The 56,434-nt window shown below is 67.2% G+C and carries 58 protein-coding genes and 1 tRNA gene (1 of these 59 cut by a window edge); 39 read left to right on the forward strand and 20 right to left on the reverse strand.

The genetic code is table 11. The features are described 5' to 3' along the window. Window positions 1–111 precede the first annotated feature (111 nt). Complete coding sequence (locus TX88_RS26915) at window positions 112–609, reverse strand: methylated-DNA--[protein]-cysteine S-methyltransferase (protein WP_044522104.1); 498 nt, start codon at window positions 607–609, stop codon at window positions 112–114. After that, complete coding sequence (locus TX88_RS26920; protein ID WP_044524096.1) at window positions 606–2,099, reverse strand: DNA-3-methyladenine glycosylase 2 family protein; 1,494 nt, start codon at window positions 2,097–2,099, stop codon at window positions 606–608. Before TX88_RS26920 ends, TX88_RS26915 begins: the two co-directional genes overlap by 4 nt. Before the next feature lie 87 nt (window positions 2,100–2,186). On the opposite strand from TX88_RS26920, the gene glsA reads away from it, so the two are divergent. After that, window positions 2,187–3,470 carry a glutaminase A gene (gene glsA, locus TX88_RS26925; RefSeq protein ID WP_044522106.1) on the forward strand — a complete coding sequence of 428 codons (1,284 nt, stop codon included), beginning with the start codon at window positions 2,187–2,189 and terminating at the stop codon, window positions 3,468–3,470. Here glsA and TX88_RS26930 read toward each other — a convergent pair. Then, entirely contained in the window at window positions 3,467–5,071 is a 1,605-nt protein-coding gene (locus TX88_RS26930) for an adenylate/guanylate cyclase domain-containing protein (RefSeq protein ID WP_044522108.1), read from the reverse strand. The genes glsA and TX88_RS26930 overlap by 4 nt on opposite strands. A 46-nt stretch (window positions 5,072–5,117) precedes the next feature. Between TX88_RS26930 and nucS the strand changes: the two genes are divergently transcribed. Beyond that, window positions 5,118–5,789, forward strand: a complete 672-nt coding sequence (nucS, locus tag TX88_RS26935) for an endonuclease NucS (protein WP_044524097.1) — start codon at window positions 5,118–5,120, stop codon at window positions 5,787–5,789. Beyond that, the gene (locus TX88_RS26940; protein ID WP_044522109.1) at window positions 5,789–6,070 is read left to right on the forward strand and encodes an Rv1322 family protein; all 282 of its coding nucleotides are present in this window, start codon (window positions 5,789–5,791) and stop codon (window positions 6,068–6,070) included. Before nucS ends, TX88_RS26940 begins: the two co-directional genes overlap by 1 nt. On the opposite strand, the gene mce is transcribed toward TX88_RS26940, so the two are convergent. Continuing rightward, complete coding sequence (gene mce / locus TX88_RS26945; protein WP_044522110.1) at window positions 6,067–6,543, reverse strand: methylmalonyl-CoA epimerase; 477 nt, start codon at window positions 6,541–6,543, stop codon at window positions 6,067–6,069. The genes TX88_RS26940 and mce overlap by 4 nt on opposite strands. Before the next feature lie 83 nt (window positions 6,544–6,626). Between mce and TX88_RS26950 the strand changes: the two genes are divergently transcribed. From TX88_RS26950 to TX88_RS26960, 3 genes are read left to right on the forward strand one after another with little or no spacing between them, the layout of a single operon-like run. Then, window positions 6,627–7,817, forward strand: a complete 1,191-nt coding sequence (locus tag TX88_RS26950) for an acetyl-CoA C-acetyltransferase (RefSeq protein WP_044522111.1) — start codon at window positions 6,627–6,629, stop codon at window positions 7,815–7,817. A 47-nt stretch (window positions 7,818–7,864) separates the two neighbouring features. Continuing rightward, a complete protein-coding gene (locus TX88_RS26955) occupies window positions 7,865–8,248 on the forward strand; it encodes a DUF3817 domain-containing protein (protein ID WP_090434887.1) in 384 nt (127 codons plus the stop codon). A gap of 13 nt (window positions 8,249–8,261) precedes the next feature. Continuing rightward, on the forward strand, window positions 8,262–9,173 hold the full coding sequence (locus TX88_RS26960) for a tetratricopeptide repeat protein (RefSeq protein ID WP_044522114.1): 912 nt from the start codon (window positions 8,262–8,264) through the stop codon (window positions 9,171–9,173). Between the two features lie 6 nt (window positions 9,174–9,179). Here the strand turns inward: TX88_RS26960 and glgB are convergent, their stop codons facing one another. Together glgB and TX88_RS26970 are read right to left on the reverse strand one after the other, a co-directional pair. Then, window positions 9,180–11,387: a 1,4-alpha-glucan branching protein GlgB gene (gene glgB, locus TX88_RS26965; RefSeq protein ID WP_044524099.1), complete on the reverse strand. Its 2,208-nt coding sequence runs from the start codon at window positions 11,385–11,387 to the stop codon at window positions 9,180–9,182. A gap of 7 nt (window positions 11,388–11,394) precedes the next feature. Then, window positions 11,395–13,491, reverse strand: a complete 2,097-nt coding sequence (locus TX88_RS26970; protein WP_044522117.1) for an alpha-1,4-glucan--maltose-1-phosphate maltosyltransferase — start codon at window positions 13,489–13,491, stop codon at window positions 11,395–11,397. A 179-nt stretch (window positions 13,492–13,670) separates the two neighbouring features. Here TX88_RS26970 and TX88_RS26975 point away from each other — a divergent pair, with 179 nt between their 5' ends. The 3 genes from TX88_RS26975 (at window position 13,671) to TX88_RS26985 (ending at window position 17,933) form a co-directional block, all read left to right on the forward strand. After that, window positions 13,671–16,262, forward strand: a complete 2,592-nt coding sequence (locus tag TX88_RS26975; RefSeq protein ID WP_044522119.1) for a glycosyltransferase family 1 protein — start codon at window positions 13,671–13,673, stop codon at window positions 16,260–16,262. Continuing rightward, entirely contained in the window at window positions 16,259–17,107 is an 849-nt protein-coding gene (locus TX88_RS26980) for a Vgb family protein (RefSeq protein ID WP_044522120.1), read from the forward strand. Before TX88_RS26975 ends, TX88_RS26980 begins: the two co-directional genes overlap by 4 nt. A 142-nt stretch (window positions 17,108–17,249) precedes the next feature. Then, on the forward strand, window positions 17,250–17,933 hold the full coding sequence (locus TX88_RS26985) for an MspA family porin (RefSeq protein ID WP_044522121.1): 684 nt from the start codon (window positions 17,250–17,252) through the stop codon (window positions 17,931–17,933). 4 nt (window positions 17,934–17,937) lie between these two features. Here TX88_RS26985 and TX88_RS26990 read toward each other — a convergent pair whose 3' ends face one another. The 3 genes from TX88_RS26990 to TX88_RS27000 all read right to left on the reverse strand — a co-directional run bounded on the left by TX88_RS26990 (window position 17,938) and on the right by TX88_RS27000 (window position 22,811). Then, window positions 17,938–19,380 (reverse strand): neutral zinc metallopeptidase, encoded by a 1,443-nt coding sequence (locus TX88_RS26990; protein ID WP_044522122.1) that lies wholly within the window; start codon window positions 19,378–19,380, stop codon window positions 17,938–17,940. 87 nt (window positions 19,381–19,467) lie between these two features. Next, a complete protein-coding gene (locus TX88_RS26995; protein WP_044522127.1) occupies window positions 19,468–21,504 on the reverse strand; it encodes an ATP-dependent DNA helicase in 2,037 nt (678 codons plus the stop codon). Continuing rightward, window positions 21,501–22,811, reverse strand: coding sequence for a nicotinate phosphoribosyltransferase (locus tag TX88_RS27000; protein ID WP_044522129.1), 1,311 nt, complete (start codon window positions 22,809–22,811; stop codon window positions 21,501–21,503). Before TX88_RS27000 ends, TX88_RS26995 begins: the two co-directional genes overlap by 4 nt. Window positions 22,812–22,876: 65 nt before the next feature. On the opposite strand from TX88_RS27000, the gene clpS reads away from it, so the two are divergent. From clpS to rdgB, 11 genes are all read left to right on the forward strand, one after another. Next, window positions 22,877–23,191: an ATP-dependent Clp protease adapter ClpS gene (gene clpS, locus TX88_RS27005; RefSeq protein WP_044522132.1), complete on the forward strand. Its 315-nt coding sequence runs from the start codon at window positions 22,877–22,879 to the stop codon at window positions 23,189–23,191. Between the two features lie 6 nt (window positions 23,192–23,197). After that, window positions 23,198–23,776: an oxidative stress transcriptional regulator AosR gene (aosR, locus tag TX88_RS27010; protein WP_044522135.1), complete on the forward strand. Its 579-nt coding sequence runs from the start codon at window positions 23,198–23,200 to the stop codon at window positions 23,774–23,776. Between the two features lie 5 nt (window positions 23,777–23,781). Beyond that, window positions 23,782–24,801, forward strand: a complete 1,020-nt coding sequence (locus tag TX88_RS27015; protein ID WP_044522138.1) for a P1 family peptidase — start codon at window positions 23,782–23,784, stop codon at window positions 24,799–24,801. 12 nt (window positions 24,802–24,813) lie between these two features. Next, window positions 24,814–25,227 carry a M67 family metallopeptidase gene (locus TX88_RS27020; protein ID WP_044522139.1) on the forward strand — a complete coding sequence of 138 codons (414 nt, stop codon included), beginning with the start codon at window positions 24,814–24,816 and terminating at the stop codon, window positions 25,225–25,227. 30 nt (window positions 25,228–25,257) lie between these two features. Further along, a complete protein-coding gene (locus TX88_RS27025) occupies window positions 25,258–25,533 on the forward strand; it encodes a MoaD/ThiS family protein (protein WP_044522140.1) in 276 nt (91 codons plus the stop codon). Between the two features lie 6 nt (window positions 25,534–25,539). Further along, on the forward strand, window positions 25,540–26,511 hold the full coding sequence (locus tag TX88_RS27030; protein WP_044522142.1) for a cysteine synthase: 972 nt from the start codon (window positions 25,540–25,542) through the stop codon (window positions 26,509–26,511). A gap of 10 nt (window positions 26,512–26,521) precedes the next feature. Next, window positions 26,522–27,196, forward strand: coding sequence for a rhomboid family intramembrane serine protease (locus TX88_RS27035; RefSeq protein ID WP_044522144.1), 675 nt, complete (start codon window positions 26,522–26,524; stop codon window positions 27,194–27,196). Window positions 27,197–27,200: 4 nt separating this feature from the next. Next, on the forward strand, window positions 27,201–28,025 hold the full coding sequence (murI, locus tag TX88_RS27040) for a glutamate racemase (protein ID WP_044522145.1): 825 nt from the start codon (window positions 27,201–27,203) through the stop codon (window positions 28,023–28,025). A gap of 64 nt (window positions 28,026–28,089) precedes the next feature. After that, the gene (locus TX88_RS27045; protein WP_044524100.1) at window positions 28,090–28,857 is read left to right on the forward strand and encodes a cyclic nucleotide-degrading phosphodiesterase; all 768 of its coding nucleotides are present in this window, start codon (window positions 28,090–28,092) and stop codon (window positions 28,855–28,857) included. 17 nt (window positions 28,858–28,874) lie between these two features. Continuing rightward, complete coding sequence (rph, locus tag TX88_RS27050; protein WP_003880216.1) at window positions 28,875–29,654, forward strand: ribonuclease PH; 780 nt, start codon at window positions 28,875–28,877, stop codon at window positions 29,652–29,654. After that, window positions 29,655–30,260 (forward strand): RdgB/HAM1 family non-canonical purine NTP pyrophosphatase, encoded by a 606-nt coding sequence (gene rdgB / locus TX88_RS27055; protein WP_044522149.1) that lies wholly within the window; start codon window positions 29,655–29,657, stop codon window positions 30,258–30,260. It begins immediately after the preceding gene. A 16-nt stretch (window positions 30,261–30,276) separates the two neighbouring features. Here rdgB and TX88_RS27060 read toward each other — a convergent pair whose 3' ends face one another. Next, window positions 30,277–30,639 carry a DUF3817 domain-containing protein gene (locus TX88_RS27060; protein ID WP_044522150.1) on the reverse strand — a complete coding sequence of 121 codons (363 nt, stop codon included), beginning with the start codon at window positions 30,637–30,639 and terminating at the stop codon, window positions 30,277–30,279. After that, on the reverse strand, window positions 30,636–31,019 hold the full coding sequence (locus TX88_RS27065; RefSeq protein WP_044522152.1) for a hypothetical protein: 384 nt from the start codon (window positions 31,017–31,019) through the stop codon (window positions 30,636–30,638). Before TX88_RS27065 ends, TX88_RS27060 begins: the two co-directional genes overlap by 4 nt. Before the next feature lie 85 nt (window positions 31,020–31,104). Here TX88_RS27065 and TX88_RS27070 point away from each other — a divergent pair. Further along, window positions 31,105–31,188 (forward strand) — tRNA-Leu (locus TX88_RS27070). 53 nt (window positions 31,189–31,241) lie between these two features. On the opposite strand, the gene TX88_RS27075 is transcribed toward TX88_RS27070, so the two are convergent. Next, window positions 31,242–31,991, reverse strand: coding sequence for a potassium channel family protein (locus TX88_RS27075; RefSeq protein ID WP_044522155.1), 750 nt, complete (start codon window positions 31,989–31,991; stop codon window positions 31,242–31,244). A 146-nt stretch (window positions 31,992–32,137) separates the two neighbouring features. On the opposite strand from TX88_RS27075, the gene TX88_RS27080 reads away from it, so the two are divergent. Together TX88_RS27080 and TX88_RS27085 are read left to right on the forward strand one after the other, a co-directional pair. Continuing rightward, a complete protein-coding gene (locus TX88_RS27080; RefSeq protein WP_209447112.1) occupies window positions 32,138–32,557 on the forward strand; it encodes a hypothetical protein in 420 nt (139 codons plus the stop codon). A gap of 55 nt (window positions 32,558–32,612) precedes the next feature. Continuing rightward, window positions 32,613–32,981 carry a SpoIIAA family protein gene (locus tag TX88_RS27085; RefSeq protein ID WP_044522159.1) on the forward strand — a complete coding sequence of 123 codons (369 nt, stop codon included), beginning with the start codon at window positions 32,613–32,615 and terminating at the stop codon, window positions 32,979–32,981. A 94-nt stretch (window positions 32,982–33,075) separates the two neighbouring features. On the opposite strand, the gene TX88_RS27090 is transcribed toward TX88_RS27085, so the two are convergent. The 3 genes from TX88_RS27090 to TX88_RS27100 form a co-directional block, all read right to left on the reverse strand. Beyond that, window positions 33,076–34,908: a fatty acyl-AMP ligase gene (locus TX88_RS27090; protein WP_044522162.1), complete on the reverse strand. Its 1,833-nt coding sequence runs from the start codon at window positions 34,906–34,908 to the stop codon at window positions 33,076–33,078. A gap of 92 nt (window positions 34,909–35,000) precedes the next feature. Further along, on the reverse strand, window positions 35,001–35,546 hold the full coding sequence (locus TX88_RS35605) for a DUF4333 domain-containing protein (protein ID WP_280113241.1): 546 nt from the start codon (window positions 35,544–35,546) through the stop codon (window positions 35,001–35,003). Window positions 35,547–35,573: 27 nt separating this feature from the next. After that, window positions 35,574–37,007 (reverse strand): neutral zinc metallopeptidase, encoded by a 1,434-nt coding sequence (locus TX88_RS27100; RefSeq protein ID WP_044522164.1) that lies wholly within the window; start codon window positions 37,005–37,007, stop codon window positions 35,574–35,576. A gap of 88 nt (window positions 37,008–37,095) precedes the next feature. On the opposite strand from TX88_RS27100, the gene TX88_RS27105 reads away from it, so the two are divergent. The 8 genes from TX88_RS27105 to TX88_RS27140 all read left to right on the forward strand — a co-directional run bounded on the left by TX88_RS27105 (window position 37,096) and on the right by TX88_RS27140 (window position 44,616). Continuing rightward, window positions 37,096–37,752 carry a nucleoside/nucleotide kinase family protein gene (locus TX88_RS27105; protein ID WP_244438683.1) on the forward strand — a complete coding sequence of 219 codons (657 nt, stop codon included), beginning with the start codon at window positions 37,096–37,098 and terminating at the stop codon, window positions 37,750–37,752. A 136-nt stretch (window positions 37,753–37,888) separates the two neighbouring features. Further along, entirely contained in the window at window positions 37,889–38,476 is a 588-nt protein-coding gene (locus TX88_RS27110; RefSeq protein WP_044522168.1) for a peroxiredoxin, read from the forward strand. 2 nt (window positions 38,477–38,478) lie between these two features. Beyond that, complete coding sequence (gene ahpD, locus TX88_RS27115) at window positions 38,479–39,012, forward strand: alkyl hydroperoxide reductase AhpD (protein WP_044522169.1); 534 nt, start codon at window positions 38,479–38,481, stop codon at window positions 39,010–39,012. 121 nt (window positions 39,013–39,133) lie between these two features. Next, on the forward strand, window positions 39,134–40,432 hold the full coding sequence (locus tag TX88_RS27120) for an MFS transporter (protein WP_407939455.1): 1,299 nt from the start codon (window positions 39,134–39,136) through the stop codon (window positions 40,430–40,432). Next, window positions 40,429–41,415: a LacI family DNA-binding transcriptional regulator gene (locus TX88_RS27125; RefSeq protein ID WP_044522171.1), complete on the forward strand. Its 987-nt coding sequence runs from the start codon at window positions 40,429–40,431 to the stop codon at window positions 41,413–41,415. Before TX88_RS27120 ends, TX88_RS27125 begins: the two co-directional genes overlap by 4 nt. A 114-nt stretch (window positions 41,416–41,529) precedes the next feature. Next, window positions 41,530–42,732: a cytochrome P450 gene (locus TX88_RS27130; RefSeq protein ID WP_044522172.1), complete on the forward strand. Its 1,203-nt coding sequence runs from the start codon at window positions 41,530–41,532 to the stop codon at window positions 42,730–42,732. Then, window positions 42,729–43,808, forward strand: a complete 1,080-nt coding sequence (locus tag TX88_RS27135; RefSeq protein WP_044522176.1) for a phosphotransferase — start codon at window positions 42,729–42,731, stop codon at window positions 43,806–43,808. Before TX88_RS27130 ends, TX88_RS27135 begins: the two co-directional genes overlap by 4 nt. A 70-nt stretch (window positions 43,809–43,878) precedes the next feature. Continuing rightward, on the forward strand, window positions 43,879–44,616 hold the full coding sequence (locus tag TX88_RS27140) for an SDR family NAD(P)-dependent oxidoreductase (protein WP_044522178.1): 738 nt from the start codon (window positions 43,879–43,881) through the stop codon (window positions 44,614–44,616). A 12-nt stretch (window positions 44,617–44,628) separates the two neighbouring features. Here the strand turns inward: TX88_RS27140 and TX88_RS27145 are convergent, their stop codons facing one another. Next, window positions 44,629–45,063: a nitroreductase family deazaflavin-dependent oxidoreductase gene (locus TX88_RS27145; protein WP_244438685.1), complete on the reverse strand. Its 435-nt coding sequence runs from the start codon at window positions 45,061–45,063 to the stop codon at window positions 44,629–44,631. Between the two features lie 90 nt (window positions 45,064–45,153). Between TX88_RS27145 and TX88_RS27150 the strand changes: the two genes are divergently transcribed. Next, the gene (locus TX88_RS27150) at window positions 45,154–45,789 is read left to right on the forward strand and encodes a TetR/AcrR family transcriptional regulator (RefSeq protein ID WP_044522181.1); all 636 of its coding nucleotides are present in this window, start codon (window positions 45,154–45,156) and stop codon (window positions 45,787–45,789) included. Between the two features lie 13 nt (window positions 45,790–45,802). On the opposite strand, the gene TX88_RS27155 is transcribed toward TX88_RS27150, so the two are convergent. From TX88_RS27155 to TX88_RS27165, 3 genes are read right to left on the reverse strand one after another with little or no spacing between them, the layout of a single operon-like run. Beyond that, complete coding sequence (locus tag TX88_RS27155; RefSeq protein WP_044522182.1) at window positions 45,803–46,105, reverse strand: hypothetical protein; 303 nt, start codon at window positions 46,103–46,105, stop codon at window positions 45,803–45,805. Next, window positions 46,102–47,604 carry a class I adenylate-forming enzyme family protein gene (locus tag TX88_RS27160; protein ID WP_044522183.1) on the reverse strand — a complete coding sequence of 501 codons (1,503 nt, stop codon included), beginning with the start codon at window positions 47,602–47,604 and terminating at the stop codon, window positions 46,102–46,104. Before TX88_RS27160 ends, TX88_RS27155 begins: the two co-directional genes overlap by 4 nt. Next, on the reverse strand, window positions 47,601–48,449 hold the full coding sequence (locus tag TX88_RS27165) for an SDR family oxidoreductase (protein WP_044522185.1): 849 nt from the start codon (window positions 48,447–48,449) through the stop codon (window positions 47,601–47,603). The genes TX88_RS27160 and TX88_RS27165 overlap by 4 nt, the downstream gene beginning before the upstream one ends. Before the next feature lie 256 nt (window positions 48,450–48,705). On the opposite strand from TX88_RS27165, the gene TX88_RS27170 reads away from it, so the two are divergent. The 4 genes from TX88_RS27170 to TX88_RS27185 are packed head-to-tail and all read left to right on the forward strand — an operon-like array spanning window position 48,706 to window position 52,752. After that, complete coding sequence (locus TX88_RS27170; protein ID WP_044522186.1) at window positions 48,706–50,307, forward strand: methylmalonyl-CoA mutase family protein; 1,602 nt, start codon at window positions 48,706–48,708, stop codon at window positions 50,305–50,307. 2 nt (window positions 50,308–50,309) lie between these two features. Beyond that, complete coding sequence (locus tag TX88_RS27175; protein ID WP_044522188.1) at window positions 50,310–50,711, forward strand: cobalamin B12-binding domain-containing protein; 402 nt, start codon at window positions 50,310–50,312, stop codon at window positions 50,709–50,711. Beyond that, complete coding sequence (locus TX88_RS27180; RefSeq protein ID WP_044522190.1) at window positions 50,708–51,664, forward strand: LLM class F420-dependent oxidoreductase; 957 nt, start codon at window positions 50,708–50,710, stop codon at window positions 51,662–51,664. Before TX88_RS27175 ends, TX88_RS27180 begins: the two co-directional genes overlap by 4 nt. Then, entirely contained in the window at window positions 51,661–52,752 is a 1,092-nt protein-coding gene (locus tag TX88_RS27185) for a CaiB/BaiF CoA transferase family protein (RefSeq protein WP_044522192.1), read from the forward strand. Before TX88_RS27180 ends, TX88_RS27185 begins: the two co-directional genes overlap by 4 nt. On the opposite strand, the gene TX88_RS27190 is transcribed toward TX88_RS27185, so the two are convergent. After that, window positions 52,737–53,048: a 2Fe-2S iron-sulfur cluster-binding protein gene (locus tag TX88_RS27190; RefSeq protein ID WP_044522194.1), complete on the reverse strand. Its 312-nt coding sequence runs from the start codon at window positions 53,046–53,048 to the stop codon at window positions 52,737–52,739. The two genes, TX88_RS27185 and TX88_RS27190, sit on opposite strands and share 16 nt — an antisense overlap. Window positions 53,049–53,191: 143 nt before the next feature. Between TX88_RS27190 and TX88_RS27195 the strand changes: the two genes are divergently transcribed. The 3 genes in view from TX88_RS27195 to TX88_RS27205 are tightly spaced (each overlapping or abutting the next) and all read left to right on the forward strand, a layout consistent with a single transcriptional unit that may run on beyond the window. After that, entirely contained in the window at window positions 53,192–54,562 is a 1,371-nt protein-coding gene (locus TX88_RS27195; protein WP_044522196.1) for a class I adenylate-forming enzyme family protein, read from the forward strand. Further along, window positions 54,540–55,370, forward strand: a complete 831-nt coding sequence (locus TX88_RS27200) for an acyl-CoA dehydrogenase family protein (RefSeq protein ID WP_044522198.1) — start codon at window positions 54,540–54,542, stop codon at window positions 55,368–55,370. The genes TX88_RS27195 and TX88_RS27200 overlap by 23 nt, the downstream gene beginning before the upstream one ends. Continuing rightward, a protein-coding gene (locus tag TX88_RS27205; protein ID WP_044522199.1) for an acyl-CoA dehydrogenase family protein crosses the window boundary here: on the forward strand, window positions 55,357–56,434 show its 5' portion. The gene runs 11 nt beyond the window's last position; 1,078 of the gene's 1,089 nt are visible here — the first part of the coding sequence; its start codon is at window positions 55,357–55,359; the stop codon falls past the right edge of the window. The genes TX88_RS27200 and TX88_RS27205 overlap by 14 nt, the downstream gene beginning before the upstream one ends.

Genomic DNA, 56,434 nt, shown 5'->3' on the forward strand with positions numbered 1-56,434 from the left:
TCCCGAGCCCTCCAATTTCGATTGGGGGGCTCGGGCATTTTTGTATCTGCGCACCGATGAATTAGAGGCGCGTTTTCAATTTCGAAATTGAAAACGCGCCTCAGTCATAAATCAATTGAAAAGCGCCGGCATCGTCCGGCTTCTCTCCAATTCCAACAATGCACGCTTGCGGTCCAGGCCGCCGCCGTATCCGGTGAGGCTGCCATTCGCGCCGATGACCCGATGACAGGGCACGATGATGCCGATCGGATTGTGCCCGTTGGCCAGGCCGACGGCTCGCGATGCCGATGGTGACCCGATCTGTCGCGCGATCTCTCCATACGAGCAGGTTTCGCCGTACGGAATCGTCTGCAGTGCCTCCCACACGCGGCGCTGAAACTGCGTCCCGACCATGTCGAGCTCGAGGTCGAATTCCGTACGTTCGCCGGCGAAGTATGCGGACAGCTGGTCGGCGGCGTCGGAGAATGCCGTGTCATCGGCCTCCCAGCCTTCGCGGCTCGGTTCGTAGGTCTGATCGACCATCCGTAGATGCATGAGCTTTCCATCCCGGCCGGCCAGCGTGAGAAGGCCGACCGGGCTGTCCATGGTGCGGTAGTGCAGTGTCGTCATGACTTCTCCTGTCGATCGTGCGGGGGCCATTCGTTCACCGCGTGGTCCAGTGTGGTCCAGAGGTGTTGTGTCGCATATGCGCGCCATGGCCGCCATCTGGTGCTGTGTTCGACGAGCCCGTCGGGGGTCAGGTCCAACTGGTCCGCGGCCGCGCGTACGCCGAGATCGGTGGCGGGGAAGGCATCTGGATCACCGAGGCCGCGCATGGCGATCACCTCTGTGGTCCATGGCCCCACCCCGGGGAGCGTGAGCAACTGTTCGCGGGACCGCTCCCAGTCGCATCCCGGGTCGAGGACCAGATCGCCATCGGCGATCGCCGCCACCAACGCCGTGACGGTCCGCTTCCTGGAGGCCGGCATGGCCAGATGACCGGGATCCAGGGCGGCCAGGTCGCCGATACTGGGAAATACGTGGGTCAGCCCTCCGGCCTCGTCGGAGACGGGGGTCCCGTAGCCGGCGACGAGGCGTCCGACATGGGTGCTCGCCGCCTTGATCGACACCTGCTGGCCGATCACCACCCGGAGTGCGAGCTCGGATTCGTCGACGGTGCGGGGGATACGTTGCCCCGGCGCCTTGGCGACCACCGCGGTGAGCCGCGGATCGGACTGGAGCGCCTCCACCACCGCTTCGGGATCGGCGTCGAGATCCAGCAGGCGCCGGCACCGTGCGATGGCGGCCGACAGGTCGCGGAAGTCCTCCAGGACCAACTGGCAGCGGACATGATCGGGCTGCGGGGTCAGGCCGACCACGCCATGGCCGTGCGGCAGCCGCAGGGTGCGCCGGTACTGCCCGTCGCGCACCTCCTCCAACCCTGGAACCGCACTGGCCGCCAGATGCCCGAACAACCCTTCGTAGGCGAAAGGGGTTCGTACCGGCAGTCGCAGTGACAGCACGCCGGGTGCAGCGGAGGCATCGGCGGCGAACCGGTTGCGGGCCCGCAACCGCAGCTGGGTCGGTGTCAGATCGCACACCGCCCGTACGGTGTCGTTGAACTGTCGGATGCTGGCGAAGCCCGCAGCAAAGGCCACGTCGGCGAACGGCAGCTCGGTGGTTTCGATCAACACCCGCGCTGTCTGGGTCCGTTGCGCCCGGGCCAGCGCCAGGGGATTGGCCCCCAGCTCGGTCTGCATGATGCGTTGCAGCTGCCGGCTCGTGTAGCCGACGCGGGCCGCCAGCCCCGTCACTCCCTCGCGGTCCACGGTGCCGTCGGCGATCAGCCGCATGCACCGCGCCACGATGTCGCCGCGCACGTTCCATTCGGGGGAGCCCGGCGAGGCATCGGGGCGGCAGCGTTTGCAGGCTCGGAAGCCGGCTGCCTGGGCAGCGGCCGCGGTCGGATAGAACCGCATGTTGCGGGCGAACGGTGGCCGTACCGGGCAGCTGGGGCGGCAATAGATGCCTGTGGTGAGCACAGCGGTGACGAACCAGCCGTCGAACCGTGCGTCCTTGGACTGGACTGCCCGGTAACAGCGGTCGAAATCCTCGTGCATGTATTCCACGATGGCACGGCACCCGGCGCTTCACTAGCGGAAAAACGACATGGTCGTGGGAGCGTGCCCGTGGCTAGACTGCGACCTGTGGCCGAGCTGGTGCAGCACTACCTGGACCGGATCCGTGCCGAGCAGATCGAACTACGCGACGGCGCCCTGGCGAGCTATATCCCCGAACTCGCCAAGGTGGACCCCGAGGGATTTGGACTGAGTCTGTCCTCCTCGGACGGATATGTCTACGAATCCGGCGACACCGCAGTGGAATTCACCATCCAATCTATCTCCAAGCCGTTCACCTACGCGCTCGCGCTGGACCAGATCGGCCAGGATGCCGTCGACGCCAGGATCGGCGTCGAACCCTCGGGAGAGGCGTTCAACGAGATCAGCGTGGACGACGTGACCAAGACACCGAAGAACCCCATGATCAATGCCGGTGCCATCGCGGCGGTTTCGCTGATCCCCGGGGCCAGTGCCGATGAGCGGTTCGACCGCATCCACGAGTTCTATTCGGCGTGCGCGGGCCGGCGACTCGAGATCGACATGGATGTCTACGCCTCGGAGAAGGCGACGGGCAACCGCAACCGGGCGATCGCGTACATGCTGACCAGTTTCGGTGTGCTGGACGGCGATCCGGACGAGGTCCTCGACGTGTACTTCCGCCAGTGTTCGGTCAAGGTGACCAGCACCGACCTGGCCCGGATGGCCGCCACGCTGGCCCGGGGCGGGTTCAACCCGTTGACCGGCCGGCGCGTCATCGATGCCAACGTGGTTCGGCGCACCCTCAGTGTGATGGTCACCTGCGGGATGTACGACGCGACAGGCGATTGGGTCAGCGCCGTCGGGCTGCCCGCCAAGAGCGGGGTCGGCGGCGGCATCGTGGCGGTGCTGCCCGGCCAACTCGGCATCGGGGTCTACTCACCACGTCTGGATTCCCGCGGCAACAGCGTGCGCGGGGTACACGTGTGCCGCAACCTTTCCTCACAGTTGGGACTTCACTTCCTCACGGTCGGCCGTGAGTCGTCGTCGACGTTGCGAGCGGCGTACCAGGTCAACCCGGGGATTCGGGTCTACGAGGTTCAGGGCGATCTGTTGTTCGCCGGTGCCGAGCAGGTGTTGCGGACCGCCGAGCACGATCGTGGCGGTTATGACGTCGCCGTGCTGGACGTGACCCGGGTCGACGACATCAACGATGCGGCGCGCGGCATGCTGACCGGGATGCGGGCCAGCCTGGCCGCCACGGGCAAGGAGGCCTATCTCGTCGACCCCGACGGCCGCGTGGTGCCTGCCGACCGGCGCGACGACTATGACGGCGTCGTGTTCCGCACTCTCGACGAGGCGGTCGAAGCGGCGCGGCAGTGGGGCGCAGGCTAAGCCGGCACGGCCACGCGGGTCGGCTCGCCCAGCCCCCGCAGGGTGACCGATTCGCCCAGCGACCAACGGGCCCTTTCGGTTTCGGAGGCATTGGCGATGGTGTCCGATGAGGCCACCAGATGCCCGGGCACCTGCTTGGAGAAATCGCACAGCCGCGCGGCCTCGTTGACCGGCTCCCCGATCACGGTGTACTCGAAGCGCTGCTTGGCCCCGACGTTGCCCGCCACCACCTGACCGGCCGCCACCCCGATTCCCGCCTTGAGTTCGGGCACCTCGACACGCAGCCGCTGCGCGATCGCCCGTGCGGCTCCCAGGGCTTCGTCCTCGGCATTGGGCAGCGAGACCGGCGCACCGAACACCGCGAGTATGGCGTCACCCTCGAATTTGTTGACCAGGCCGCGGTGATTGTCGACCTCGTCGACGATGACCGCGAAGAACCGGTTGAGCAGATCCACCACCTCGACCGCGGGCCGCGTGGTGACCAACTGCGTCGAGCCGATGACGTCCACGAAAATCACTGCGGCGTGGCGCTCCTCGCCGCCGAGGACGGGCTTCTCCTGCTCAGCCAGCGCGGCGACCTCGCGGCCGACATGGCGGCCGAACAGATCGCGGACCCGTTCGCGCTCGCGCAGGCCGTGCACCATCGAGTTGAATCCGCGTTGCAGCTGGCCGAGTTCGGTGCCGTCGAACACCACGAGGTTGGTGTCCAGATCGCCCTGCTCGACACGGTTGAGGGCCGCGCGCACGACACGGATCGGGGTCGCGGTCAGATACGACAGAATCCACATCAACAGGAATCCGAACACCAGCGCAAACGAGCCGAGACCGATGACGGCATAGGCGAATTGGACCGGTGTCAGGTTGTTGAGCGTCACGGCGAACACCGCGGCCAGCATGATGCCCACGATCGGCACCCCTGAACTCAGCGCCCATACCACCATCGTGCGGCCCATGATGCCCGGAGCCAGCCGGACGGGCGGCGGGCCTGCCTCCAGGGCCTGCGCGGCCACCGGCCGCAGCGCGAACTCGGTGAACAGATGGCAGCTGACCGACACCACGATGCCGGGAAACGTGATGCCCAGCAGGAACTTCGGGATGTAATTGGTGTCCACCAAGCCGAAGAGTGTGGTCAACAGGGCGGCTCCGAGCCCCCACAGGACCAGCAGCACGCGGGTGAGCCGGAACGGGGCGAAGAACGTGTTCCGCTGATCCGCGACGGTGGGTGGGCGTTCTTCGATGGCCCACCGCACGTTGTCGATCACCCGGGTCGTCGCCCAGAAGACCCCGACGATCAACGCCGAGCCCATGTAGATGGGCGCCACGATGAAGGTGATCCAGCGGACCGGCGGAGCGAACACGTCCGGCGAGGGGAACAACAGCGTGACGATGATCATCGAGATGCCGATACCGAGCAGGTTCACCAGGATCACGAACGTCGTGAGGATGACCTGGATGCGCACCCTGCGCCGGCGCTGGCTCTCCGATACCCGGCCCAGCACCCACGATCCGTACTCCGGGGTGATCGGGATCCGGCTGTTCTGGCGGGTGACACCTTCAAGGACGCGGCCCAGCCGTCGTGCCAGCGATTTGTCGGAGTTCATTGTGGCGTCAGCCTAGTTCGTTCGGGATGCCCTTAAGGTGGATCGGGTGCGCCTCGTGATTGCCCAGTGCACCGTCGACTACGTCGGGCGGCTGACCGCCCACCTTCCATCGGCCCGCAGGCTGTTGTTGTTCAAGTCGGACGGTTCGGTCAGTGTCCATGCCGACGATCGCGCCTACAAGCCGCTGAACTGGATGAGCCCGCCGTGCTGGCTCGTCGAGCAGGACGGCGAGGGGGCGCCGGTGTGGGTGGTCGAGAACAAGGCCGGTGAGCAGCTGCGCATCACGGTCGAGGACGTCGAGCACGACTCCAGCCACGAACTCGGTGTCGATCCCGGCCTGGTGAAGGACGGCGTGGAGGCGCACCTGCAGGTGCTGCTGGCCGAGCACGTCGAGCTACTGGGCGCGGGCTACACATTGGTGCGCCGTGAGTACCCCACCGCGATCGGCCCGGTCGATCTGATGTGCCGTGACGAGCTGGGCCGCTCGGTGGCCGTGGAGATCAAGCGCCGCGGGGAGATCGACGGTGTGGAACAGCTGACGCGCTATCTCGATCTGCTCAACCGCGACACCGTGCTGGCCCCGGTGGCCGGTGTGTTCGCCGCCCAGCAGATCAAGCCGCAGGCCCGAACCCTGGCAACTGACCGTGGAATCCGTTGTGTGACTTTGGATTATGACCAGATGCGGGGTATGGACAGCGACGAATACCGGCTGTTCTGATGCGCCGCCGGCCCCGCGAACACCGTCGGCTGGCGCCCTTGCCGCCGTCGCGCCGGGTCGAGACCGGGCCCGACGGTTACGACTACGAGGTGCGAGCGGTCGCTGCATCGCGAGCGGTGAAGGTATATCGATGCCCCGGGTGTGACCACGAGATCCGCGTGGCCACCGCGCACGTGGTGGTGGTACCGATCGATGTCGGCGATATCGATGACCGCAGGCATTGGCACACCGCCTGCTGGGCGAATCGGACCAATCGCGGCCCGACGAGAAAGTGGTCTTAGTGCTCTGAATCCGCGGCGGGTTCGACCAGCTCGATCAGCACGCCGCCGGCATCCTTGGGGTGGATGAAGTTGATCCGCGAATTCGCGGTGCCCTTGCGCGGGGCTTCGTAGAGCAGCCGCACGCCCTGGCTGCGCAGGCGCTCCGAAAGCGCGTCGATGTCGCTGGTCCGGTAGGCCAGTTGCTGCAGGCCGGGGCCGCTGCGATCGATGAACTTGGCGATCGTCGACTGCTCGTTCAACGGGGCCAGCAGCTGGATCTGGGCGCTGCCCTTGGCGGCGCCGCGCACCGAGAGCATGGCCTCGCGCACGCCCTGCTCCTCGTTGATCTCCTCGTGCAGGACGATCATGCCGAGGTTGTCGTGGTACCACTTGGCCGCGGCATCCAGATCGGGGACGGCGATACCGACGTGATCGATTGCCGTCACCAGCGCGGAAGCGAGGGCGGGACGGGCATCAACCTGATCGGCGGTCATAACGTAACGGTAACCTCTACCTGAACGTTTGCGTATGTGTGATCGCCCACACAGCTCTTGGACCCTGGCTTTGGAGGTAGGAAATGACTGCGGAATCTCGCACGTCGGTGATCGTTGCTGGAGCGCGTACTCCGGTCGGCAGATTGATGGGCTCGCTGAAGGATTTTTCCGGCAGTGACCTGGGCGCCATCGCGATTCGCGGTGCCCTGGAGAAGGCCAAGGTCGATGCTTCGCTGGTGGACTACGTGATCATGGGTCAGGTGCTGACCGCGGGGGCCGGTCAGATGCCCGCCCGCCAGTCCGCGGTGGCCGCCGGCATCGGCTGGGACGTGCCCGCGCTGAGCATCAACAAGATGTGCCTTTCCGGCATCGACGCCATCGCCCTGGCCGACCAGCTGATCCGCGCCGGTGAGTTCGAGGTCGTCGTCGCCGGAGGCCAGGAATCCATGAGCCAGGCCCCGCACCTGCTGCCCAAGAGCCGCGAGGGCTACAAGTACGGCGATGCGACGCTGGTCGACCACCTGGCCTACGACGGTCTGCACGACGTGTTCACCGACCAGCCCATGGGCGCGCTCACCGAGCAGCGCAACGACGTCGACAAGTTCACCCGCGCCGAGCAGGACGAGTTCGCCGCCCAGTCGCACCAGAAGGCCGCCGCGGCGTGGAAGGACGGGGTGTACGCCGACGAGGTGGTGCCGGTGTCGATCCCGCAGCGCAAGGGCGACCCGATCGAGTTCGCCGAGGACGAGGGCATCCGTGCCAACACCACGGCCGAATCGCTGGGTGGCCTGCGTCCGGCCTTCCGCAAGGACGGCACCATCACCGCCGGGTCGTCGTCGCAGATCTCCGACGGTGCGGCCGCGGTCGTGGTGATGAGCAAGGCCAAGGCGCAGGAGCTGGGCCTGGACTGGCTGTGTGAGATCGGTGCGCACGGTGTGGTGGCCGGTCCGGACTCCACGCTGCAGAGCCAGCCGGCCAACGCGATCAAGAAGGCCGTCGAGCGTGAGGGCATCAGCGTCGATCAGCTGGACGTGCTCGAGATCAACGAGGCATTCGCTGCGGTGTCGCTGGCCTCGACCAAGGAGCTGGGGGTCGACCCGGCCAAGGTGAACGTGAACGGCGGCGCGATCGCGATCGGTCACCCGATCGGCATGTCGGGTGCCCGCATCACGCTGCACGCCGCGCTGGAACTGGCCCGCAAGGGATCCGGCTACGCCGTGGCGGCGCTCTGTGGTGCCGGTGGCCAGGGCGATGCCCTGATCCTGCGTCGCTGACAGCTATCAACGACGGCGTGTAGTAGCTGGCCGTCCGGTCCGGCACAATGGCGGCCATGACACGCTCCTTCGACCTGCGCACGGTTTCGGGCTGGTTCCGGCTCATCGCTCTCGCTGAGGCGGTGAGCTGGGCCGGTCTGCTGGTCGGCATGTACTTCAAGTACCTGGGCAGTCCCCGCACCGAGATCGGAGTCAAGGTGTTCGGCCCGATTCACGGTGGCGTTTTCGTCGCCTTCGTGGTGGCCGCTGTGCTGGTCGGAATTGCCCACAAGTGGGGCGTCGGCACCTGGATTCTGGCGTTGCTGGCCAGCATCGTGCCACTGGGCAGCGTGATCTTCGTCATATGGGCGGATCGGACCGTCCGCCTCGCGCCGGTCGACGGTTCGGCCCTGGTGCCGCAACCGGGCGGCGCCGTGCCCGAAACGACGTGACAGACTTGGTGGCGTGACTCGTCCACGACCTTCTGTCGGGCCGGCGCTGGCCGGCGCGGTTGACCTCTCGGCACTCAAGCAGCGGCCCGCGGCGGGCGGTGCGGGCGGTGGCAGCCCCAGTGCTGCCGGCGGCCCGAACGTCACAGAGGTCAACGAAGCCAACTTCGAAGCCGAGGTGCTGGTCCGCTCGGGCCAGGTGCCGGTGGTCGTACTGCTGTGGTCGCCGCGCAGCGATTCCAGTGCCGCGCTGGGGGATGCCCTGGCGGGTCTGGCTGCGGCCGACAACGGCAAGTGGTCCCTGGCGCTGGTCAACGTCGACACCACCCCGAGGGTGGCGCAGATGTTCGGCATCCAGGGCGTGCCCACCGTGGTTGCGCTCGCCGGAGGACAGCCGATCGCCAGTTTCCAGGGCGCTCAGCCGGCAGACGAACTTCGTCGCTGGGTCGATTCGCTGCTCGAGGCGACCGCGGGCAAGCTGCCCGGGTCCGGTCCCGGTGACGACGAGCCGGAGCAGGTCGATCCGGAGCTGGCAGCGGCCAGGGCTTACCTGGACGAAGGGGACTTTCCCGCAGCAGCCGCCGCCTATCAGGCAATTCTCGATGCGCAGCCCGGCCACGCCGAGGCCAAGGGTGCGGTGCGACAGATCGCGTTCCTGCAGCGGGCAAGCGCACAGCGCCCTGATGCGGTGGCCGCTGCCGATGCCGCTCCCGACGACATCGAGGCGGCATTGGCGGCTGCCGACGCCGAGATCCTGGCCCAGAACGTGTCCGCGGCCTTCGATCGGCTCATCGCACTGATCAAGCGCACCGCAGGCGACGACCGGACCGCGGTGCGGACCCGGCTCGTCGAGCTGTTCGACCTGTTCGACCCGGCCGATCCCGAGGTGGTCGCGGGCCGTCGCAATCTGGCCAACGCGCTGTACTAGGACGCGTCAGGCGGGCTCGAACCACAGCATCGCCAGCGGCGGCAGCACCATCACCGCCGAGGCCGGGCGGCCGTGCCATGGTTCGTCGGTGGCCTGCACCGCACCGAAGTTCCCGATGCCCGACCCGTTGTAGATGGTCGCGTCGGTGTTCAGCACCTCCTGCCAGGCGCCGGCATGCGGCAGGCCCAGCCGGTACTCGCTGTGCTCGCTGCCGGCGAAGTTGACCACGCAGGCCAGCACGGAACCGTCGGCACCGAACCGCAGGAAGCTCAGCACGTTGTTGGCCGAGTCGTTCGCGTCGATCCAGGAGTAGCCCTCGGGGCTGGTATCGCGGCTCCACAGCGCCGGGTGGCGGCGGTAGATCCCGTTGAGATCGCGCACCAACCGTTGCACGCCGCCGGAGAAGCCCTGCTCGTCGAGCTGGAACCAGTCCAGCCCGCGCTCTTCCGACCACTCGGCCCGCTGGCCGAATTCCTGGCCCATGAACAACAGTTGCTTGCCCGGGTGGGCCCACTGGTAGGCCAGCAGGCTGCGCAGCCCCGCGGCCTTGGCATGGTCGCCGCCGGGCATCCGGCCCCACAGCGTGCCCTTGCCGTGCACGACCTCGTCGTGGCTGATGGGCAGCACGTAGTTCTCGCTGAAGGCGTACAGCATCGAGAACGTCATCTCGTGATGGTGATAGCTGCGGTGCACCGGGTCATGGCTGACGTAGTCGAGCGTGTCGTTCATCCAGCCCATGTTCCATTTCATCGAGAAACCAAGGCCGCCAAGGTTGGTCGGGCGGGTGACACCGGGCCAGGAGGTCGACTCCTCGGCGATGGTGACGATTCCCGGCGACATCTTGTGCACGGTGGCGTTCATCTCCTGCAGGAACTGCACCGCCTCCAGGTTCTCCCGGCCACCGTGGACGTTGGGTGTCCAGCCGCCCTCGGGGCGGGAGTAGTCGAGATAGAGCATCGAGGCCACCGCGTCGACGCGTAGTCCGTCGACGTGATACTCCTTCAGCCAGTACAACGCGTTGGCGACCAGGAAGTTGCGCACTTCGGGCCGGCCGAAGTCGAAAACGTAGGTGCCCCAGTCGAGTTGCTCGCCGCGGCGCGGGTCGGAATGTTCGTAGAGCGGGGTGCCGTCGAAACGGCCGAGCGCCCAGGCATCCTTGGGGAAGTGGGCAGGCACCCAGTCGACGATCACCCCGATCCCGGCCCGGTGCAGCGAATCCACCAGGAACCGAAAGTCGTCGGGAGTTCCCAGCCGGGATGTCGGGGCGTAGTAGGAGGTCACCTGGTAGCCCCACGAACCGCCGAACGGATGCTCGGCCACCGGGAGCATCTCGACGTGGGTGAAGCCCTGTTCCACAACGTATTCGGTCAGTTCGGTGGCCAGCTGTCGGTAGCTGAGCCCCGGGCGCCAGGACATCAGGTGCACCTCGTAGGTGCTCATCGGTTCGAACACCGGGTTCTGCGCAGCGCGCCGCGCCATCCACTTGCCGTCGTTCCAGGTGTAGGAACTGGTGGTGACCCGGGATGCGGTCTGCGGAGGTACCTCGGTGGCGAATGCCATCGGGTCGGCACGGTCGGTGGTGCCTCCGCCGGCGCCGTGCACGCGGAACTTGTAGAGACCGTTGGCCGGGAAGCCGGGCCAGAACAACTCCCAGACCCCCGACGAGCCCAGCGCCCGCATCTGCGCCTCGTTGCCGTCCCAGTGATTGAAATCACCGATAACGCTGACGCCCTTGGCGTTCGGTGCCCACACCGCGAACGACACGCCTTCCACGATCCCGTCGGGAGTGGTGAAGCTGCGCGGGTGCGCGCCCAGGATCTCCCACAGGCGTTCGTGACGCCCCTCGGCGAACAGGTGAAGGTCGAGTTCGCCGAGCGTGGGTAGGAACCGGTAGGCATCGGCTGTGGTGTGGGTGAAGATCGTGTCGTCCGCGCCGGGATAGCCGATCTCCAGGCGGTAGTCGGCCAGGTTGGTGAAGGGAACCGACACAGCGAAGATCCCGGAATCGATGTGCTGCATGGGGAATCGGTCACCCCCGATCACGGCCACTACCTTGGAGGCGTGTGGGCGATAGGCCCGGATCACGGTCCGGCCGCTGTATTCGTGGGCCCCGAGCACCGAATGCGGATCGTGGTGCTGACCGATCAGCAGCCGCTGGATGTCGGATGGGTCGGGCCGCAGATGTAGGTCGGTGAGGTGGTTGCTTCTCGTCATCTCGTTCTCATTCCCTGCGTAGCAAGCCCAGTCGTTGCTCATAGGGTACGAGTGGCATGTTCAATACGTGCGCCACCGCCTTGGCGGGATCGATGCGGACGTAATTCGACTGCCCCCATTGGTATTCCTCGCCGGTGATCTCGTCGCGTACCCAGAACCGGTCATGTGATTCCATACCCAATGCCTCCATGTTCAACCACAACATGGCTTCCTCGGCGCTGAACGGGTTGAGCGTGACCACCGTGAGCACGGCGTCTCCGGTGATCGGGTCGAACTTGCTGTAGGCGAGCAGTGCGTCGTTGTCCACGTGGTGGAAGGTGAGGGTGCGCAGCTGACGCAGGGCCGGGTGTAGGCGCCGGATCTCGTTGAGGCGGGTGACAAAAGGCTCGAGCGAACGCCCCTCGGCCAGTGCCGCCGCGAAGTCGCGGGGACGCAGCTCGTACTTCTCGGAGTCCAGATACTCCTCGCTGCCCTCGCGGACGGCCCGGTGCTCGAACAGTTCGAAGCCGGAATACATGCCCCACGAGGGGCTCATGGTCGCGGCCAGCACTGCGCGGATCGCGAACATGCCCGGACCGCCGTGCTGCAGTGACTCGTGCAGGATGTCTGGGGTGTTGACCCACAGGCTGGGCCGCGCGCTGTCGGCGTTCGCGGTGATCTCGTTGCCGAATTCGGTGAGTTCCCACTTGTTGGTGCGCCAGGTGAAGTACGTATAGGACTGGGTGAAGCCGCGTTTGGCCAACCCGTAGAGCCGGGCCGGCCGGGTGAACGCCTCCGACAGGAACAGTACGTCCGGATCCTCGTTCTTCACCTCGGCGATCAGCCAGACCCAGAAGTTGGGCGGTTTGGTGTGCGGGTTGTCGACGCGAAAGACCTTGACGCCATGTGAGATCCAGAACCGCACCACCCGAAGCACCTCGTGGTACAGCCCGGCGGGGTCGTTATCGAAGTTGAGCGGATAGATGTCCTGGTACTTCTTCGGCGGGTTCTCCGCGTAGGCGATGGTCCCGTCCGGCAGCACCGTGAACCACTCCGGATGCACGGCGGCCCATGGATGATCCGGCGCGCACTGCAGCGCCAGATCCAGTGCCACCTCGACGCCCTGCTTGCGGGCGGCGGCCACGAAGGCATCGAAGTCGTCGATCGTGCCGAGCGCGGGGTGCACGGCGTCGTGGCCGCCCTCGTCGCTACCGATCGCCCACGGTGACCCGACGTCGTCGGGCGCGGCGGTCACCGCGTTGTTGCGGCCCTTGCGATGCACCTTGCCGATGGGGTGGATGGGCGGCAGATAGACGATGTTGAAACCCATGCGGGCGATCCGGGGGAGCTGCTCGGCGGCGGTCGCGAACGTCCCGTGCACCGGATGTCCGGCTTTGTCCCAGCCGCCGGTGGACCGCGGGAACATCTCGTACCACGAGGAGAACCGGGCCAGCGGCCGGTCCACCCAGACGCCGTATTGCTCACCGCGGGTGATCAACTCGCGCAGCGGGTACTGGTCGAGCAGTTCGGTGACCTCTTCGGACAGCGCTGCCCCGGCACGAAGGAACGGATCGCCAGGGACCCGCAGCGCCGCGGCGGCCTCGATCAAGGGGTCACGCAGTTTGCGGGGCACCCCGGCGGCGGCGCGCTCGAGCAGGCGGGCCCCGACCAGCAAGTCGTTGGACAGCTCGGCCTCACTCTGACCGGCGCGCAGCTTGGCCTCGACTGCATGACGCCAGGTGGCCAGGGGATCGCCCCAGCCGTCGACCCGGTACGTCCACAGTCCGACGCTGTCGGGCGTGAACTGGCCATGAAAGACATCGGGTGTGTGCCCGGTCGACATGGGCAGGGCCTGCGGTTTGATGCGTTGTGAAGGACGCACCCCAGGGTTGGTGGGCAACACGGTGTCGATCGGCACCGGTAGCGCCGCGGTGCCGGGTCCGGTGGCCAGCCGCGGGTAGTCGGTGCCGAGATAACGCACCACCAGGGTGGCCGCGACCGCGTCATGGCCTTCACGCCACACCGTGGCCCGGACCGGGACCACCTCGCCCACGACGGCTTTTGCCGGGAACTGCCCGCCGAACACCACAGGCGCGACATCGTCGATTCCGATACGACCGGCCACCCATCCACTCCTCACGTCGTCTCGATCAAGCGGCTGTCTGTGTTCACTCGCCTTGTCGCGTCTGATACCCACCGTAATGGGCTGCCCAATCTCGCGGGCGTTAAGCACGACCTGACCGCTGCTTGTGCCGATACCGCTCACCGCTGCACGAACCGGAATTGTCAGTAAGGTTGGATCGCGTGAAAGCCCTCAGAAGGTTCACCGTCCGCGCGCACCTTCCCGAGCGGTTGGCGGCGCTGGAACGGCTGTCGATCAACCTGCGGTGGTCGTGGCACAAACCCACCCAGGATCTGTTTGCTGTCATCGACGCCGACCTGTGGGAGCAGACCAACGGCGACCCGGTGGCGCTCCTGGGGGCGGTCAGCCCGCAACGGCTCGACGAACTCGCCGGTGACGAATCGTTCCTGGGCCGGCTGGACGAGCTGACCGCGGACCTGGACAACTATCTGAGCCGCCCGCTGTGGTACCAGCAGCAGATCGCCGACGGGGTCGCGATGCCCAAGGGCATCGCGTACTTCTCGATGGAGTTCGGCGTCGCCGAAGTGTTGCCCAACTATTCGGGCGGTCTGGGCATCCTGGCCGGTGATCACCTCAAATCCGCATCGGATCTCGGGCTGCCGTTGGTCGCGGTGGGCCTGTACTACCGCTCGGGGTACTTCCGGCAGTCCCTGACCGCCGACGGTTGGCAGCATGAGACCTATCCGTCCCTGGACCCACAGGGGCTGCCGCTGCGGCTGCTCACCGACGCGTCCGGCGCGCCGGTGCTGGTGGAGTTGGCGTTGCCGGATGCGCGTGAACTGCGGGCCCGGGTCTGGATCGCACAGGTGGGCCGGATTCCGCTGCTCCTGCTCGATTCCGACGTTCCGGAGAACGAGCACGAACTACGCGGGGTCACCGACCGGTTGTACGGCGGCGATCAGGAACACCGCATCAAGCAGGAGATCCTGGCCGGTATCGGCGGTGTGCGTGCGATCCGCGCCTTCACCGAGATCGAGAACTTGCCTGCCCCTGAGGTTTTCCACATGAACGAGGGCCACGCCGGCTTCCTCGGGGTCGAGCGGATCCGCGAACTGGTCGCGGCGGGGCTGGATTTCGACACCGCGTTGACCGTGGTGCGGTCGTCGACGGTGTTCACCACGCATACCCCGGTCCCGGCAGGCATCGACCGGTTCCCGGTCGAGATGATCAGGAGTTACTTCGGCAGCCCGCCGGGCGGTCCCGCCGACTCCCGGCTGCTGCCCGGTGTGCCGCTGGAGCGGGTGGTCGCGTTCGGCGCCGAGGACGACCCGTCGAAGTTCAACATGGCGCACATGGGTCTGCGACTTGCCCAGCGGGCCAACGGGGTGTCGTTGTTGCACGGCCAGGTCAGCCGGGGCATGTTCAACGACCTGTGGCCTGGATTCGACCGGGCCGAGGTGCCGATCGGATCGATCACCAACGGCGTGCACGCCCCGACCTGGGCGGCCCCGCAGTGGCTTGCCCTGGGACGGGAGCTGATCGGCTCGGAGGCGGCGGAACCTGCGGTGTGGGAGCGGCTGCAGGAGGTCGAGCCGGCGCACATGTGGTGGATCCGCTCCCAGCTGCGCGAGACGCTGATCGGCGATGTGCGTGACCGCCTGCGCCGCTCCTGGCTGGAGCGCGGCGCGTCCGAGGCCGAACTGGGCTGGATCGCAACGGCTTTCGATCCGTCGGTGCTGACCGTCGGGTTCGCCCGACGGGTGCCCACCTACAAGCGGCTGACCTTGATGCTGCGGGATCCGGAGCGGCTGGAGAAACTGCTGCTCGACGACAAGCGGCCGGTGCAGCTGATCGTGGCGGGCAAGTCGCACCCGGCCGACGACGGTGGCAAGGCGCTCATCCAGCAGATCGTGCGGTTCGCCGACCGGCCGGAGGTCCGGCACCGGATCGCGTTCCTGCCGGACTACGACATGTCGATGGCCCGGCTGTTGTACTGGGGTTGCGACGTCTGGCTCAACAATCCTCTGCGGCCGTTGGAGGCCTGCGGTACATCGGGGATGAAGAGTGCGCTCAACGGCGGGCTGAATCTCTCGATCAGGGACGGCTGGTGGGACGAGTGGTACGACGGCGAGAACGGGTGGGAGATCCCGACCGCCGACGGAGTGGAAGACGAGGCCCGCCGCGACGATCTGGAGGCCGCGGCCCTCTACGACCTCCTCGAAAACGCCGTGACACCGAAGTTCTACGACCGCGACGAGCACGGGGTGCCGACCCGCTGGGTCGAGATGGTGCGTCACACGCTGCAGGTGCTCGGGCCGAAGGTGCTGGCCTCGCGCATGGTGCGGGACTACACCGAGAAGTACTACCTGCCTGCGGCGCAGTCGTTGCGCCAGACCGTCGAGGCCACTTCGGGGGAGCCGTTCGGTGCGGCCCGGGAGCTGGCCGATTACCGGCGGCGGGCCCAAGAGGCCTGGCCGAAGATCCAGATCACCGACGTGGACAGCTACGGCCTGCCCGATACGCCGCTGCTGGGGTCGCAGTTGACGCTGACCGCCACGGTGCAGCTGGCCGGTCTGCGTCCCGACGAGGTGACGGTGCAGGCCGTGCTGGGCCGGGTGGACCCAGGCGACGTGATCCTGAATCCGGTGACCGTGCCGATGGCGCACACCGGTTCCGCCGACGGCGGTACCGAGGTGTTCTCGACCAGCACGCCGCTGCCGGTGGCCGGGCCGGTGGGCTACACCGTCCGGGTATTGCCGCACCATCGGCTGCTGACCGCTGACAACGAGCTCGGCTTGGTGGCGCTGGCTTGAGTAGAGCGCTCAAAGTTCAGCTCGACGGCGGACCGTACGCGCTGGCTGCCGGAAGCGACGGCGCGATGTGGGTGACCCTGGTGCACGGTGGCGCCGTCGCCCGGGTTTCGCCCACCGGTGAGGTCAGCACGTACTCGGTCGCAGAATGCTCACGTCCGTCGATCATCGCGGCAGGTCCGGACGGGGCGCTGTGGTTCACCCGGTCCGGCGACGATCGAATCGGCCGGATCAGCACCGCGGGGGAGTTGAGCTCTTTCGAATTGCCCGAGGGCAGTGCGCCTTTCGGCATCACCGCGGGCCCCGACGACGCATTGTGGTTCACCACGATGTCGTCGGGCGAGATCGGCAGGATCGGCACCGACGGTGAGATCAGCACTGCGGCCACGGTCGGCGGGATGCCGTCGATGATCACCAAGGGGCCCGATAACGCGTTGTGGTTCACGCTCAACGAGACCGGCGCGGTGGGCCGGCTGAGTGTTGACGGGACGCTCAAGGTGCGCGAATTGCCCACTGCCGCAGCAGGTCCTGTCGGCATCGCGGCCACTCATGATGACGCCGTGTGGTTTACCGAGATTCGAGCCGACAAGATCGGCAGGATCCCGGTCAATGACGCCATCCAGGAGCTGGACCTGCCGGGCAAACCGCATGCGGTGGTCGCCGACCCGACCGACGGAGTGTGGGTCAGTCTGTGGGGTGCAGATCAGATCGCCCGGATCAGCGGGGACGGGGATGTGGTGACCATCGATCTGCCGTCCGGCAGCGAACCGCACGGGTTGGCGATCGGTCCCGACGGCGCCTGCTGGGTGGCGCTGGAGTGTGGATTCGTCCTGAAAATGCCGACCTGAGTGAGCAGAGGCGCTGACGGTCGGGTAAGTACATGGGCAGTCTTGTTCCCTCGCTGAAACGTAGCGATACGTTGCCGCGAGGAACCGTAACGGGAGGCCGCCTGTGTTGATTCGCTCCTTCGGACTGCTCGTTGCGGTGTCTATGGCCTGCGCGGCGCCGGTGGCACCGGCCTGGGCCGATCCCGCCGTCCCCGATGCCGAGGTCGTCGCAGACGTGGTGCCCGCACCGGGCGAACCGGGCGCCGCCGACCTCGTCGAATCGACCCCGCCGGCCAACCTCAAGACCCCCGATGGCTGGAATCTGACGGTGTCGGCCAGTGACGAGACGCAGGCCGTGGTGGCGCCTCTGACCACCGCGATATCCTCGCGCGAATATGTCGTCGGCGGCACGTACCGCGGAGCGATGTCCGGCCCCGACGGCGGTGACCCGCGCGGCACCCTGGAGGCCGGCTATCAGATCGGCTGCGGCATCGACATGAGTACCTCCAACGGCGTCTCCTTGACCGGCACCGCCGGACTCAACTCGTCCATCGGTGTACTCGGCACCGACGTGGTCTCACCCTGGCCGGAGGGCATCCTGCCGGGGGTCGGCGCGAACATCGGCGGTGGTATCACGATCGGCCTCAAACCCGGCATCATCAACCTCATCCCGGTGGCCAAGAAGGAGTTCAAGGGCACCGCGCCGTGGGTGATGATCAGCAACTTCCGGGTGAAGATCGACGGCTGTGTGGGGCAGTCGTTCATCCGGTCCTATGCCGTGCTGACCCGGTCCACCGACGAGTCCGAGGCAGTGCTGGCCTGGTACGGCACCACGAAGGTTGTCTGACCCCTCAGGCGAACCGCTTGAGGCAGCGTTCCTCGTCGCCGAGGATGCCGACCCGGAAGGCATCGATTCGGGCGAAGCCCGACGGCACCGACTCGCCGTTGACGTCGCTGGCCGCCAGCCCGTTGGTGAGGATGCCCGATACCGCCTCGTCGACATCGCCTGCGGTCAGCAGGATGGTGTCCCCGTTGGGCAGGTTCACGGGTTTGATCATCTTGGCCGTGGCCACCCCGGTCAGGCAGGCGGTGCGCAACGCTGCCTCGGCGTTGTCGAGCACCAGGCCGCGGGCGTGCTGCAGGGCCAGGGTGTAGCGCGAGATCAGCACGGAGAAGGCGGTGTTGTCACCGCCGGCCAGGTCGCCGACGTCGACCTGGTCGGATGGTGCTGCGAGCGCTTGCAGTTCGGCCAGGTCGACCACGATGGTGTTGGTGTCAGGGCAGTAGGAGGCCGGCGGGCTGGGCCGTGCGCTCGGACATTCCGCCGCGGCGTCGGGCCGGAAGTCGAGCCGCGGGGGATCGGCGGGTTTGAAGATGGTGTTGAGCGCGTCGATCATCGAGCGCACCCAGCGTTCGGTGATGTCCAGGTCGCCGCTCTGGTCCTCGGGAAGCAGGACGGGGAGGTCGCCGCGCCGTTGGTTGATCTCCTTGAGGTCGATCGCGGCACAGGCCGCGGGGCCGTCGGTGAACCCGAACTGGAAGGCCGAGATCCGTTCGAACGCCGAGCCGTGCTCGTCGATCCCGACCTGGGCCTCGGCCTCGGTGAGCAGCGGATCCCGGAACGCGATGACGGCGGCGAGCAGCTTGTTCAGCCCGTCTGCGGTGCTGAGCGCGAACCGCTGGGAATCGCCCTGGGCCACCCATCGCATGTAGGTGCCCGCCAGGCAGTCGGCCTGCTGCTCGGCGACCAGAGTGGGTGTCTGGCGGTTGATCAGTCCGGCCTGCTGCTGGATCGCATGGCCGTACTCATGGGCGAGCACCATGACGGCTCCCATGTCGCCGTTCTGCCGGCGCAGGCCGGGCATCAGCACGCCGCGGTCCCAACCGATGGTCCGATCCGGTTTGCAGAATGCCGCATTGACCAGTCCGTAGGTCTCCATCCCGCAGAAGCCGCCGTCGAAACTCTCGGCGTCCCAGGAGATCAGCGCGCGCACCGGTTGGAACTGACCGTCGAACGCCTCTGAGTAGGCACCCGACCAGAACTCTTCGAGGTCACTGACGGCACTGGCGGCGAGGTTGTCGATCTTGCCCCCGTCGGTGTTGGTGACCTTGCGCGAGGGCTTCTCGGCATCGGGACGCAGTCCGCTGGCCCCGTCGGTCGCGGGCATGCCGGCGACCGAGAAGGGATCGCTGAACACCGACACCGCCGTGCCGCCCACCAGGGCTGAACAGGAGGCCAGCGGCAACGCCGTGCACACCGCGAATGCGATGCCGAACAGGGCGCGTCGGCTCATATGGATGCCTTCCGGTGCACTCTGGCGGCCAACTGTCCGCGGGTATGCCGCACACACTAGTTAACTCGGCACGCACAGGGTGCGATATCAGCCCGCGCCCCGAAGCCGCTTCAACGACTGTCGCACCCGGTCAGGGTCGGTGGTGGACCAGAACGGCGGCAGCGACGAACGAAGGTATCCGCCATAGCGGGCGGTCGCCAGCCGGGAGTCCAGCACCGCGATCACCCCGCGGTCGTCGGTGTGACGCAGCAGCCGACCGGTGCCCTGGGCCAGCAACAGTGCGGCGTGGTTGGCGGCGATCGCCATGAAGCCGTTGCCGCCGTGCGCGCTGATCGCCCGCTGCCGCGCGGTCAGCAACGGATCGTCCGGGCGGGGGAAGGGAATCCGGTCGATCAGGACCAACGACAGCGACGGCCCCGGGACGTCCACGCCCTGCCACAGTGACAGGGTGCCGAACAACGAGGTCTCGGGATCATCGGAAAACTGTTGCACCAAAGCCGAAGTGGTGTCTTCACCCTGGCAGAGCACCGGGGTGGACAGCCGTCCTCGCATGACTTCGGCGGCGGCCTTGGCCGCGCGCATCGACGAGAACAATCCCAGGGTGCGGCCACCGGCCGCGGTGATCAGGCCCTCGATCTCGTCCAGTGTCCGGGTATCGGTGCCGTCCCGCCCAGGCGGTGGTAAATGCTTGGCCACGTAGAGGATTGCCGATTTGGCGTGGTCGAACGGTGACCCCACATCGATACCGCGCCAACCCGGTTTGGCCGGCTCGTCGGCGAAGCCGCCCAGCCCCCAGTTGCGTGCCATCGCGTCGAAGTTGCCGCCGAGGGTGAGGGTCGCCGAGGTCAGCACCGCGGTGGTGTTGGCGAACAGTCTGGTGCGCAACAGGCCCGAGACCGACATCGGCGCCACCCGCAGCAGGGACCGCCCGGGGCGAGGAGCCCCGGTGTTTCCGGCGTTCGATCCCTCGGACTGCTCCACCCAGACCACGTCGACGCGATCGGGGATGGGCGGTACGAACGAGGTGAGGATCCGGGTGGCGGTGTCGCTGACGTCGTTCAGTGCGGTGACGGCCTCGGTGCGCGCCGAGGCGGCCTGGGGGTCGCTGGGGCTGGTGTCGATCGCTGTGCGCGCCGCATTGGCCGCGTCGCGCAATGCGGTCAGGTAGATACCCAGTTCCTCGTCGAGCACGTCGATACGACCCGCATCGAGCTCGTGCAGCATCGAGGACAACGTCGCGACGGCGGCCTCGAAGCGCTGCGCCAGTTCGTCATCCACCAATCGCGCCATCCTGCGGTGTGCCACCGCCATGGACGTCGCCGAGAGTTCGGCGGTGGCCACCCCGGTCACCCGGTCTGCCAGTTCGTGGGCCTCGTCGACCACCAGCAGTTCGTACTCGGGCAGCACCGAGAAATCGGAGAGCGCGTCGATGGCCAGGAGCGCGTGATTGGTGACGACGACGTCGGCGGCACCGGCCTTCTCCCGCGCCCGCTCGGCGAAGCAGTCGGTACCGAACTGGCAGCGCGACACCCCGATGCACTCACGTGCCGACACGCTGACCTGCGACCAGGACCGGTCCGGCACACCGGGAGTCAGCTCGTCGCGGTCACCGGTCTCGGTGTCCGAGGACCATTCCGTCAGCCGCTGCACATCGCGGCCCATGGCGCTGATCGCCATGGGCGAGAACAGTTCGTCCTGGGGACGGTCGGCCGGCTCGTCGGCCGCTCCATTGTGGATCTTGTTGAGGCACAGGTAGTTTCCCCGGCCCTTCAGTAGCGCGAAGGTGGGCTTGCGGGGCAGCGCGTCGGCCAGCGAGTTCACCAGCCGGGGCAGATCGCGGTCCACGAGCTGACGTTGCAGCGCGATCGTGGCGGTCGAGACCACCACCGGCTGCTCGGTCTGCAGGGCGCGGGCGATCGACGGCACCAGGTACGCCAGCGATTTGCCGGTGCCGGTGCCGGCCTGCACGGCCAGGTGCTCACCGGACTCGAAGGCGTTGGCGACGGCCTCGGCCATCTCCACCTGACCAGAACGGCTGGCGCCGCCGAGTCCTTTGACGGCGATCTTGAGGAGATTGGTCACCACGTTGGCCACCTCACGGGATGGCTTCGATTTGGTCGTCATGTCTGGAACGGCACAACCCGGGTGGGGATGGCCGGCTCGCCGCGGGACAGTTTGAGCCCGTCCCACGGAAGGCTGTGCAGCCCTGCGGAGACCCGCTCACGCGCGGCGGCCAGGTCGGTGGCGGGGTGGTGTCCTTCGACAGGGACTCCGCCGGCCACCAGCGGGACGGTGAGCGGGCGTGCGACGAGTCCCGATGTCTCCAGCGGCTCCTGACCGTGCGGGTAGACCACTTCCTCGACGATCGTGCCCGAGGCCTTGGCGAGCCGAGCGGCCTGCTTGCGGCCACCGTGGGACTCCTTGCGGCTGCTGCGCTTGGCCACCGGCATCCCGTCGACCTCGACCAGCTTGTAGACCATGCCCGCGGTCGGCGCGCCGGATCCGGTGACCACCGAGGTGCCGACCCCGTAGCTGTCGACGGGCTCGGCGCGAAGTGCTGCGATGGCGAACTCGTCCAGGTCTCCGGAGACCACGATCTGAGTGTTCGTGGCACCGAGGTCGTCGAGCTGCTGGCGCACCTGGCGGGCCAGCACACCCAGATCGCCCGAGTCGATGCGCACAGCGCCCAACTGCGGGCCGGCCGCCGCGATCGCGTTGGCCACGCCCGCGGTGATGTCATAGGTGTCCACCAGCAGGGTGGTGCCGACGCCGAGGGCCGCCACCTGGCCGCGGAACGCGGCCTGCTCGTCCGGTCCGGATTCCGTGGTGTGCAGCAGCGTGTAGGCGTGCGCCGCCGTGCCCAGTGCGGGTACCCCGTAACGCTGCTGGGCAGCCAGATTCGACGATCCGGTGAAGCCGGCCAGGTAGGCCGCGCGGGCGGCGGCCACGGCGGCCAGCTCATGGGTACGGCGCGAGCCCATCTCGATCATCGGCCGGCCGTGGGCCGCGCTGGCCATCCGGGCCGCTGCCGACGCGATCGCCGTGTCGTGGTTGAGGATTGAGAGAACGAGGGTCTCCAGCACCACGCACTCGGCGAAGGTCCCGTGTACCGATAGCACCGGAGAACCGGGGAAGTAGAGCTCGCCCTCGGCGTAGCCGTCGATGTCACCGCTGAACCGGTAGGCCGACAGGAAGTCGAGGGTCGCCGTGTCCAGGAACTCGGAGAGTGCGGTGAGTTCGTCGGGGGTGAACGTGAACTCTGCCAACGCTTCCACCAACCGGCCGGTGCCGGCGACCACGCCGTAGCGCCGGCCCTCGGGCAGCCGGCGGGCAAAGACTTCGAATGTGGTGCGGCGGTGCGCCGTGCCATCGCGCAGCGCGGCTGCGAGCATCGTCAGCTCGTACTTGTCGGTGAGCAACGCGACGGTCACACCAGCAACCGTAGCTGTTCGCAGCTGTTTCAATATCGCGGCACCCCTGCCGGTATTGTGGGCCCATGGTTACACCGGCGAAGGCCCGACCGGGGACCCGCGAGGAGCGCAGCGTCGAGGCGGCGCCACGGGAAGATGCAGCCACCGAAAGCCCGTGGGTGACCATCGTCTGGGACGATCCGGTCAACCTGATGAACTACGTCACCTACGTGTTCCAGAAACTGTTCGGATACAGCGAGCCGCACGCCACCAAACTCATGCTGCAGGTGCACAACGAGGGCAAGGCCGTGGTGTCGGCAGGCAGCCGCGAGTCGATGGAGACCGACGTGTCCAAACTGCACGCCGCCGGGCTGTGGGCCACCATGCAACAGGACCGCTGATCGACTGTGCGCAAATGGAAAAGGGTCGAGACCGCCGACGGTCTGCGGTTGCGCTCGGCGTTGGAGGCCCACGAGGCCGCATTGCTGTCGAGCCTGGGAACGTCGATGCTGGGGATGCTCGAGGAGCGCGGATCATCCGGGCCCACAGACGAACTCGAGATGATCACCGGCATGAAGACCGGCAATCCGCAGGCGCCCGAGGACGCCACCATGAAGCGTCTGCTTCCGGATTTCTATCGGCCGCAGACTGAGCATCCCGCCGGTTCGAACACTGCCGAGAGCCTCAACAGTGCGCTGCGCGGACTTCATGAACCTGCCATCATCGATGCCAAACGCGAAGCGGCCCAACGTTTGTTGGACACCATTCCCGATGGTGGCGGCAAGTTCGAGCTGACCGAGGACGATGCCGAGGCATGGGCCGCAGCGGTCAACGACATCCGGCTGGCCCTGGGCACGATGCTCGACATCGGCGCGCAGGGCCCCGAGCAGCTGCCCGCCGAGCACCCGATGGCCGGGCATGTCGACGTCTACCAGTGGCTGACCGTGCTGCAGGAGTACCTCGTCCTCAGCCTGATGGGGAGATAAGTCTGATGGGTTCGATCACCGACGTCGGCGGCATCCTGGTCGGCCACCACCATCGCATCGACCCCGACGTGACGTTGGGCTCGGGGTGGGCGTCGGGATCGACCGTGGTGCTGGCCCCGCCGGGGACCGTCGGCGCCGTCGACGGACGCGGCGGTGCGCCGGGTACCCGCGAGACGGACCTGCTCGACCCGATCAACACCGTGCGCCACGTCGACGCCGTCGTGCTGACGGGTGGCAGTGCCTACGGCCTGGCCGCCGCCGACGGGGTGATGACCTGGCTGGAGGAGCAGGGCCGCGGGGTGGCGATGGACGGCGGCGTGGTGCCGATCGTGCCTGCCGCGGTGATCTTCGACCTGCCCGTGGGCGGCTGGGCCAACCGGCCGACGGCGGAGTTCGGCTACGCGGCCGCCGCGGCGGCGTCAACGGAGTTCGCGCTCGGGACCGTCGGCGGCGGTGTCGGTGCGCGCGCCGGAGTCCTCAAGGGCGGTGTCGGCACCGCCTCGGTGACCTTGGACTGCGGGGTGACCGTGGGTGCCCTGGTCGTGCTCAACGCCGCCGGTGACGTGGTGGATCCGGCCACCGGTCTGCCCTGGATGGCGGCGCTGATCGAGGAGTTCGGGCTGATCGCCCCACCCGCCGACCAGCTCGCCGCCTACGGCGATCGACACACCGAGCTGGCGCCGTTGAACACCACCATCGCGGTGGTCGCCACCGACGCCGAGCTCAGCCCTGCCGGGTGCCGTCGGGTGGCCGTCGCCGCGCACGACGGACTGGCCAGGACCATCTCGCCGTGTCACACCCCGCTGGATGGCGATACGGTGTTTGCGCTGGCGACCGGCGCGGTGACCGTCGAGCCGGACGAGAAGACACCGGTGGCGATGTCGCCGGAGACGGCACTGGTCACCCGAGTCGGGGCCGCCGCGGCGGAGGTGCTCGCCCGCGCCGTGCTGGTCGGGCTGCTGGCCGCCGAGCCGGTGGCCGGAATACCGACCTACCGTGACATGTTGCCGGGAGCGTTCGAATGAAGGAGTTGTGACGTGCTGGTGATCCGCCGGGATCTCGTCGAGGCCATGGTTGCGCATGCCCGCGCCGACCATCCTGACGAGGCGTGCGGGGTGATCGCCGGACCGGAGGGCTCTGATCGGCCCGAGCGGTTCATCGAGATGGTCAACGCCGAGCGTTCCCCGACCTTCTACCGCTTCGACTCGATGGAGCAGTTCAAGGTGTGGCGCTCGATGGACGAGGCCGACGAGGTGCCCGTCGTCATCTACCACTCGCACACCGCGACCGAGGCCTACCCGAGCCGCACCGACATCTCGCTGGCCCAAGAGCCCGATGCGCACTACGTGCTGGTCTCCACGCGCGACCCGCAAGAGCACGAGCTGCGCAGTTACCGCATCCTCGACGGGGTCGTCACCGAGGAACCCGTCTCAATTGTCGACCAATACTGAGCAGCCGAGCAGTACACCTAAGGAGTTTCCATGGCAGTCACCGTCTCGATCCCGACCATCCTGCGTCCGCACACCGACGGGCAGAAGCGCGTCAGCGCCTCCGGCGACACGTTGCAGGCGGTGATCGCCGACCTCGAGGCCAACTACTCGGGCATCGCCGACCGGCTCGTGGATAACGGCAAGCTGCACCGCTTCGTCAACATCTACGTCAACGACGAGGACGTGCGGTTCTCCGGCGGCCTGGACACCACCATCGCCGATGGCGACTCGGTGACGATCCTTCCTGCCGTTGCGGGCGGAGCCTGACGGTCCATGACCAGATACGACTCGCTGCTGCAGGCCCTCGGCAACACCCCGTTGGTCGGGCTGCAGCACCTGTCGCCCCGGTGGGAGGACGGTCCGGACGGGCCGCATGTGCGGCTGTGGGCCAAGCTCGAGGACCGCAACCCGACCGGCTCGATCAAGGACCGGCCCGCGCTGCGCATGATCGAGCAGGCCGAACGTGACGGGCTGCTGAGCCCGGGCGCCACGATCTTGGAGCCCACCAGCGGCAACACCGGTATCTCGCTGGCCATGGCCGCGATGCTCAAGGGCTACAACATGATCTGCGTGATGCCCGAGAACACCTCCATCGAGCGGCGTCAGATCCTCGAGCTCTACGGCGCGCGGATCATCTTCAGCGCGGCCGAGGGCGGTTCCAACACCGCCGTGTCGACCGCGAAAGAGCTTGCGGCGGAGAACCCTTCGTGGGTGATGCTGTACCAGTACGGCAACCCGGCCAACAGCGACGCGCACTACTACGGCACCGGCCCTGAGCTGCTGGCCGATCTGCCCGAGATCACCCACTTCGTCGCCGGGCTCGGCACCACCGGAACCCTGATGGGCACCGGCCGCTTCCTGCGCGAGCAGGTGCCGGGTGTGCAGATCGTGGCCGCCGAACCGCGCTACGGCGAGGGCGTGTACGCGCTGCGCAACATCGACGAGGGATTCATCCCCGAGCTGTACGACCCCGACGTGCTGACCACCCGGTTCTCGGTGGGCTCCTACGACGCGGTCAAACGCACCCGCGATCTGGTGACCCGCGAAGGCATCTTCGCGGGCATCTCCACCGGCGCGGTCCTGCACGCCGCACTGGGTATGGGCGCCAAGGCGATCAAGGCCGGCGAGCGCGCCGACATCGCGTTCGTGGTCGCCGACGCCGGGTGGAAGTATCTGTCCACCGGTGCCTACGCCGGTAGCCTTGATGACGCAGAGGATGCGTTGGAAGGGCAGCTATGGGCGTGAGCGGGCAGGTATGACGAACCCTGGTCTACCGTCGTCCAGCGCACCGAAAAAACGACCCGCGTGGATCGTCGGCGGCGTCACGATCGTCAGCTTCGTCGCGCTGCTGTACGTGATCGAGATCGTCGACACCGCGATGGGCCACCGGCTCGATCAGGACGGCATCCGGCCCCTGCAGACCGACGGACTGTGGGGCATCCTGTGGGCGCCCCTGCTGCACGGCGGCTGGCCGCACCTGATCGCCAACACCGTGCCCGCCCTGGTGCTCGGCTTTCTCATGACGTTGGCCGGGATGGGGCGGTTCATCGCCGCGACCGCCATCATCTGGATACTCGGCGGCTTCGGCACTTGGCTGATCGGAAACATCGGCCTGCACTGCCCCTACGTGAGCGTGCAGTGCACGAGCACTCACATCGGCGCATCCGGCTTGATCTTCGGCTGGCTGGCGTTCCTCATCGTGTTCGGGTTCTTCACCCGCAATGTGTGGGAGATCGTCATCGGCGTCGTCGTGCTGTTCGTCTACGGCGGCGTCCTGTTCGGGGTGCTGCCGGGCAATGCGGGGGTTTCCTGGCAGGGCCACCTGAGTGGGGCACTTGCCGGTGTGGTGGCGGCGTACCTTCTGTCCGGACCGGAACGTAAGTCGCGGGAAGCGAAGAAGAATTCCGCACAGCCACGGCTGAGCGCGTGACCGTATGAACGACCCACTGGCCCCCGTCGGCATCTTCGACTCCGGCGTCGGCGGACTGACCGTGGCCCGCGCGATCATCGACCAGCTGCCCGACGAGGACATCATCTACGTCGGGGACACCGGCAACGGCCCCTACGGGCCGCTGTCCATCCCCGAGATCCGGGCGCACTCGTTGGCCATCGGCGACGACCTGGTGGCCCGCGGCGTCAAGGCTCTGGTGATCGCGTGCAACACCGCGTCGTCGGCCTGCCTACGCGACGCACGTGAGCGCTACTCGCCGGTGCCGGTGGTCGAGGTGATCCTGCCCGCGGTGCGGCGCGCGGTGGCCGCCACCCGCAACGGACGCATCGGCGTGATCGGCACCGCCGCCACCATCGCCTCCGGCGCCTACCAGGACGCGTTCGCGGCCGCGCGGGACACCGAGGTGTTCGGGGTGGCCTGTCCGCGGTTCGTCGACTTCGTCGAGCGCGGGGTCACCAGCGGCCGTCAGGTGCTCGGCCTGGCCGAGGGATACCTGGAGCCACTGCAGCGCGCCGAGGTGGACACCCTGGTGTTGGGCTGCACGCACTATCCGATGCTGTCGGGTCTGATCCAGCTGGCCATGGGCGACAACGTCACGCTGGTGTCCTCGGCTGAGGAGACGGCCAAGGACCTGCTCCGGGTGCTCACCGAGCTCGATTTGCTGAAACCCCACGAATCCGGCCCGGCCCAACGGGTGTTCGAGGCGACCGGCGATCCGGAGGCGTTCACCTCCCTCGCCGCCCGCTTCCTGGGACCGGGGCTGGACGGGGCGCGGCAGGTCCGGCGTCACGCGGGCGTCGGAAAATGATCTCCGTCGCCCAAACCGGCGATGTCTTGGCAACGTGCACATCGGGCATGGCAAGCTAGACACTGTGCGATTGACCATCCTGGGATGCTCCGGCAGCGTTGTCGGCCCGGATTCGGCAGCCTCCGGCTATCTCGTCACCGCACCGGACACGATTCCGATGGTCGTCGACTTCGGCGGTGGCGTCTTGGGTGCGTTGCAGCGCTACGCCGATCCGAATTCGGTCAACGTGTTGCTGTCGCATCTGCATGCCGATCACTGCCTCGATCTGCCCGGCTTGTTCGTCTGGCGCCGGTATCACCCGATCCCGGCCACCGAACGCGGCCTGATGTACGGGCCGGCCAACACGTGGGCCCGGCTGGGTGCGGCGTCGTCGCCCGAAGGCGGCGAGATCGACGACTTCACCGACATCTTCGAGGTGCGGCACTGGGAGGACGGCTCCCCGGTGCAGATGGGCACGCTCAACATCACGCCGCGGCTGGTGTGTCACCCCACCGAGTCCTACGGCATGCGCTTCACCGATCCGTCCGGGGCGACGCTGGTCTACAGCGGTGACACCGGATACTGCGACGCGCTCGTCGACCTCGCCCGTGGCGCCGACGTCTTCCTGTGCGAGGCGTCGTGGACGCACGACCCCTCTCGTCCGCCCCACCTGCACCTCTCGGGCACCGAGGCGGGACGCGCGGCCGCCGAAGCAGGCGTCGGTGAACTGCTGCTGACCCACATTCCGCCGTGGACCTCACGCGAGGACGTGATCAGCGAAGCCAAGGCCGAGTTCGACGGCCCGGTTCATGCCGTGGTGTGCGGCGAGACCTTCGACGTCACCCGGCGCTGACCCGCTAGGGTTGGCGGGTGTCCAAGCGAGAAGACGGTCGTCTTGACGACGAGCTGCGCCCGGTAACCATCACCCGCGGTTTCACATCGCATCCCGCCGGATCGGTACTGGTGGAGTTCGGCCAGACCCGCGTCATGTGCACCGCCTCGGTCACCGAAGGCGTGCCGCGCTGGCGTAAGGGTTCCGGGCAGGGCTGGCTGACCGCCGAGTACGCGATGTTGCCGGCCGCCACTCACGACCGCTCGGACCGCGAATCGGTCAAGGGCCGCGTCGGCGGCCGCACCCAGGAGATCAGCCGTCTGGTCGGACGCTCGCTGCGCGCGTGCATCGACCTCGGCGCGCTGGGGGAGAACACCATCGCGATCGACTGCGACGTGCTGCAGGCCGACGGCGGTACCCGCACCGCGGCCATCACCGGCGCCTACGTCGCACTCTCCGATGCCGTGACGTATCTGGCTGCGGCCGGGCGGCTTTCCGATCCGCGCCCGCTGTCGTGTGCGATCGCGGCCGTGTCGGTGGGCGTGGTCGACGGACGCGTCCGTGTCGACCTGCCTTACGTCGAGGATTCCCGCGCCGAGGTGGACATGAACGTCGTCGCCACCGACACCGGCACCCTCGTGGAGATCCAGGGCACCGGTGAGGGCGCGACCTTCCCTCGGTCCACGCTGGACAAGATGCTCGACGCCGCGCTCGGCGCCTGCGAGCAGTTGTTCGTGATCCAGCGTGAGGCACTGGAACTGCCGTATCCGGGCGTGCTGCCGGAAGGGCCCGCGCCCAAGAAAGCGTTTGGAAGCTGAGTGCCCGCACTCCTTGTAGCCAGCCGTAACGCCAAGAAGCTGGCCGAGCTGCGCCGGGTGCTGGATGCCGCCGGGATCACCGGGCTGGACCTGGTGTCGCTGGCCGATGTGGCTGCGTACGACGAGGCGCCAGAAACCGGTGCGACGTTCGAGGAGAACGCACTGGCCAAGGCTTCGGACGGCTTTCGCGCCACGGGATTGGCTTGTGTGGCAGATGATTCCGGGATCTCCGTGGACGCCCTGAACGGGATGCCCGGGGTGCTCTCGGCGCGGTGGGCCGGCCGGCACGGGGACGACGCCGCGAACACCGCGTTGTTGCTCGGGCAGCTGGCCGATGTGCCCGACGAACGGCGCGGGGCGGCGTTCGTGTCGGCGTGTGCGCTGGTGTCTGCGTCCGGTTCCACGGTGGTGCGCGGAGAGTGGCCGGGCACGGTCACCCGCGAACCCCGCGGCGACGGCGGGTTCGGTTACGACCCGGTGTTCCTGCCCGAGGGGTCTACTTCGACGGCCGCCGAGCTGTCACCCGCCGAGAAGGACGCGGCGTCGCATCGCGGCCGGGCGCTGGCGTTGTTGGTGCCCGCGCTGCGGGAGCTGGCCGGGTCCTAGCGGACTCGGCGGCAGGCTAGAGCTCGAAGCGCTTCTTGAGATCCAGCGTGTTGAAGTGCTCGACGATGATGCCCAGGAGCGGGATCGTGCCCGCGAGCAGCACACCGATCGTCTTGCCGATGGGCCAGCGGACCTTGACCGCGAGGTTGGCCGTGAACAACAGGTAGATGAAGTACACCCAGCCGTGCACGATGCCGATCCAGCTCGGCGGGTTGTCCACCTGGACGATGTACTTGAGCACCATCTCGTAGCACAGCGCGATCAGCCAGAGGCCCGTCGTCCAGGCCAACACGCGGTAGCCCAGCAGGGCCTTGCGGATGGTCTCCTTGGGCATCGAAACAGGCGGCGTGACCTCGGCGCCCGGTTCTGGTGCGGTCATCTGTCGGTCCTGTCTTTCTTCTCGGGCTGGGCATCGGACTTGGCCAGCTCGGCAAGGTAGGCGTTGTACTCGGACATTTCTCGGTCGTCGGCGTCTGCCGCGGCGGCCTTGGGGCGTTCGGGCAGCAGGCCCACGGGGATCTCGGTGAGCTCACCGTTATCCCGCTCCGGCGGTGCCTCCTCGTACCGGACGAACTTGTAATAGGCGTAGAAGCAGAACCCGGCGAACATCGGCCACTGCAGGGCGTAGCCGAGATTCTGGAAGGTGCCCGAAGCGGATTCGTAGCGCGTCCACTGCCACCAGGCCAGTGCGAGGCAGCCGGCGGCGCCGAGAAAGACCAGTGCGATGAGCGCTGGTCTCCTACGCCGTGTAGTGGACATTCGTCCATGGTACGGCGCGGGTCTTGAGGCCGACGAATGTGTCGAGGTGGCCCGATGTACCTGCGGTAGGCTGAGCGCGCTCCATGCGGGCGTGGCGGAATTGGCAGACGCCCGGGCTTTAGGTGCCCGTGTTCGAAAGAGCGTGTGGGTTCGAGTCCCACCGCCCGCACTCTTCAACCCACGTGTGATCTCCAAACCTGGTACCAAATGCGGTACCAGGTTTCACGGTCGGTGGTCGGTTCCCGACCCCTCGACGGCCGGTGACCGCAACTCCTCACGCAGCGATGCGATCTCGGCACGTAGCTCATTGATATGGGCCGCCGTCACCGCCGCCTCGGCGGATTCGTCGGCCGCCACACTCTGCACGATCCATGACGCGATCGTCGCGGTGATGGAACCGACCAGGCTGATCCCGCCGATCATCAACAGCGCGGCGATGACTCGACCGGTCGTGGTGACCGGATACATGTCGCCGTATCCGACGGTGGTGATGGTGGTGATCGCCCACCAGATCGCATCGCCGAAATCGGTGATGTGGGCGTCGGGCTGCCCACGCTCGGCCTGCAATACCGCCAGCGACGCGACATACACCAGCAGGATCGCACCCGAAACGGTGTAGATCACCACCTTGCCGCGGATCGCGCGACCGACGGCATTCTGGAGCACACCGATCAGCACGACGAGACGCAGCAACCGCAGTGGTCGCAGCAGCGGCAACAGCACGATGGCCAGGTCGACGAGGTGGGTTCGGAACCAGCGCTTGCGGTCGTCGGCGAGATACAGCCGGGCCGCATAGTCCGCGGTGAACACCGCCCACGTCAGCAGGGTCGCCAAGTCGACAGCCCGAGCCGCCAGCCCGTGCGGCTGCACCAGTACCTCGATCGTGTAGGCGGCGAGGAACACCGCCGCCACCGCGGCCAGCGGCCATTCGGCGCGTGCCTCCCACCTGTCGAGGCGCTGTTGGATCGTCACCGCAAAAGTGTGCGACACAAATCCGCGACGGGCCTAGGCAACCCGGCGGATTCCGCTCTCGGCGGCCAGAACGTATCGTTCCATCTCGCCGAGGCGCGGCGGAGGCGTACGACGCGCGGGTGGGCGCGGAAGGGAAACGGACACACGTGAGCAAGCGGATAGTCGCGTTGATTCTGGCAGTGGTGGCGATTGCCGCGGGTTGCGGTAAAGGCGATGAAGCGTCCGGGCAGACCATCACCCCCGGACACTCCCAGGCGTCCCCGTCGGGCACCTACACCGCCTTCGCGGAGGAGGGGACGGAAGAAGACGGCGTGAAGCCCTGGGTCGCGGTGGTTCGCGACAAGGCCGGCAAGGAGGTCTTCCATGACCATTCCTCCTACAGCCCCCGCAACGGCGTGATGATGACCTGGTTGCCCACCGAACCCGAACAGCTGTGGGTGTATTCGGGCGATGGAGGGGTCTACAGGATCGCTCCGGGAAGCCATGGCGGGTGGACACGGAGCGCCGTCAAGAGCGAGAACGTGCCGTCGGAGATCTCAAGTCTCTGGGAGTCTTCGCGATCCTGAATCGCAGCACTGCCCGTTGGGGGCAGACTCGAGGCGTGAGACGGGAGGAGAACCGATGATTGACGTCCTTCCCGACATGCCCGAGGGTGTGTTCGGTATCCGAGTGTCGGGTCGAGTGCGTGGTGACGATCTGCGCGAATTCCGGCCGACGATGGACGAATTGCTCGACACCGGCGAGATCCGCATCGTCGAGGTCATCTCGCCGGACTATGAGGGATTCGGAAGCGGTGGGCTCGTCGAGGATTTGAAGCTGGGCCTCGGTGTGTTGTTGCGCCATCACTCCGCGTTCAAACGGATCGCCGTCGTATCCGACATGGAGTGGGTCGCCCACGCCATGCACGCGTTCGCGTGGATGATTCCGGGGGAGCTCAAGGTCTTCGGGCTCGGCGAGCTCGATGCGGCCAAGGAGTGGGCCGCGGGCTGAGGCCGGCGGGCAAGCCGAAATCAACGCCATGGTCGTTCCGCGCGCCGAATAACGACCACAGCGTCACACTCGGCGAGCAGAAGCCAAGTAGACCCTACTTGTTGAACTTACCGCTCAAATATTCAGTGCGGCAGGCATTTCGGGCCAGCTTGCCGCTCGTCGTGCGGGGGATCACGCCGGCGGCGACCATGCGCACGTCGGCCACCCGGATCTGGTGGTGGCGTGACACGGCCGCGCGGATCGCGTCGACGATCGGGCCGGGCTCGGCACGACCGGCTCCGGCTGCCCGCTCGGCGACGATCACCAGTTCTTCACCGCGGTCCCCGACCACCGAGAACGCCGCAACGTAGCCCGAGCGCACGGCGGGGGACGCTCCGCTGACGGTGGTCTCGATGTCGGTCGGGTAGTGGTTGCGCCCGTCGATCAGGATCATGTCCTTGATCCGGCCGGTGAGGTAGAGCTCGCCGTCGAGGTAGACGCCGAGGTCGCCGGTCGCCAGCCAATGGCCGTTGTCGGGCACCTCTTCGGCGTGGCTGCCCGTCGTGAGGCGGGTCTGCAGCTTGTTGGCGAACACCCGCTCGCTCTCATCGGGTCGGCCGAAGTAGCCCTGGCCGACGTTGTTGCCGTGCAACCAGATTTCGCCGACGACACCGTCGGCGGCTTCGCCGCCGTCGCCATCGGCGATCACCGCCCACTGGTTCGGGATCGGCTGGCCGCAGGATACGTGCGCCACGGCGCCCTCGTCGGTCGGGGCGACCGTCACGGCGCGCCCGGCGCTGAGCTGCTCGCGGTCGAGGTACACGGCACTGGCCGCGGCGCTCGGGGCGATGCTGGCCACCGACAGCGTCGCCTCGGCCATCCCGTACGACGGTTTGATCGCCGTCGCGGGCAGCCCGTACGGGGCGAACGCCGAGGTGAACTTCTCGACGGAGGCCATGGTCACCGGCTCGGAGCCGTTGAGGAGCGTGACCACGTTGGTCAGGTCCAGCGTCTCTCCCTCGGGCGGCAGGCCGCGTTCGGAAGCCAGCTCGAAGGCGAAATTCGGGGCAGCGGCGAAGGTGCGGCCGTGGGCGGCCTCTTCGGCCAGCCGCTTGATCCAGCGGTACGGGCGGCGGACGAACGCCATCGGGTCCATCAGGCTGATGTGGCCACCGCACAGGGCTGGGAACATGATCATGATCAGGCCCATGTCGTGGTACAGCGGCAGCCAGCTGACACTGCGGATGCCGGTGTCCAGGTCGCCGGCCAGGATCATCTGGATGACGTTGGTACACACGTTGCGGTGGGTGATCTCGACGCCGGCCGGGGTACGGGTCGACCCCGACGTGTATTGCAGGTACGCGATGTCGTCGATGTTGACGTCGGGGCTGACGTACATCTCGGCCAGCGTGTCCGGGACGGCGTCGACGGCGATCACGCGGGGGCGCTCGGCGGCAGGCAGCGTCTTGATGAAGGCGCGGACCGATTCGGCCGCAGAGGTCGTGGTGAGCACCGCCGTCGGTTTGGCGTCGGACAGCACCGCGGCCAGTCGCTCGGCGTGACCCGCCAGGGCCGGCGCGAACAGTGGGACGGCGATGTTGCCGGCGTGCACCGCCGCGAAGAACGCCGCGACGTACTCGACACCCTGCGGGGCCAGGATCGCCACCCGGTCGCGGGGCTTGGTGACCTGCTGCAGTCGGGCGCCGACAGCGCACACCTGCGACCACAGGGCGTTCCAGCTGAGCTCGACGGCGCGGCCGTCGGGATCGGTCGAGTAGTCCAGGAAGCGATACGACGGCTCATCCCCAAAGATGAACCGGTTGCGATCCAGGAACGACGTCAGTGTGAGGCCGTCGGGTACGACGATCGTGCCGTCGTCGCGAACGTAGTTCTCGATGTTCGACGCCGACGATTCAACAGCACTGGTTGCAGCGGGATCCCGACCCATAACCCGTAAGACTAATAGCGGCTCTAATAAAGCCTGGCAGCGTGGTCGGGTGTGGGTTGTCACCGGGTACCGAAAATGTGTCGTGCGTCTCTCTATCGGGGCCCGTCAACTGCATAAGTTCCGTTATTGTCCGTGAATTCCACGATCACCCGGCGGAGCGTGTCGTTGATCTCGACCGCGCATGTGAAGGTTTCCCCGGCCCGGACGACCGGATCCTTGCCGTTGTTGCAAGCGACCGCGACGATCCGGTTGGCCCCGTAACCGTTGATCGGATCGGACAGGATCTGTGCCACCCCGGACTCGGCCTGATGGACGTCGAGGTGGGTGCTGTTGGCATCCACCCGGCTCCACGCCCACACCCCGGTGCCGATCACCGCGAGCGCGACGACGGCGACGGCCGCACCGATGAGCAGACGTCGGTCGTCACGTTTGGGCTTGGGCAGCGGCGACGGCTGTGGTGGACGCGGCGGCTGCGGAGCGGGCCGGCCGTGGTGTTGCGGCGGTGGGGGCGGCAACGGTCCTCGGACGGGTGGCGGCGTCCGCGGGGGCCGGGCCGGGTGAGCTCCCGGTGGCGGTGTGCCGCCCGGGAGGGGCGCGCCGCCGGGCCGGGCCCACCACGGCTGCTCGGGACCGCTCATCGGCTCTCCTCGACTCGGCTCATCGGATCACGCGAACCGTTGGTAGCACTGCGCGTCGTCGCCTTGCAGGCCGGACCGGTAGGCCAGGATCCGAGTGAACCCTGCAGGCAGCACCCGGCCGTTGACGTCGCTGGCGGCCAGCCCGTTGGTGAGCAGGCCGCTGATCGCCTCGTCGGTGTCACCGGCCGACAACGTGATCGGGTGACCTTCCTCGGCCATCCTGGCCTGCCCCACGCCGGTCAGGCAGCCGGTGCGCATGGCGGCCACCGGAGTGTCGAGCACCAGGCCCTTCTCGTGTTGTACGGCCAGCGCGTAGCGCGACGTCAGAACCGAGATCGCCGAGTTGTCGCCCTGCAGGAGCTCACGCTCGTCGTTCTCGTTCCTGGCTTCCCCCAACGCTTTCATCCCGTCCAGGTCCACCACGATGGTGTTGGTCGCCGGGCAGTACGAGGCCGGTGGCGACGGTCCCGCGTCGGGACATGCGGTGGGCTCGGTGCTCAGCTTCGGTGGGTTGGCGGGTGCGTAGACCTGCTGCAGCGACTGCATGGTCTTGTCCAGCAGATCGGCGGTGATCGTGCTGTTCGCGCTCTGCGCTCCGCCGAAGAAGTCGAGGAACTTCGGCAGATCGCCGCGGCGCTTCTTGATCTCGTCGGAGTCGATGGCCGCGCACTCGTCGACGTTGCCGCTGAAGCCGATCTGGAACGCGCTGACCCGGTCCAGCGCCGACCCGTGCTCGTTGCCGGTGAGCGTGGCGTCCATCCGCGTCATCAGGGGATCGCGGATGTAGATCAGACCGCCCAGGACGTGGTTGAGGCCGTCACCGGTGCTCAACTCGAAGCGCGGTGATTTACCCGCGGCCACCCAGCGCAGGTAGACGCCGGCGAGGCAGTCGGCTTGCTGCTCCGCCACCAGTACGGGCGTGCTCTCGTTGATCAGCCGGGCCTGTTGCTGGACGGCGTGGCCGTACTCGTGGGCCATCACCCCGACCACACCCATCTGGCCGAAATACTGTGCCGCGACGGGAATCGCCACGCCGCGGTCCCAGGCCATCACGTCGCTCTTGAGGCAATAGAAGGCGTTGGTCAGCCCGACGGTGTTCTCCCCGCAGATGTCGAGCCCGGGGGAGAGGTCGGAGTTGAACGAGACGAGCCGGGACACGGGGGTGAAGGTTCCCGGCAGTGAGCCGCCGGTGTAGTTCTGCGACCAGAAATCCTCGATGTCGTCGACGGCCAGCAGGGCCAGGTCGTCGATCTGGCCGCCGTCGGTGTTCTCGGCCTGACGCGTGGGTCCGGGTGCGTCGGGCCGGATGCCGCTGTGGCCGTCGGTCACCGGCAGGCCGCCGACGCGGTCGGGCAGGAACAACATCGAGGTCGCCCGGCCACCGACCACCGTGGCGTTCCCGCAGCCGGCCAGCAGCGCCGCACAGCAGACCAGACCGAGCCACCAGCGAAGCCTCGCCAATTGAGCCGCCTTCCGTGCGATCCGCCTCAGCCAGTTCTACCTGCTCGTGGCGACGTTCGGCACGGGCCGCTCGATGACCTGCGCGACAATGGCACCCGTTATGTGCACGTTCGACGATCTCCTGGTCCGGGTGCTGGCCCACGCGGCGGAGCCGGGGACATCGATCATCGGGATCACCGGGGCGCCGGGCGCGGGCAAATCCACACTGACCGAGGCGCTGGTCGCGGCCGCGCGGGAACGCCTCGGCGCCGACGCGGTCGCCCATGTGCCGATGGACGGATTTCACCTCGCCGACGTGGAGCTACGCCGGCTGGACCGGATCGACAGCAAGGGGGCGCCCGACACCTTCGACGTTGCCGGCTACGCGGCGTTGCTGCGCCGCATCCGTGCGCGGACCGAGGTCGTCTACGCGCCGGGCTTCGAGCGTGACATCGAGCAGCCCGTCGCCGGCGCGATCCCGGTGTTCCCGGATGCGGCCGTGGTGCTCACGGAGGGCAACTACCTGTTGCTCGACGATCCCGGTTGGTCGGCCGTGGCCGCGGAGATCGACGAAATCTGGTACTGCGCAATACAAGACGATGTGCGCGTCGCGCGTCTGGTGGCCCGTCACGTCACCTTCGGCAAGCGGTCAGACGAAGCGCGGCGCTGGGTTGCCGAGGTCGACGAACCCAATGCGCGGTTGGTGGCGGGCACCGCGGCGCGGGCCGATCTGTCGGTATCGGTCGACACCGTGTTGGGCCAGTGATGCCCAACTCACACTGATGTCGTTTGTGTGGATAATCACGCCTGATCGAGTTGCTATAACAGTCAGCCGACGGCCAGAATCGATGTGTAAATCTGGAATCATTCCAGAAAAACCATGCGAGATTGGACAGGTTGCGATGGCGCTTTTGACGATTGGTTCTCAGTTCCCGGAATACGACCTGACGGCCGTGGTTGGCGGAGATCTGTCCAAGGTCGACGCCAAGCAGCCCGATGACTATTTCACCCGCGTCACCAACAAGGACGACGAGGGCAAGTGGCGCATCATCTTCTTCTGGCCCAAGGACTTCACCTTCGTGTGCCCGACCGAGATCGCCGCGTTCGGCAAGCTCAACGAGGACTTCGAGGATCGCGACGCCAAGGTCATCGGCGTCTCGGTGGACAACGAGTTCGTGCACTTCCAGTGGCGTGCGCAGCACGAGGACCTGAAGACGCTGCCGTTCCCGATGGTCTCGGACCTCAAGCGTGAGCTCTCGGCGGCCGCAGGCGTTCTCAACGCCGACGGTGTGGCCGACCGCGCCACCTTCATCGTCGACCCCAACAACGAGATCCAGTTCGTGTCCGTCACCGCGGGCTCGGTGGGGCGCAACGTCGACGAGGTGCTGCGTGTGCTCGACGCGCTGCAGTCCGACGAGCTGTGCGCCTGCAACTGGAAGAAGGGCGATCCGACGCTCAACGCCGGTGAGCTGTTGTCCGAGGCGGTCTGACCGTGAGCATCGACAACATCAAGGAAGCCCTTCCGGAGTACGCGAAGGACCTCAAGCTCAACTTCGGCAGCATCGTGAAGTCGACCGAGCTCACCGAGCAGCAGTTGTGGGGCGCCCTGGTGGCCACCGCCGCGGCGACCAAGTCGGCGCGCCTGCTGAAGGAGATCTCCGAGGACGCCCTCGACGTGCTGAGCGCCGAGGCCTACAACGGCGCCCTCGGCGCCGCCTCGATCATGGGGATGAACAACGTCTTCTACCGCACCAAGGGTCAGCTCGACGGTCGCTACGACGATCTGCGGGCCGGGCTGCGGATGAACATCATCGCCAACCCCGGTGTGCCCAAGGCGGATTTCGAGCTGTGGTCGCTGGCGGTGTCGGCGATCAACGGCTGCTCGCACTGCCTGTCGGCGCACGAGACCGTGCTGCGCGACGCCGACGTGTCCCGCACGACGATCTTCGAAGCCATCCGGCTGGCGTCGATCGTCTCCGGTGTGGCGCAGGCGCTGCTGACCGCGGACGCGCTCGCGGCGGTCTGACGCTCAAGCCTCCGGAAAGGGGCTTAAGCGCATAACCCAACAGATAAACTCGCCTCTCGCGATTCGAGAGGCGAGTTTTCTGTTGACGGCACCGAGGACAACCACCCGCATCGATCCCGTCGTGCGCAAGGCGATCACCGGCGCGTCCATCGGTAACGCGGTGGAATGGTTCGACTTCGCCATCTACGGGTTCCTGGCGACCTACATCGCGGCCAACTTCTTCCCGTCGGGCAACGAAACAGCCGCACTGCTCAACACTTTCGCCATCTTCGCCGCCGCGTTCTTCATGCGCCCGCTCGGTGGCTTCGTCTTCGGTCCGCTGGGGGACCGGCTGGGGCGGCAGCGCGTACTCGCCGTGGTGATCCTGTTGATGTCGGCCGCCACGCTGGGCATCGGCCTGCTGCCCACCTATGCCACCATCGGCGTGGCCGCACCATTGCTGCTGCTCCTGCTGCGATGCCTGCAAGGGTTCTCGGCCGGCGGTGAATACGGCGGCGGCGCGGTGTATCTCGCCGAATACGCGACCACCCGATGGCGCGGGTTCACCGTCACGTTCATCGCGTGGTCGGGGGTGCTGGGCTTCCTGTTGGGCTCGGTCACCGTCACTGTGCTGCAGGCGTTTCTGCCGCCGGAGGCGATGGAGAACTACGGCTGGCGTATCCCGTTCCTGGTGGCCGCACCGCTCGGCCTGGTCGGCCTGTACATCAGGCTGCGACTCGATGACACGCCGGAATTCGCCAAACTCGACGAGGCCGATCGGGTCGCCACGTCGCCACTGCGCGAAGCCGTCGGCACCGCCCGCCGGGCGATCCTGCAAGTCATCGGCCTGTTCATCGTGTTCAACGTCGGCTACTACGTCGTCTTCACCTTCCTGCCGACGTACTTCATCAAGGCACTTCACTTCAGCAAGACGCAGGCATTCGTCTCGATCACCCTGGCCAGCCTGGTCGCGCTGATCCTGATCCTGCCGCTGGCCGCACTGTCGGACCGGATCGGGCGCAAACCCCTGCTGATCGCCGGCTCGGTGGGGTTCGTGGTGTGCGCGTATCCGCTGTTCCTGCTGATGAATTCGGGGTCCGTGGCGGCGGCGATCGCCGGGCACTGCGTGCTGGCCGCGATCGAGTCGGTATACGTGGCGACAGCCGTCACGGCCGGCGTCGAACTGTTCGCCACCCGCGTGCGCTACAGCGGTTTCTCGATCGGCTACAACATCGCGGTGGCACTGTTCGGCGGGACCACTCCGTATGTGGTCACCTGGCTCACCGCCGCGACCGGCAACAACCTGGCGCCCGCGCTGTACCTCGTTGCCGCGGGCATCGTCTCGCTGGTCACCGTCCTGACCTTGCGCGAGAGCGCGGGACGGCCACTTTCGGGAGTGGACGACCCAACTGGGCAGCAACGTGCCACGATGACACCGTGAGCACGACACGAGGACGCCCCACGAAAGCTGATGTTGCCAGACTGGCGAACGTCTCGACGGCGACCGTCAGCTACGTGCTCAACAATGTTCAAGGGCAACGCATCTCGGAGCAGACCCAGGAGGCGGTGCGTAAGGCTGCGGCCGAACTCGGCTACCGGCCCAACCTGGCGGCCCGCAACCTCGCGGTCGGCGGCAGCGGTGTGGTGCTCTACATCGTGCCGCGCACCGATCTCGGTGAACTGCCTCTGGAGGTCGGCAGTCGCCTCACCACCGCGCTCGGCCGGCACGGCATCGTGCTGTCGATGCAGCTCGAGACGGACGACGGCCAGAACATCGTCGACGCGGTGGCGAACCTCAACCCGGTGGCCGTCGCCGGCGTCTTCCCGCTCACCGGTGCCGCTGCCGCGGCGGTCGAGGCGGCGCGGATTCCGCAGATCTACCTGGGCAGCGAGAAGCTGCGCGCGCTCGGGTCCTTGCACCTGACCGTCGGGGCGATGCGGGTGGAGCACCTGATGGCGCGGGGCCACACGCGCCTGGGCTTCGCCTATTCCGGTGCCGAGGTGCTCCGGCCGCTCGGTGACTACTGGTTGTCGGGTCTTCGGGTGGCCGCCGGCGCGCAAGGTCTGCCCGAGATCGAGGTCGACACCGTGGCCACCGACGGGTCCGACGCGGACGCTGTCGTGTCGAAGTGGGTGTCAGCGGGCGTCACGGCCGTGTGCGCGCAAAGCGATGAGACGGCGTTCGTGGTGCTGCACGGGATACGCCGGGCCGGCTTGCGCTGCCCTGACGATCTCGCGGTCATGGGGGTCGACGCGATACCGCTGGGCGCGGTGAGTTCCCCGCCGCTGACCTCCGTCGTATTCGACGCCAAGACCATCGTCGATGCTGCGGTCCCGGCGATGATGGCCGAACTCGGATACCCGACAGTCGCTGACGCCGACGGCAGTGACCCTGCCGCGCTCATCGTGCGCGACAGCACCTGACCATTACATGTGAACAGCAAGCCGTAAGCCGAGGCGGCCTTGTCGGGTGGCCGTCCAGACGTGTAACTTACGCGGGTAAGTAACTCTCCGCAGCCCTCAGAGAGGCGGACCGCCGTGAGTGTGAGCACCACCAGTGACGTGTATTTCGATCCCTACGACGTCGAGATCAACGCCAACCCGTATCCGACGTTCGCCCGGCTCCGCGAGGAATCGCCGCTCTACTACAACGAGCAGCACGACTTCTACGCGTTGAGCCGGTTCGCCGATGTCAACAAGGGACTCGTCGACCACGAGACCTTCAGCTCGGCCCGCGGGGCGATCATCGAACTGATCAAGGCCAACATCGACATCCCCTCGGGCGCCTTGATCTTCGAGGACCCGCCGATCCACACCGTGCATCGCAAGTTGCTGGCCCGGATGTTCACCCCGCGCAAGATCAATGCGCTGGAGCCCAAGATCCGGGAGTTCTGTGCGCAATCGCTGGATCCGCTGGTGGGCGAGGGCAAGGTCGACTTCATCAAGGATTTCGGCGCGATCATGCCGATGCGGGTGATCAGTGCGTTGCTGGGCATCCCCGAGGACGACCAGGAGATGATCCGCGACCACGGCAATGACCAGTTGCGCACCGAGGCGGGCAAGCCGATGAAGGCGGCCCAGGAGGGTCTGGTCGACGGCTCGATCTTCGAGACCTACATCGACTGGCGCAAGGACAACCCGTCTGACGACATCATGACCGATCTGCTCAACGTCGAGTTCACCGACGAGCACGGGGTCACCCGCAAGCTCACCCGCGAAGAACTGCTCATCTACATCAACGTGGTGGCGGGTGCCGGGAACGAGACCACCACACGGCTGATCGGTTGGGCGGCAAAAGTGCTCGCCGAGCATCCGGAGCAGCGGCGCCAGCTGGTGGAGAACCCGGCGCTCATCCCTCAGGCCATCGAGGAACTGTTGCGGTTCGAGCCGCCGGCCCCGCACGTCGCCCGCTACGTGACCCGCGACGTCGAGCTCCACGGCCAGACGGTTCCCGAGGGCAGTGTGATGATGATGCTGATCGGTGCGGCCGTCCGCGACAGCCGTCAGTTCCCGCCCGACGGTGAGGTTTTCGACATCCACCGCGAGCAGCGCCAGCACCTGGCGTTCAGTGTCGGAACCCACTACTGCCTGGGTTCGGCCCTCGCGCGACTCGAAGGCCGGATCGCGCTGGAGGAGATGCTCAAGCGCTTCCCGGAATGGGACGTTGATCTCGACAACGCCATACTGTCGCCGACTTCGACTGTCCGCGGCTGGGATTCGATGCCGGTGATCCTCCGGTGACGGCCGCGCTGACCGTCCCCAAGGACTGGGCACAGGTCACGCCCGAGTGGTTGACGGCCGCGCTGGCCGACCATCACCCGGGTGCCGTGGTGGACCGCGTGACCGTCGACATGCGCGACGACGGCACCAACCGTCGTGCGCGCCTGTCGGTCACCTACAAGCCGGGGCCGACCGGGCCTTCCATGGTGTTCGCCAAAGCTGTCGATCCCGGGCACAAGGAGATGATCAAGTACACCAGCGGCCTGCTGCACGAGCCCAGGCTGTTCAACTCGAAAGTTGAGCTGCCGCTGGAACATCCGACCGTGTACGCCGCGCCGATCGACGAGGGCGACGAGGACTTCATGCTGGTCATGGAGGATCTGACGGCACGCTCGGCCGACCCGCGCGACGCCACCCGGCCGCTGACGGTGGAGCAGGCGGCCCAGGGCGTGCGCGGTCTGGCCCGGCTGCACGGTGCGTTCTGGGGCGAGCGCGTGCGGCGTCCCGGGCTGGAGTGGCTGGAGCCCTTCGTGCCCTGGGACGGTATGCAGTGGGCGCCCCTACCTGCCGCGCTCGAGCGGTTGGGCGACGACGCCCCGGCCTCAGTTCACGCGCTGACGATCGACCACCTGGTGGAGGGGATTTGGAAGCCCTTCATCCAGACCCTCACCTTGCCCGGGATCTCGCAGACGCTGCTGCACGGCGATCCGCACATCGGAAACACCTATCTGTTGCCCGACGGGGATGTCGGGTTCCTCGATTGGCAGGTGGCCCGGCACGGCAACTTCTCCCTGGATCTCGGCTACTTCCTGCAGGGCGCGCTGACCACGGAAGACCGCCGGGTGTCCGAACGCCAGCTGCTCGAGGAGTACCGCGACGAGCTCGGACTGCCCGCCGACGAACTGCCGTCACCCGACGAGATCTGGCTGCGCTACCGGGCTTCGGTCGCCCACGGCCTGACGACCTGGCTGGCCACCGCCAGCGCGGGCGAGCTGTGGCAGCGCCCGGACATCGCACTGGCACTGGCACAGCGGTATTCGGCGGCCTACGAGGATCTGCAGACCGCGCAGGCGCTGGCCGACCTGATCGGTCAATGACCTCCGTCAAACCGACCGCCTGACGGGAATCCTCGATCCGGACACCCGCCGAGCCACTACGGTGTCCGGCATGACAGGTGTCGTGGTGACAGGTGCAGCGTCGGGGATCGGCCGGGCCAGCGCGGAGGCGCTGATCGCAGATGGTCGTCGGGTCGCGTTGTGGGACATAGCGCCCGAGGTCCGCGAGGTGGCCGAAGGATTGGGCATGCCATCGACGGTGATCGACGTGTGTGACACCGCTGCGCTCACGGCAGCCGTCGAGGAGACGGCGCAGGCGCTCGACGGCATCGACGGCCTGGTGCATGCCGCGGGCCGCGTGCTCCCCGAACCGGTGGGCGCCTTCACCGAGGAGTCGTGGGACGCGGTGCTCGACGTGAATCTGCGTGCGCAGGCGCTGTTGATGCAGTTGCTGCTACCGCACCTGGAGAGATCCGCGAAAGATGGCGGATCGCCCGCAGTCGTCGGCATCTCCAGCATCGAAGGCCTGGCCGCCAACCCGTTCATCCCGGCTTACTGCGCCTCCAAGGCAGGCTTGCTCGGTATGACGCGGTCGATGGCTGCACAGTTGGGCCCGTTGGGAATTCGCGTCAATGCCGTGTGTCCGGGCTTCATCCACACCCCGATGCTCCAGATCGCGTTGGACGTCGAGGAGATCCGTGCGAGCTTCGAACAGGCCGCGCCGCTGGGCCGGCTGGGGCAGCCTGACGAGATCGGGGCCGCCGTGGCGTTCCTGATGTCACCGAAGGCGTCGTTCATCACCGGTACGCAACTCGTCGTGGATGGGGGAGTGACCAGCCGTCACGCGTGAGGCATGGCGCACCTACGCGGGATCCATCCGGAAGATCGGCATCCGCCCCAGTAGCGCCTCGAACTCCTCGGGGCCGCCCTCGACCACCAGTCCGCCCTGGCGAAGGAAGCCGACCCAGCCGGGAATCAGGCTGGGCAGCAGGCGAAGTAGTGGCCTGGCGTCCTCGTCGGAAAGTTCGACCACCCGTACCTGCTCGACTCGACGCCCCCGGCTCAACGTCGCGGTCTGGTCGGCCCGCACGTTTGCGATCCACGCGGCCTCCGGTGCCGCCGCGACGTATTGCTTGCCGTCGACGAACATCGGTGTGACCGGTGTGGCGCGGGGTTGCCCGGATTTACGTCCGGTGACCGTGAGGATCACGGGACCCTTTGCGCCGAAGCGGAGTCCGAGCCGGGACAGGGCGATGATCGCCTTGTTGCCGGGCTTGATGTACCAGGGCAGCTTCACGATTTCTCCAAGTTGAGGAACGTGCTCAAGTTATGCGGCCCAGCCTAGCGCTATATTGAGGGTGCGTGTCAAGTTAGTTCTGGAGGTGCGATGCCTGCACAACGCGCGTTGCGCGCGGATGCGCGCCGCAATCGCGAGAAACTGCTCGAAGCCGCGCAGGCCGAGTTTCAGGAGCGCGGGCTCGGCGCTCCGTTGGAAGCGATCGCGGCGCGGGCCGGGGTCAGCATCGGGACGCTCTACAACCGACTCGGGACACGCGAGGACCTGATCGACGCAGCGTTGTCTGCCCTGCTCGCGCAGACACTGGAGGACCTGTCCGAACGCGCGTTGTCCGCCGGCTCAGCGTGGGATCGCTTCGCCACCTTCATTTTTGGATTGTGTGATCTGCAGGCCGGCGATCATGCCTTCAGCGATGCCATGTGCACCTCGCGATACGCCTCGCCGGCGATCGAGCAGATCTGCCAGGCCAGTCTGGAACTCGGCTCACGGTTGATCGCCGACGCTCAGGCCGACGGCTCGCTGCGCGCTGACGTCACCGTCGACGACCTGTTCACAGCGCTTTGGCTCAATGCCTGCCTGGCCGACCATGGTGGCCCGGATGCCGCTGCGGTCGCCCGCCGCCAGATTGCCTTGCTGCTGGACGGTCTACGCACCGCCGCGGCGACCCCACTGCCGGCCGGTGCGGCCGAGGCGGCGGCCGTCGCCTCGAGTCTGATGCAGTCCTAGCCCCGATACCGACCTAGTCGCTGGCCGGGAGCGGCTTGGCTTCCTTGAGGCTCAGCGCGGTGGTCCCGACCGACAGCGTGCCGGCGCCGGCCTTGGTGACCAGCACCTCGGCCCCGCCCTCGTCGACGTAGCGCTTGCCCATCAGGTTGCCGTCGGAGAACGCCGCGTCGATCGCTGCGCCCGAGTCCCTTTCGGCGTCGAGTGCAATCATGGCGACGCCGCCCGCGCGGAGGTCGTCGAGGCTGTCGGCGCTGCGCACCACGATGACCTGGGTGTCGCACACCTGGCTCTGCAGGCGCGTTCCGTTCTTGATCATGCTGACTCCTTAGAGGCTGGTGCGAGTTCGTCGACGAGTTGGCGGCGCAGGACCTTACCGGTCGGGTTGGTGGGTAGTTCATCACGGAACACCACCCGGTCGGGGGTGCGTGAACCACGCAGCTGCTTGCGCACATGATCGCGCAGCGCGTCCGGGTCGGGTGAGGTGCCCTCGACGGGTACCACGACGGCCACGATGATCTGTCCCCATTGCGGGTCCTCCGGGCCGACGACGGCGACGTCGCGGACCTCGGGGTGTTCGACGAGCACGTCCTCGATCTCGGCCGGGGCGATGTTCTCCCCGCCTCGGATGATGGTGTCGTCGGACCGCCCGCCGATGAACAGGTAGCCGCCTCCGTCGAGCATGGCGACATCCTTGGTGGGGAACCAGCCTTCGGCGTCGAGCACCGACCCGATGTCGGTGTAGCGGCCGGACACCTGCTCACCGCGCACGAAGAGTTCTCCGGTCTCGCCGGCGCCCAGCACGGTGCCGTCCTCGGCGCGGATCTGGACCTCGACCCCGGGCACCACCTGGCCCACCGAACCGAGCCGCCGAGCGGCGGCCGGGTCCTCTGCGGCCAGCGCCTCGCGGTGATCGTCGGGGCCCAGAACCGCGATGGTGGAACTGGTTTCGGTCAATCCGTAGGCGTTGACGAAGCCGACGTTCGGCAGCAGCTGCAGTGCCTTGCGGACCAGCGGGAGCGCCACCTTCGAGCCGCCGTAGGCGAGGTTGCGCAGGGTGGGCAGTTGAAGGCCGGCCGCGTCGAGGGCGGTGACGATGCGATCGAGCATGGTCGGCACCACGGTGGCCGACGTGACGCCCTCGGTGCGGACCAGCTCGACCCACTTACCGGCGTCGAAGTGTCGCAGGTAGACCATCTTCCGGCCGGCGTACAGGTTCGACATGGCCGCGCTGACCCCGGCGATGTGATACGGCGGGACGCAGATCAGGGCGGCGTCTTCCTCTGCCGCCGAGGCGAATTCGACTGTCCCGGTGATGTAGCTGGTGAGGTTGTTGTGGGTGAGCTCGACGGCCTTGGGGCGTGAGGTGGTGCCCGAGGTGAACAGCACGACCGCGACCGCGTCGGGGTCGGCGAACTCGGCTGCGGGTTCGGCGGTGCGCGCCGCGGCCAGGAACTCCTCCGAGGTGATGACCTGCTTGCCCGCCCCGGCGACGACATCGGCGTATTCGGCGTCTGCGACCACCAGTGGTGCGGGCAGTCGCTCGATCAGTTCGTGCAGGCCGTCCTTGCTGAGTCGGTAGTTCAGCGGGGTGAACGGCACGGCGGCACGGGCGGAGGCGAACAGCAGCAACGGCAGCATCGCGCCGCCGGTGCCGACATAGGCCACGTGGGCGGCCCCCGAGGCCGCGATGACACCGGCGCCGCCGTCGGCCAGGGTGCTGAGCTCCTCGGTGGTCAGGCGGAGATCGTCGGACACCACTGCGGTGCGGTCTCCTCCACCCGAGACCGCCATCTCCAGCAGTAGCGAGATGCTCATAGGCCCTGTCCCGGTGCGTCGATGAAGATGTCGATGATCGGATTATCCCCGCCGCCGTAGCGGGAGAGGTCAGTGACACCGGATGCGGTGAGCACCTCCGAGTCGACGAAGGTCTGTCCGTTCACCTCGGCAGCGGGGCGCGACAGGATCTCGACGGCCGCGTCCGCCATGATCTCGGGGTTGCGGGACGACTGCGCCAGGTTCTGCCCGTCTGCCAGGTTCGTCACAGCAGAGGTGACGATGTAGGTCTCGGGCCACAGGCAGCTGAAACCGATTCCCGCATCCGCATATTCAGCGGCCCAGCCCAGCGACAGCAACGTCATGCCGTACTTGGACAGGGTGTAGGAGGGGTGCGCGCCCAGCCAGTAGGGATTCATGTTCATCGGCGGGGCCAGCGTCAGCACCTGACCGTTGGTCGACTTGCGCAGGTGCGGCAGCGCGGCCTTGGTGAGCAGGAACGTGCCGCGGATGTTGATGTCCATCATCAGGTCGAACTTCTTGGCCGACAGCGCCTCGGTGGGGTCGGTGGAGATGGCGCTCGCGTTGTTGATCACGATGTCGACGCCGCCGAAGTGCTCGACCGCGGTCTCGATCGCGCGGGCCACGTCCTCTTCCTTGCGCACGTCGCCCACGACCGCGACGCCCTTGCCGCCGGCGGCCTCTACCTCCGCGACGGCGGTGTGCACGGTGCCCGGAAGCTTGGGATGGGGTTCAGCGGTCTTGGCCAGCAGCACCACATTCGCCCCGCGGCGAGCGGCGCCGAGCGCAATCGCCAGCCCGATACCGCGGCTGCCGCCGGATACGACCAGCGTGCGATCGGTGAATGACTCTTGCTGGCTGGACATGGTCCTCCTCGTCGAGCGCAGCAATCCGCTACGCGCCGTGTATCAACCGTACCCAAATGGTATTGGCATTCTCATTTTTAGCAAGTGTCGTAATCGTCAGCCCCGGCACCCGGAGAATCGGCGTCCACCACACCCGTTCGCCTGCGTCGCCGACGGTCCTCGGAGTGCAGGTCGGAGGGCTCCCGGCCAGTACAGGCCCTACATTTCCACCCGGCGGTATTGGCATTCTCATTTTTAGCAAGTACGTTATCCACTGATGAGCGAGCAAGTTGTGCCTCCGGTAGAGACTCCTTCAGGGATCCCGCTGGCGCCCGTCTACGGACCGAGCGACCGTGCGGTCGAGCCGCCTGCCCCCGGGACCTATCCCTTCACGCGCGGCAACTTCGCGTCCGGCTATCGCGGGAAGACCTGGACGTTCCGGCAGTACTCGGGTTTCGGCACCGCCGAGGAATCCAACCGCCGATACCGCTACCTGCTCGATCAGGGTGGGACGGGTCTGTCGGTGGCGCTGGACCTACCCACCCAGTGCGGCTACGACTCCGATGACGAAGAGTACGGCGAGGAAGTGGGTCGTGTCGGCGTCGCGGTGGACACCCTGGCCGACGCCGAGGTCCTGTTCGACGGCATCCCGCTGGACAAGATCAGCACCAGCTTCACCATCAACGGCACCGCGGCCATCCTGCTGGCTTTCTACGTCGCCGCCGCAGAGAAGAAGGGCGTGCCGCGCGAGAAGCTGACCGGAACCATCCAGAACGACATCCTCAAGGAATACGCGTCGCGCGGGACCTGGATCTGGCCGCCCGAGCCGTCGCTGCGGCTGATCGCCGACACCATCGAGTTCTGTGCCGCCGAGGTGCCGCGGTTCAACGCGATCTCGGTGGCGGGTGCGCACTTCCGCGACGCGGGCGCCAACGCGGTGCAGGAGATGTCGTTCACGCTCGCCGACGGCGTCACCTACTGCGACACGGTGGTCGAGCGCGGCCGCATGACGATCGACAAGTTCGCCCCGCAGATCTCGTTCTTCTTCTACACCCACGGTGACTTCTTCGAGGAGATCGCCAAATATCGTGCCGGCCGGCGCCGTTGGGCCACGATCGTGCGGGAGCGCTACGGTGCGACCACCGACAAGGCCTCGATGTTCCGGTTCGGCTGTGTGGCGGGCGGGGCGTCGCTCTACGCGCCGCAGGCGCAGAACAACCTGGTGCGGGTGGCCTACGAGTCGCTGGCTGCGGTGCTGGGCGGTGTGCAGTCGATGTTCACCGCGGCGTGGGACGAACCGTTCGCCCTGCCCAGTGAGGAATCGGCGACGCTGGCCCTGCGGACCCAGCAGATCCTGGCCTACGAAACCGGTGTCACCAAAGTCGCCGACCCGCTCGGCGGTTCGTATTTCGTCGAGGCGCTCACCGACGCCACCGAGGCCAAGATCATCGAGATCATGGACGACCTGGAGAAGCACGGCGGCATGGTCCGCTGCATCGAGGACGGCTACCTGCAGGGCCTGATCGCCGACGAGGCGTTCAAGATCCACCAGGAGGTCGAGTCGGGGGCACGCCCGGTGGTCGGGGTCAACAAGTTCGTCACCGACGAGCCGGCGCCCGACATCGACACCTACGAGCTCGATGCGGAAGGTCGCGACCTGCAGCTCAAGCGGCTGTCCAAGGTCAAGGCCGAGCGCGATGACGTCGCGGTCAAAGAGACTCTGGCCGCCCTGGCCAGAGGTGCCGAAGGCAGTGGACCGGGGGCAGACAACCTGATGCACCGGTTGATCGATTGCGCCAATGCGTATTGCACAGTGGGAGAGATGGTGTCGACCTTGAAGTCGGTGTGGGGCGAGTTCCAGCAGCCGGTGGTGTTCTGAGCATGGCTACTCGTGTATTGGTTGCCAAGCCCGGGCTCGACGGCCACGACCGCGGCGCCAAGATCGTCGCGCGGACGCTGCGTGACGCCGGATTCGAGGTCATCTACACCGGTATCCGGCAGCGCATCGAGGACATCGTGTCGATCGCGCTGCAGGAAGACGTTGCACTGGTGGGTCTTTCGATCCTCTCGGGTGCGCACGTCGCGCTGACCACCCGCACCGTCGAGGCGTTGCGGGCAGCCGATGCCGGTGACATCGCCGTCGTCGTCGGCGGCACCATCCCGCAGTCCGATGTCCAGAAACTGCTGGATGCCGGTGCGGCAGCGGTATTCCCGACGGGGACGTCGCTCGACACCCTGGTGACCGATGTTCGTGCGCTGACAGAAAAGGTTTCGGAGTCATGAGGCTGGGCGTGATGATCGGGGCCGAGCGCGGCGACATGGCCCGCAAGGTCTCCAAGTTGGTCTCCGACATCCAGTGGGCCGAGGCGGCCGGACTGGACAGTGCGTGGATGCCCCAGGTGCCCAACGACTTCGACCTGCTCACCATGGTGGCGCTGATGGCGTCGAACACGTCGCGCATCGAACTCGGCACCGCGGTGGTGCCGCTGCAGGCGCAACACCCGATCGCGCTGGCGCGGCAGGCGCTGTCGGTGCACGCCATCTCGGGTGGCCGTCTGGTCCTGGGTGTCGGGCCGTCACACCACTGGATCGTCCGCGACATGCTGGGCCTGCCCTATGACAAGCCGGCCGCCTACACCCGGGACTACCTGCAGGTGCTCAACGCTGCCATCTCCGGGCCGGGAGACGTTGACGTGGAGAACGATTCCTTCACCGTGCACAACCCGACGGTGCTGGGCGCCGACACCCCGATGCCGGTGCTGGTGTCCGCGCTGGGCCCGGTGATGTTGCAGATCGCCGGTGAGCACGCCGACGGCACGTCGCTGTGGATGGCCGACGAGAAGGCGATCGGCGAGCACATCGCCCCGAAGATCAACAAGGCCGCCGCCGAAGCCGGTAAGCCCGCGCCGCGCATCGTCGCAGGCATCCCGGTGACGCTGTGCGCCAACTCCGAGATCGAGGAAGCCAAGGACCGCGCCAACCGCGTCCTCGCCGAGGCCGAGACCTCGCCCAACTACCAGCGCCTGCTGGACCGCGGCGAGGCCCGTAACGTCGGTGATCTGCTCGCCGCGGGTGACGAGGAATCAATCCTGAAGCGGTTCAAGCAGTTCGCCGATGCGGGTGTCACGGACCTGTCGGTGCGGCTGCTGCCTATCGGTGACAACCGCGACGAGCTGATCGCGTCGAAGTACCGCACGCGTGAGGTGATCGCCGAACTCGCCAAGGCCGTGCGGTGACCACAGGCGGTCCGCTTGCGGGCATCCGCATCATCGAGGTCGGCGTCATGCTGGCCGGCCCGTACGCCACCATGATGCTGGCCGACCTGGGCGCTGAGGTGATCAAGGTCGAACCACCCGGCGGGGAGATCTCCCGTCAGGTCAGCGACAGCTATTTCGCGAGCCTCAACCGGGGTAAGCGCAGCATCTGCATCGACCTCGCCTCCGAGGCCGGTCAGGCGAAACTCGCTGAACTGGCGGCTGATTCGCACGCGCTGCTGGTGAACATGAAGCCTTCGGTGATCCGCAGGCTGGGCCTCACCTATGAGAACCTGCGACGCTTCAATCCCAAGATCGTCTGTGTCGCGATGACGGGATTCGGGTTGGACGGGGGAGACGACCCGGCCTTCGACTACGTGATCCAGGCTGCCACCGGGGTGGCCGCCATGACCGGTGATCCCGACGGCCCGCCAACCCTGCCGGGCTACTCGTCGGCGGACAACTCGACCGGGCTGACCGCGGCACTGGGCCTGTTGGCGATGATCGTCTCCGGCAACGGCGGCCAGGTGGATGTCTCGTTGCGTGATGTCATGCTCTCGCAGCTGAACTACCGTGCCTCGGCCTATCTCAACGACGGTGCCGAACCGCGCCGCCATCCGTTCGGGGCGCATTCGTATTATGTCCCCGCGCAACTGTTCCCGACGGCCGATGGCTATCTGGCGTTGTTCATCACCCACGACGGGTTCTGGAAGTCGTTTGCCGGTGAGGCCGGGGTCGACGGTTTCGAGACCATGGCCGAGCGGGCGGCTCGGCGAGACGAGGTCCTGGACGTGGTGACTGCCGCGCTGGCGACCGATACCGCCGCGGGCTGGGAGTCACGGCTCAAGCCACTGGGGATTCCGGCTGCCGCGGTGCGTACCCTGCCGCAGGCGCTGGACGCGACGCCCGAGATGCTCGTCAGCGCCGGCGATTTCCGCTTGGTGGGTAGCCCCGTGCACGTCGCCGGGTATGCGCCGGACTACCGGCCGGCGCCCGCATTCGATGAGTACGCCGCCGCACCCCTGGAGGGCTCGGCGGCGCCGTCATCGAATGCTCAGTCTTCGTCGTAGGAGACCGTCACTGAATCGCAGTCAGGGATCGCCTGGCAGGTCAGTACGTAGCCCTCGGCCACCTCGTCGTCATCGAGCGCGTCGTTGACGCGCATGGTGGCGGTCCCCTCGAGGAGCTTGGCCATGCAGGTGCCGCAGTTGCCTGCCTCGCAGGAGAACGGGGGCGTCATCCCGGCGCGGCGTGCGCTCTCCAGCAGTGTTTCGCCCTGTCGGCGGGGTACGGACAACTGCTCACGATCGAAGACGATCGTGACCTTCCCGTCCGCTTCGCTACCGACCGTCGGATCTGCCGTCATGTGACTCCCCTGTGCAAGTACGTTCTGATATGAAGAGAATACCATTCTCGCTAACTGATAGTATCTTCTCGGTGTGCTCGACGCCCAGCGGAGCCTGGGGAAAGGGGTTGTGAATCTTGACTGGGATCACAACTGCACCTCGCGTGCGCACCCCCGTCGTGCTCGCCTTCGATGACCGCGAGTACACCCTGGCCGAACTCGATGCGCTGACCAGCGGGATGGCCACGGAGTTGGAGCACCGGGGCGTCAGGCCGGGTGATCGCGTCGCCATGATGTCGTCCAACCGTCCCGAGTTCGTCGTCGCCTTGCGCGCGATCTGGGGCCTGGGTGCGGTGGCCGTGCTGATCAGCCCGGCCTGGAAGGCCGCCGAGGTCGCCCACGTCCTGGCGCTGACCGCGCCCAGCCATGCGGTGGGCGATCACGAGGTGCTGGCCGCACAGATGCCGATGTTGCATCTCGACGAGCCCATCACCCCGGGTCTGCGGCGGTTCGATGCGCCCGACCCGGACCGCGACGCGCTGTTCGTCTTCAGCTCGGGAACCACCGGCCTGCCCAAGGCGGTGCGCCACACCCATCGCGGGTTCGCCGCAGCCATCGACCACTGGCGTGACGCGCTGGGGTTCACCAGCGCCGACCGCATGCAGATCATGACGCCGCCGTCGCACATCCTGGGGTTGCTGAACATCGCCATGGTGCTCGACACCGGCGCCTGGATGCGCCTGCACCGCCGGTTCGATGTCGACACGATGTTGCGTCACATCGAATCCGATCGCATCACAATCGAAATGGCTGTGGCGCCAATTGCTTTGGCGCTGGCCGCGCACCCCGATCTCGGCCGTTACGATCTGTCGTCGCTGCGCTACGTGATGTGGTGCGCCACCCCGGTCACCCGCAGTGTCGCCGACGCCGTCACCGAACGCACCGGGATCCGGTGGCTGACCGCCTATGGCACCACCGAGCTCCCCGTGATCGCGTGTAATCCGCTGGATGCCACCCACATCGACACCGTGGGCACTCCGGTGCGCGGGGTCGCCGTCCGTATCGGCGAGGACGGTGAGATCCAGGTCCGGTCGGACTCGGTGATGGCCGGATACCTGCCGAAGGACGCCACCACGGGCGCATTCTGCGACGGCTGGTACCGCACCGGCGACATCGGCTACCTCGACGACGACGGATACCTGCGCATCACGGACCGCTCCAAGGAGATGGTCAAGGTCCGCGGCTTCCAGGTGGCGCCGGCCGAGGTCGAGGCGGTGCTGCACGGCCATCCTGCGGTGACCGACTGTGCGGTGTTCGGTGTGACCGACGCGGCCGACGGCGAGGCCGTCGTGGCCGCCGTGACGACACATTCTGCGGTGTCAGCAGAGGAGCTCATCGACCTCGTCGGTGAGCGGCTGGCCTCGTACAAGCGGCCCAGCCGCGTGGAGTTCGTAACCGAGATACCCCGGTTACCTTCCGGAAAGGTATTGCGACGAGTGCTGAAGGAGCGGCATGGACGTTCGTCTGACGTCTGAACAGCAGCAGCTGCGAGAGGCCGCAGCGAAACTGGCCGACGATCTCGGACCGGATGCGGTCGGAGAGCTGTCGGATGAGGGCCGGATCGCCCGGCTGGAGAGCACGGTCGCCGCAACCGAGTGGCGCACGCTGCGTTCCGACGGTGCGTCCGGTGTGGAAGTGGCGATCATCGCCGAGGAGTTCGGACGCGGTCTGGTCGACGTGCCCTTCCTCGGGCCGGTGCTCGCCGATGATCTCGCCCGTCGGCTCGATCGGGAGGTGAAGGTCGGCGCCGACGAAGCCGCCACTACCGGTGTGGATCTGACCCGCAGCACGGTAGGCGCGGTCGAGTCGCCCGCCGAGCTCGGTGAGCTGTCGGGCGAGGATGCCCTGCGCTGGCAGGCGCTCGCGCTGACCGCCACCAGCGCCGACCTGGTCGGTGCCGCCCGCGGCGTGCACGCGCTGGCCGTCGACTACGCGAAAGTCCGTGAGCAGTACGGCTCGACGATCGGGTCGTACCAGGCTGTCGCACACCTGCTGGCCGAGGGGCTCGCCCTGATCGAGGGGTCGATCAGCGTGCTGCGGCACGCGGCATGGGCCGTCGACGAGCTGCCTGCCGAGGAGGCCGTCCGGGCCGGAAAGATCGCCAAGGTCTACTGCGCGCGGGCCGCGCGCACCGTCTGCGAGACCGCGATCCAGGTGCACGGCGGAATCGGAAACACCTGGGAATGCCTGGCGCATGTGTATCTGCGCCGGGTTCTGGTGGCCACCGAGCTGTGGCCCGTCAAGCTAGAGGACTTGGAGGTCACTGATCTTGGACTTTCGTGATTCACCTGAGGAAGCCGCCTTCCGGGACCGCCTGAGGACCTGGCTGGCCGACAACGCCGCGTCCTTCAAGGCCTCCGGCGACGATTACTGGGCCCGGATGGGGGAGTGGCATCAGGCCCTCTATGCCGCAGGGTTTTTCGGTACCTCCTGGCCCGAGGAGTTCGGCGGCCAGGACCTGCCGCCGGTATACGACGTCATCGTCGACGAGGAACTGGCCCGCGCCGGTGCGCCGCCGCGGCCCAGCCTCGGCTACCTGGTGGTCGGCCTGGGGCATCACGGCAGCAAGGAGCTGCAGCAGCGGTTCCTGCCGGGGATGATCAACGGCACCGAGCGTTGGTGCCAGGGCTTTTCGGAGCCCGGCGCCGGTTCGGACCTCGCCTCGCTGACCACGACGGCGACGCGCGACGGCGACAACTACATCATCAACGGGCACAAGATCTGGACCAGCTACTCCGATGTCGCCGACTGGTGCCTGGTGCTGGCCCGCACCGACAAGACTGTGGCCAGGCACAAGGGCATTTCGGCATTCATCGTGTCGATGCACCAGGACGGCATCGAGCAGCGGCCGTTGCAGATGATCAACGGTGTCACCACGGAGTTCGGTCAGGTGGCGTTCGACGGTGCGGTGGTGCCGGCCTCGAACATGGTGGGCGAGCCGGGCGACGGCTGGCGCCTTGCCATGACGGTGGTCAGCCACGAGCGTGAACCGTCGACCCTCGGCTATTCGGCGCGCTACGGAAAGCTGGTGCGCGAGATGGCATCTCGGGTCGAGGGGAAAGTTCCCGAAGACCTCGCCTGGGCGGGTGTGCAGGCCGAGATGCTGCGGCTGCATGTGCGCCGGCGGCTGTCCGAACAACTCGACGGGCTCAAGCACGGCCCGGAGGGCTCGTTGGACAAGCTGCTCATGACCTGGGTCGAGCAGTCCGTCGGGCATGCCGCGCTGGCGGTCACCGGCACCAGCGATCCCGAACTTCTGAGTGCGTATCTCTACAGCCGCGCACAGAGCGTCATGGGTGGCACATCGCAGATCCAGAAGAACATCATCGCGTCACGAATCCTCGGGC

Origin of the sequence: Mycolicibacterium septicum DSM 44393, assembly GCF_000455325.1 — a bacterium.
GTDB classification, from domain to species: Bacteria; Actinomycetota; Actinomycetes; order Mycobacteriales; family Mycobacteriaceae; genus Mycobacterium; species Mycobacterium septicum.

Bases quoted from the DNA above. Each gene is read 5' to 3' on its own strand.
- TX88_RS26915 (WP_044522104.1), bottom strand. From the start codon at position 609: ATGACGACACTGCACTACCGCACCATGGACAGCCCGGTCGGCCTTCTC.
- TX88_RS26920 (WP_044524096.1), bottom strand. From the start codon at position 2,099: ATGCACGAGGATTTCGACCGCTGTTACCGGGCAGTCCAGTCCAAGGAC.
- TX88_RS26930 (WP_044522108.1), bottom strand. From the start codon at position 5,071: ATGAACTCCGACAAATCGCTGGCACGACGGCTGGGCCGCGTCCTTGAA.
- TX88_RS26940 (WP_044522109.1), top strand. From the start codon at position 5,789: ATGCGCCGCCGGCCCCGCGAACACCGTCGGCTGGCGCCCTTGCCGCCG.
- mce (WP_044522110.1), bottom strand. From the start codon at position 6,543: ATGACCGCCGATCAGGTTGATGCCCGTCCCGCCCTCGCTTCCGCGCTG.
- TX88_RS26950 (WP_044522111.1), top strand. From the start codon at position 6,627: ATGACTGCGGAATCTCGCACGTCGGTGATCGTTGCTGGAGCGCGTACT.
- TX88_RS26955 (WP_090434887.1), top strand. From the start codon at position 7,865: ATGGCGGCCATGACACGCTCCTTCGACCTGCGCACGGTTTCGGGCTGG.
- glgB (WP_044524099.1), bottom strand. From the start codon at position 11,387: ATGACGAGAAGCAACCACCTCACCGACCTACATCTGCGGCCCGACCCA.
- TX88_RS26985 (WP_044522121.1), top strand. From the start codon at position 17,250: ATGGCCTGCGCGGCGCCGGTGGCACCGGCCTGGGCCGATCCCGCCGTC.
- TX88_RS26990 (WP_044522122.1), bottom strand. From the start codon at position 19,380: ATGAGCCGACGCGCCCTGTTCGGCATCGCATTCGCGGTGTGCACGGCG.
- TX88_RS26995 (WP_044522127.1), bottom strand. From the start codon at position 21,504: ATGACGACCAAATCGAAGCCATCCCGTGAGGTGGCCAACGTGGTGACC.
- clpS (WP_044522132.1), top strand. From the start codon at position 22,877: ATGGTTACACCGGCGAAGGCCCGACCGGGGACCCGCGAGGAGCGCAGC.
- TX88_RS27015 (WP_044522138.1), top strand. From the start codon at position 23,782: ATGGGTTCGATCACCGACGTCGGCGGCATCCTGGTCGGCCACCACCAT.
- TX88_RS27025 (WP_044522140.1), top strand. From the start codon at position 25,258: ATGGCAGTCACCGTCTCGATCCCGACCATCCTGCGTCCGCACACCGAC.
- TX88_RS27030 (WP_044522142.1), top strand. From the start codon at position 25,540: ATGACCAGATACGACTCGCTGCTGCAGGCCCTCGGCAACACCCCGTTG.
- TX88_RS27035 (WP_044522144.1), top strand. From the start codon at position 26,522: ATGACGAACCCTGGTCTACCGTCGTCCAGCGCACCGAAAAAACGACCC.
- murI (WP_044522145.1), top strand. From the start codon at position 27,201: ATGAACGACCCACTGGCCCCCGTCGGCATCTTCGACTCCGGCGTCGGC.
- TX88_RS27060 (WP_044522150.1), bottom strand. From the start codon at position 30,639: ATGACCGCACCAGAACCGGGCGCCGAGGTCACGCCGCCTGTTTCGATG.
- TX88_RS27065 (WP_044522152.1), bottom strand. From the start codon at position 31,019: ATGTCCACTACACGGCGTAGGAGACCAGCGCTCATCGCACTGGTCTTT.
- TX88_RS27085 (WP_044522159.1), top strand. From the start codon at position 32,613: ATGATTGACGTCCTTCCCGACATGCCCGAGGGTGTGTTCGGTATCCGA.
- TX88_RS27090 (WP_044522162.1), bottom strand. From the start codon at position 34,908: ATGGGTCGGGATCCCGCTGCAACCAGTGCTGTTGAATCGTCGGCGTCG.
- TX88_RS35605 (WP_280113241.1), bottom strand. From the start codon at position 35,546: ATGAGCGGTCCCGAGCAGCCGTGGTGGGCCCGGCCCGGCGGCGCGCCC.
- TX88_RS27105 (WP_244438683.1), top strand. From the start codon at position 37,096: ATGGCACCCGTTATGTGCACGTTCGACGATCTCCTGGTCCGGGTGCTG.
- TX88_RS27110 (WP_044522168.1), top strand. From the start codon at position 37,889: ATGGCGCTTTTGACGATTGGTTCTCAGTTCCCGGAATACGACCTGACG.
- TX88_RS27140 (WP_044522178.1), top strand. From the start codon at position 43,879: ATGACAGGTGTCGTGGTGACAGGTGCAGCGTCGGGGATCGGCCGGGCC.
- TX88_RS27150 (WP_044522181.1), top strand. From the start codon at position 45,154: ATGCCTGCACAACGCGCGTTGCGCGCGGATGCGCGCCGCAATCGCGAG.
- TX88_RS27155 (WP_044522182.1), bottom strand. From the start codon at position 46,105: ATGATCAAGAACGGAACGCGCCTGCAGAGCCAGGTGTGCGACACCCAG.
- TX88_RS27160 (WP_044522183.1), bottom strand. From the start codon at position 47,604: ATGAGCATCTCGCTACTGCTGGAGATGGCGGTCTCGGGTGGAGGAGAC.
- TX88_RS27165 (WP_044522185.1), bottom strand. From the start codon at position 48,449: ATGTCCAGCCAGCAAGAGTCATTCACCGATCGCACGCTGGTCGTATCC.
- TX88_RS27170 (WP_044522186.1), top strand. From the start codon at position 48,706: ATGAGCGAGCAAGTTGTGCCTCCGGTAGAGACTCCTTCAGGGATCCCG.
- TX88_RS27175 (WP_044522188.1), top strand. From the start codon at position 50,310: ATGGCTACTCGTGTATTGGTTGCCAAGCCCGGGCTCGACGGCCACGAC.
- TX88_RS27180 (WP_044522190.1), top strand. From the start codon at position 50,708: ATGAGGCTGGGCGTGATGATCGGGGCCGAGCGCGGCGACATGGCCCGC.
- TX88_RS27190 (WP_044522194.1), bottom strand. From the start codon at position 53,048: ATGACGGCAGATCCGACGGTCGGTAGCGAAGCGGACGGGAAGGTCACG.
- TX88_RS27200 (WP_044522198.1), top strand. From the start codon at position 54,540: ATGGACGTTCGTCTGACGTCTGAACAGCAGCAGCTGCGAGAGGCCGCA.